The 55,665-nt window shown below is 56.0% G+C and carries 56 protein-coding genes and 1 pseudogene (1 of these 57 only partly in view); 33 read left to right on the forward strand and 24 right to left on the reverse strand.

Annotation, left to right across the window (positions count from 1 at the left end; genetic code table 11):
* Positions 1 to 48 precede the first annotated feature (48 nt).
* Positions 49 to 1,752: an exodeoxyribonuclease V subunit alpha gene (recD, locus tag HMPREF2541_RS03725; RefSeq protein WP_064088030.1), complete on the reverse strand. Its 1,704-nt coding sequence runs from the start codon at positions 1,750 to 1,752 to the stop codon at positions 49 to 51.
* A gap of 411 nt (positions 1,753 to 2,163) precedes the next feature.
* On the opposite strand from recD, the gene leuC reads away from it, so the two are divergent.
* From leuC to mutL, 15 genes are all read left to right on the forward strand, one after another.
* Positions 2,164 to 3,573 (forward strand): 3-isopropylmalate dehydratase large subunit, encoded by a 1,410-nt coding sequence (leuC, locus tag HMPREF2541_RS03730; RefSeq protein ID WP_064087931.1) that lies wholly within the window; start codon positions 2,164 to 2,166, stop codon positions 3,571 to 3,573.
* A 144-nt stretch (positions 3,574 to 3,717) separates the two neighbouring features.
* Positions 3,718 to 4,125, forward strand: coding sequence for a hypothetical protein (locus tag HMPREF2541_RS03735; RefSeq protein WP_003823163.1), 408 nt, complete (start codon positions 3,718 to 3,720; stop codon positions 4,123 to 4,125).
* 54 nt (positions 4,126 to 4,179) lie between these two features.
* The gene (locus HMPREF2541_RS03740) at positions 4,180 to 4,821 is read left to right on the forward strand and encodes a hypothetical protein (protein ID WP_064087932.1); all 642 of its coding nucleotides are present in this window, start codon (positions 4,180 to 4,182) and stop codon (positions 4,819 to 4,821) included.
* Positions 4,822 to 4,972: 151 nt separating this feature from the next.
* Complete coding sequence (locus HMPREF2541_RS03745; protein ID WP_023886792.1) at positions 4,973 to 5,161, forward strand: hypothetical protein; 189 nt, start codon at positions 4,973 to 4,975, stop codon at positions 5,159 to 5,161.
* Positions 5,162 to 5,264: 103 nt separating this feature from the next.
* Positions 5,265 to 5,906 (forward strand): 3-isopropylmalate dehydratase small subunit, encoded by a 642-nt coding sequence (gene leuD / locus HMPREF2541_RS03750; protein ID WP_064087933.1) that lies wholly within the window; start codon positions 5,265 to 5,267, stop codon positions 5,904 to 5,906.
* Between the two features lie 88 nt (positions 5,907 to 5,994).
* Positions 5,995 to 6,324, forward strand: a complete 330-nt coding sequence (locus HMPREF2541_RS03755) for a hypothetical protein (protein WP_064087934.1) — start codon at positions 5,995 to 5,997, stop codon at positions 6,322 to 6,324.
* Between the two features lie 64 nt (positions 6,325 to 6,388).
* The gene (locus HMPREF2541_RS03760) at positions 6,389 to 6,751 is read left to right on the forward strand and encodes a TIGR02328 family protein (protein ID WP_064087935.1); all 363 of its coding nucleotides are present in this window, start codon (positions 6,389 to 6,391) and stop codon (positions 6,749 to 6,751) included.
* A gap of 131 nt (positions 6,752 to 6,882) precedes the next feature.
* Complete coding sequence (locus tag HMPREF2541_RS03765; protein ID WP_064087936.1) at positions 6,883 to 7,554, forward strand: DUF2625 domain-containing protein; 672 nt, start codon at positions 6,883 to 6,885, stop codon at positions 7,552 to 7,554.
* A 33-nt stretch (positions 7,555 to 7,587) separates the two neighbouring features.
* Entirely contained in the window at positions 7,588 to 8,055 is a 468-nt protein-coding gene (locus tag HMPREF2541_RS03770) for a NanQ anomerase/TabA/YiaL family protein (protein ID WP_064087937.1), read from the forward strand.
* Between the two features lie 128 nt (positions 8,056 to 8,183).
* Positions 8,184 to 9,026 carry a DUF1444 family protein gene (locus tag HMPREF2541_RS03775; RefSeq protein ID WP_064087938.1) on the forward strand — a complete coding sequence of 281 codons (843 nt, stop codon included), beginning with the start codon at positions 8,184 to 8,186 and terminating at the stop codon, positions 9,024 to 9,026.
* 38 nt (positions 9,027 to 9,064) lie between these two features.
* A complete protein-coding gene (locus HMPREF2541_RS03780; protein ID WP_064087939.1) occupies positions 9,065 to 9,910 on the forward strand; it encodes a DUF1444 domain-containing protein in 846 nt (281 codons plus the stop codon).
* Between the two features lie 76 nt (positions 9,911 to 9,986).
* Complete coding sequence (gene leuB / locus HMPREF2541_RS03785) at positions 9,987 to 11,057, forward strand: 3-isopropylmalate dehydrogenase (protein WP_070541774.1); 1,071 nt, start codon at positions 9,987 to 9,989, stop codon at positions 11,055 to 11,057.
* 82 nt (positions 11,058 to 11,139) lie between these two features.
* Complete coding sequence (locus HMPREF2541_RS03790) at positions 11,140 to 11,481, forward strand: zinc ribbon domain-containing protein YjdM (RefSeq protein WP_070541777.1); 342 nt, start codon at positions 11,140 to 11,142, stop codon at positions 11,479 to 11,481.
* A gap of 96 nt (positions 11,482 to 11,577) precedes the next feature.
* Entirely contained in the window at positions 11,578 to 12,681 is a 1,104-nt protein-coding gene (aroC, locus tag HMPREF2541_RS03795; protein WP_070541780.1) for a chorismate synthase, read from the forward strand.
* 56 nt (positions 12,682 to 12,737) lie between these two features.
* Entirely contained in the window at positions 12,738 to 14,618 is a 1,881-nt protein-coding gene (gene mutL / locus HMPREF2541_RS03800; RefSeq protein WP_070541783.1) for a DNA mismatch repair endonuclease MutL, read from the forward strand.
* Between the two features lie 121 nt (positions 14,619 to 14,739).
* Here the strand turns inward: mutL and HMPREF2541_RS12345 are convergent.
* The 6 genes and pseudogenes from HMPREF2541_RS12345 to pcnB form a co-directional block, all read right to left on the reverse strand.
* A pseudogene (locus tag HMPREF2541_RS12345) lies at positions 14,740 to 14,846 on the reverse strand (IS5/IS1182 family transposase); the annotation flags it as partial.
* Between the two features lie 128 nt (positions 14,847 to 14,974).
* Positions 14,975 to 15,865 (reverse strand): succinate--CoA ligase subunit alpha, encoded by an 891-nt coding sequence (gene sucD / locus HMPREF2541_RS03805; RefSeq protein WP_070541786.1) that lies wholly within the window; start codon positions 15,863 to 15,865, stop codon positions 14,975 to 14,977.
* A gap of 10 nt (positions 15,866 to 15,875) precedes the next feature.
* Entirely contained in the window at positions 15,876 to 17,042 is a 1,167-nt protein-coding gene (gene sucC, locus HMPREF2541_RS03810) for an ADP-forming succinate--CoA ligase subunit beta (protein ID WP_070541789.1), read from the reverse strand.
* A 236-nt stretch (positions 17,043 to 17,278) separates the two neighbouring features.
* The gene (locus HMPREF2541_RS03815) at positions 17,279 to 17,938 is read right to left on the reverse strand and encodes a deoxynucleoside kinase (RefSeq protein WP_003823182.1); all 660 of its coding nucleotides are present in this window, start codon (positions 17,936 to 17,938) and stop codon (positions 17,279 to 17,281) included.
* Between the two features lie 69 nt (positions 17,939 to 18,007).
* Positions 18,008 to 18,502 carry a 2-amino-4-hydroxy-6-hydroxymethyldihydropteridine diphosphokinase gene (folK, locus tag HMPREF2541_RS03820; RefSeq protein WP_003823183.1) on the reverse strand — a complete coding sequence of 165 codons (495 nt, stop codon included), beginning with the start codon at positions 18,500 to 18,502 and terminating at the stop codon, positions 18,008 to 18,010.
* 132 nt (positions 18,503 to 18,634) lie between these two features.
* On the reverse strand, positions 18,635 to 20,008 hold the full coding sequence (gene pcnB, locus HMPREF2541_RS03825) for a polynucleotide adenylyltransferase PcnB (RefSeq protein WP_003823184.1): 1,374 nt from the start codon (positions 20,006 to 20,008) through the stop codon (positions 18,635 to 18,637).
* Positions 20,009 to 20,166: 158 nt separating this feature from the next.
* Here pcnB and HMPREF2541_RS03830 point away from each other — a divergent pair, with 158 nt between their 5' ends.
* From HMPREF2541_RS03830 to HMPREF2541_RS03855, 6 genes are all read left to right on the forward strand, one after another.
* Positions 20,167 to 20,352 (forward strand): DUF3460 family protein, encoded by a 186-nt coding sequence (locus HMPREF2541_RS03830; RefSeq protein ID WP_003823186.1) that lies wholly within the window; start codon positions 20,167 to 20,169, stop codon positions 20,350 to 20,352.
* Positions 20,353 to 20,367: 15 nt separating this feature from the next.
* Positions 20,368 to 21,060 carry a class I SAM-dependent methyltransferase gene (locus HMPREF2541_RS03835; protein WP_064083860.1) on the forward strand — a complete coding sequence of 231 codons (693 nt, stop codon included), beginning with the start codon at positions 20,368 to 20,370 and terminating at the stop codon, positions 21,058 to 21,060.
* A complete protein-coding gene (locus tag HMPREF2541_RS03840) occupies positions 21,051 to 21,716 on the forward strand; it encodes a tetratricopeptide repeat protein (protein ID WP_003823189.1) in 666 nt (221 codons plus the stop codon). Before HMPREF2541_RS03835 ends, HMPREF2541_RS03840 begins: the two co-directional genes overlap by 10 nt.
* Positions 21,717 to 21,785: 69 nt before the next feature.
* Entirely contained in the window at positions 21,786 to 23,369 is a 1,584-nt protein-coding gene (purH, locus tag HMPREF2541_RS03845; protein WP_003823190.1) for a bifunctional phosphoribosylaminoimidazolecarboxamide formyltransferase/IMP cyclohydrolase, read from the forward strand.
* Between the two features lie 106 nt (positions 23,370 to 23,475).
* Positions 23,476 to 23,970 (forward strand): hypothetical protein, encoded by a 495-nt coding sequence (locus HMPREF2541_RS03850; RefSeq protein ID WP_070541792.1) that lies wholly within the window; start codon positions 23,476 to 23,478, stop codon positions 23,968 to 23,970.
* An 84-nt stretch (positions 23,971 to 24,054) separates the two neighbouring features.
* A complete protein-coding gene (locus tag HMPREF2541_RS03855) occupies positions 24,055 to 24,771 on the forward strand; it encodes a DUF6348 family protein (RefSeq protein ID WP_003823192.1) in 717 nt (238 codons plus the stop codon).
* Positions 24,772 to 24,840: 69 nt separating this feature from the next.
* Here HMPREF2541_RS03855 and gloA read toward each other — a convergent pair whose 3' ends face one another.
* The 7 genes from gloA to aroE form a co-directional block, all read right to left on the reverse strand.
* Positions 24,841 to 25,236, reverse strand: a complete 396-nt coding sequence (gene gloA / locus HMPREF2541_RS03860) for a lactoylglutathione lyase (RefSeq protein WP_003823193.1) — start codon at positions 25,234 to 25,236, stop codon at positions 24,841 to 24,843.
* A gap of 87 nt (positions 25,237 to 25,323) precedes the next feature.
* Positions 25,324 to 26,001 (reverse strand): M48 family metallopeptidase, encoded by a 678-nt coding sequence (locus HMPREF2541_RS03865; protein WP_049259254.1) that lies wholly within the window; start codon positions 25,999 to 26,001, stop codon positions 25,324 to 25,326.
* 203 nt (positions 26,002 to 26,204) lie between these two features.
* Complete coding sequence (locus tag HMPREF2541_RS03870) at positions 26,205 to 26,924, reverse strand: 7-cyano-7-deazaguanine/7-aminomethyl-7-deazaguanine transporter (RefSeq protein ID WP_070541795.1); 720 nt, start codon at positions 26,922 to 26,924, stop codon at positions 26,205 to 26,207.
* A gap of 107 nt (positions 26,925 to 27,031) precedes the next feature.
* The gene (locus HMPREF2541_RS03875) at positions 27,032 to 27,454 is read right to left on the reverse strand and encodes a hypothetical protein (RefSeq protein WP_070541798.1); all 423 of its coding nucleotides are present in this window, start codon (positions 27,452 to 27,454) and stop codon (positions 27,032 to 27,034) included.
* Between the two features lie 80 nt (positions 27,455 to 27,534).
* A complete protein-coding gene (locus HMPREF2541_RS03880) occupies positions 27,535 to 27,771 on the reverse strand; it encodes a hypothetical protein (protein ID WP_049259257.1) in 237 nt (78 codons plus the stop codon).
* A 22-nt stretch (positions 27,772 to 27,793) separates the two neighbouring features.
* Positions 27,794 to 28,264 carry a preQ(1) synthase gene (queF, locus tag HMPREF2541_RS03885; protein WP_049259258.1) on the reverse strand — a complete coding sequence of 157 codons (471 nt, stop codon included), beginning with the start codon at positions 28,262 to 28,264 and terminating at the stop codon, positions 27,794 to 27,796.
* 181 nt (positions 28,265 to 28,445) lie between these two features.
* Positions 28,446 to 29,261 carry a shikimate dehydrogenase gene (gene aroE, locus HMPREF2541_RS03890; protein ID WP_070541801.1) on the reverse strand — a complete coding sequence of 272 codons (816 nt, stop codon included), beginning with the start codon at positions 29,259 to 29,261 and terminating at the stop codon, positions 28,446 to 28,448.
* A gap of 205 nt (positions 29,262 to 29,466) precedes the next feature.
* Between aroE and HMPREF2541_RS03895 the strand changes: the two genes are divergently transcribed.
* Positions 29,467 to 30,162: a Bax inhibitor-1 family protein gene (locus HMPREF2541_RS03895; protein WP_003823203.1), complete on the forward strand. Its 696-nt coding sequence runs from the start codon at positions 29,467 to 29,469 to the stop codon at positions 30,160 to 30,162.
* Positions 30,163 to 30,328: 166 nt separating this feature from the next.
* Here HMPREF2541_RS03895 and HMPREF2541_RS03900 read toward each other — a convergent pair whose 3' ends face one another.
* The 3 genes from HMPREF2541_RS03900 to HMPREF2541_RS03910 all read right to left on the reverse strand — a co-directional run bounded on the left by HMPREF2541_RS03900 (position 30,329) and on the right by HMPREF2541_RS03910 (position 33,167).
* Complete coding sequence (locus HMPREF2541_RS03900; RefSeq protein ID WP_070541804.1) at positions 30,329 to 30,994, reverse strand: hypothetical protein; 666 nt, start codon at positions 30,992 to 30,994, stop codon at positions 30,329 to 30,331.
* Between the two features lie 111 nt (positions 30,995 to 31,105).
* The gene (radA, locus tag HMPREF2541_RS03905; RefSeq protein WP_003823208.1) at positions 31,106 to 32,485 is read right to left on the reverse strand and encodes a DNA repair protein RadA; all 1,380 of its coding nucleotides are present in this window, start codon (positions 32,483 to 32,485) and stop codon (positions 31,106 to 31,108) included.
* Between the two features lie 70 nt (positions 32,486 to 32,555).
* Positions 32,556 to 33,167 carry a class I SAM-dependent methyltransferase gene (locus HMPREF2541_RS03910; RefSeq protein ID WP_070541915.1) on the reverse strand — a complete coding sequence of 204 codons (612 nt, stop codon included), beginning with the start codon at positions 33,165 to 33,167 and terminating at the stop codon, positions 32,556 to 32,558.
* Positions 33,168 to 33,509: 342 nt separating this feature from the next.
* Here HMPREF2541_RS03910 and HMPREF2541_RS03915 point away from each other — a divergent pair, with 342 nt between their 5' ends.
* The 9 genes from HMPREF2541_RS03915 (at position 33,510) to HMPREF2541_RS12465 (ending at position 44,856) form a co-directional block, all read left to right on the forward strand.
* Positions 33,510 to 34,736, forward strand: a complete 1,227-nt coding sequence (locus HMPREF2541_RS03915; protein WP_003823210.1) for an aspartate kinase — start codon at positions 33,510 to 33,512, stop codon at positions 34,734 to 34,736.
* 87 nt (positions 34,737 to 34,823) lie between these two features.
* Positions 34,824 to 35,039 carry a hypothetical protein gene (locus HMPREF2541_RS03920; RefSeq protein ID WP_003823211.1) on the forward strand — a complete coding sequence of 72 codons (216 nt, stop codon included), beginning with the start codon at positions 34,824 to 34,826 and terminating at the stop codon, positions 35,037 to 35,039.
* A 494-nt stretch (positions 35,040 to 35,533) separates the two neighbouring features.
* Positions 35,534 to 36,013 carry an FKBP-type peptidyl-prolyl cis-trans isomerase gene (locus HMPREF2541_RS03925; RefSeq protein ID WP_003823213.1) on the forward strand — a complete coding sequence of 160 codons (480 nt, stop codon included), beginning with the start codon at positions 35,534 to 35,536 and terminating at the stop codon, positions 36,011 to 36,013.
* A 488-nt stretch (positions 36,014 to 36,501) separates the two neighbouring features.
* Complete coding sequence (locus tag HMPREF2541_RS03930) at positions 36,502 to 41,277, forward strand: NAD-glutamate dehydrogenase (protein ID WP_070541806.1); 4,776 nt, start codon at positions 36,502 to 36,504, stop codon at positions 41,275 to 41,277.
* Between the two features lie 11 nt (positions 41,278 to 41,288).
* Positions 41,289 to 41,990 (forward strand): tRNA (adenosine(37)-N6)-threonylcarbamoyltransferase complex dimerization subunit type 1 TsaB, encoded by a 702-nt coding sequence (gene tsaB, locus HMPREF2541_RS03935; RefSeq protein ID WP_141744194.1) that lies wholly within the window; start codon positions 41,289 to 41,291, stop codon positions 41,988 to 41,990.
* Entirely contained in the window at positions 41,987 to 42,430 is a 444-nt protein-coding gene (gene rimI, locus HMPREF2541_RS03940) for a ribosomal protein S18-alanine N-acetyltransferase (RefSeq protein WP_070541809.1), read from the forward strand. The genes tsaB and rimI overlap by 4 nt, the downstream gene beginning before the upstream one ends.
* Positions 42,424 to 43,404: a uracil-DNA glycosylase gene (locus HMPREF2541_RS12350; protein ID WP_070541812.1), complete on the forward strand. Its 981-nt coding sequence runs from the start codon at positions 42,424 to 42,426 to the stop codon at positions 43,402 to 43,404. Before rimI ends, HMPREF2541_RS12350 begins: the two co-directional genes overlap by 7 nt.
* A 223-nt stretch (positions 43,405 to 43,627) precedes the next feature.
* Positions 43,628 to 43,966 carry a hypothetical protein gene (locus HMPREF2541_RS03950; RefSeq protein WP_023886832.1) on the forward strand — a complete coding sequence of 113 codons (339 nt, stop codon included), beginning with the start codon at positions 43,628 to 43,630 and terminating at the stop codon, positions 43,964 to 43,966.
* Positions 43,967 to 44,514: 548 nt separating this feature from the next.
* Positions 44,515 to 44,856, forward strand: a complete 342-nt coding sequence (locus HMPREF2541_RS12465) for a hypothetical protein (RefSeq protein ID WP_231104012.1) — start codon at positions 44,515 to 44,517, stop codon at positions 44,854 to 44,856.
* A gap of 184 nt (positions 44,857 to 45,040) precedes the next feature.
* On the opposite strand, the gene aroB is transcribed toward HMPREF2541_RS12465, so the two are convergent.
* The 7 genes from aroB to pilM are packed head-to-tail and all read right to left on the reverse strand — an operon-like array spanning position 45,041 to position 51,786.
* Positions 45,041 to 46,117 carry a 3-dehydroquinate synthase gene (gene aroB / locus HMPREF2541_RS03960; RefSeq protein ID WP_064087008.1) on the reverse strand — a complete coding sequence of 359 codons (1,077 nt, stop codon included), beginning with the start codon at positions 46,115 to 46,117 and terminating at the stop codon, positions 45,041 to 45,043.
* Positions 46,117 to 46,671, reverse strand: a complete 555-nt coding sequence (locus HMPREF2541_RS03965; protein WP_049257861.1) for a shikimate kinase — start codon at positions 46,669 to 46,671, stop codon at positions 46,117 to 46,119. Before HMPREF2541_RS03965 ends, aroB begins: the two co-directional genes overlap by 1 nt.
* A gap of 29 nt (positions 46,672 to 46,700) precedes the next feature.
* Entirely contained in the window at positions 46,701 to 48,824 is a 2,124-nt protein-coding gene (gene pilQ, locus HMPREF2541_RS03970) for a type IV pilus secretin PilQ (RefSeq protein ID WP_003823230.1), read from the reverse strand.
* A gap of 21 nt (positions 48,825 to 48,845) precedes the next feature.
* Positions 48,846 to 49,379 carry a pilus assembly protein PilP gene (locus HMPREF2541_RS11545; protein ID WP_049257862.1) on the reverse strand — a complete coding sequence of 178 codons (534 nt, stop codon included), beginning with the start codon at positions 49,377 to 49,379 and terminating at the stop codon, positions 48,846 to 48,848.
* Positions 49,380 to 49,409: 30 nt separating this feature from the next.
* Positions 49,410 to 50,024 (reverse strand): type IV pilus inner membrane component PilO, encoded by a 615-nt coding sequence (locus HMPREF2541_RS03975; protein WP_064087009.1) that lies wholly within the window; start codon positions 50,022 to 50,024, stop codon positions 49,410 to 49,412.
* A 15-nt stretch (positions 50,025 to 50,039) separates the two neighbouring features.
* Complete coding sequence (locus HMPREF2541_RS03980) at positions 50,040 to 50,729, reverse strand: PilN domain-containing protein (protein WP_003823234.1); 690 nt, start codon at positions 50,727 to 50,729, stop codon at positions 50,040 to 50,042.
* A 1-nt stretch (position 50,730) separates the two neighbouring features.
* Positions 50,731 to 51,786, reverse strand: a complete 1,056-nt coding sequence (gene pilM, locus HMPREF2541_RS03985) for a type IV pilus biogenesis protein PilM (RefSeq protein WP_003823236.1) — start codon at positions 51,784 to 51,786, stop codon at positions 50,731 to 50,733.
* Positions 51,787 to 51,962: 176 nt separating this feature from the next.
* Between pilM and HMPREF2541_RS03990 the strand changes: the two genes are divergently transcribed.
* Together HMPREF2541_RS03990 and HMPREF2541_RS03995 are read left to right on the forward strand one after the other, a co-directional pair.
* The gene (locus HMPREF2541_RS03990; RefSeq protein ID WP_064086495.1) at positions 51,963 to 54,329 is read left to right on the forward strand and encodes a penicillin-binding protein 1A; all 2,367 of its coding nucleotides are present in this window, start codon (positions 51,963 to 51,965) and stop codon (positions 54,327 to 54,329) included.
* 586 nt (positions 54,330 to 54,915) lie between these two features.
* A protein-coding gene (locus HMPREF2541_RS03995; protein WP_064083884.1) for an aromatic amino acid transporter crosses the window boundary here: on the forward strand, positions 54,916 to 55,665 show its 5' portion. Its footprint extends 468 nt past the window's final position; only the first 750 of its 1,218 coding nucleotides appear in the window; its start codon is at positions 54,916 to 54,918; its stop codon lies off the right edge, out of view.

Below are 55,665 nucleotides of genomic sequence, written 5' to 3' on the forward strand. Positions count from 1 at the left end.
AAAGGCTACCTGAAACTTTCAGGTAGCCTTTTTCTTGCTAACTCTCATTTACTTTAGCGATTGCAATGCCTCGCCCAAACCGGTACGGCGGTGGTTTTTGCGTTGCACGGCGGCAATAAGGGCACTCATCTGGCCGGCGTAGCCGAAGCGGCGGCGGGCGCGGGTGATGGCAGTGTAGAGCAGGCTGCGGTCGAACAGGGCGGAGTCGGCCTCGTCGCCCAAGAGCCACACTTCCTGGTATTCCGAGCCTTGGCTTTTATGTACGGTCATGGCAAAGGCGGTATCGTGCGCGGGCAGCCGGCTGAGCGATACGGCGCGGAAGCCGCCTGCATCGGGGAAAAACGCAGCGAGTCCGTCGCCATGCGGCAGCACGATGCCGATGTCACCATTAAACACGTTCACGGCATAATCGTTTTCCGCCACCATCAGCACCTGCCCGGCAAACCAGCCCTGTTCCGCCGCTCTGCCCTGCGCGACCAGGAGCTTGCGGTATTCGCGGTTGAACTCTGCCGCTTGGCTGCGCCGTGCGGCCAGCACCACCAACTGCTGCTGGGCGGAAAAGCAGGCCGCCGGGTCGCCGCTGTTTACCGCCTGCCAGTAGGCCTCGTACTGTTTGGCAAAGTGCCGCGCCAAGGCGGCGGGGGTTTCAGGTAGCCTGAACAAGTCGTCGGTAAAGCGGGCAAACGCGGCTTCGGCGGCGGCAGCCTCCCCGTTCACCACGGCCTGTGCCAATGCGCCCACGCCGCGCTGCGGATCGAAACGGTGGCTGTATTCCAACCGCGCCACGTTACCGGCCAAGGGCGGCGGGTTATCCCGCACTTCAAACGGCACGCCTTCGGGCAGCCACTCGGCCAACTGGGCAGCTTCTTTAGCCGTGAGCACGGTGGGCTGCGCCAGCACGGGCAATACAGCACCGATGCCCACTGGTGGCAGCTGGTTTTCATCGCCCAACAAAATCAGGCGGCCATGCTCGGGAATGGCGCACAATAATTGGTGCAGCAGCGGCAAATCCAGCATGGAAGCCTCGTCGGCCACCACAATATCAAAAGGCAGCGGCTGCTCACGGTTAAATTTCGAATAGCCGACTGCTGGGTTCAGCTTCAGCAAACGGTGGACAGTTTGTCCTTCCAATACTGTCAAATGCTGCAACACCTGTTCGCTACCCACCTTAAAGCTACTCAACGCACGGTGCAGCGAACGGGTCATGTGGGCGGCAGCCTTGCCGGTGGGGGCGGTGAGCGCGATGCGCGGCATCTCGACCGCATCGGCACACAGCAGCGCCAGCAGCTTAGCCACCGTGGTGGTTTTGCCCGTGCCCGGCCCGCCAGTTACCAGCATCAGCGGCTGCAACACCGCCAGCGCGGCAGCCAGCCGCTGCCCGTTATGCCCGGCATCGGGAAACCAATCGCGCAACCGTTGCCGCAGCCCGGCGTTTTCAGGTAGCCTCACCCGATTATGGGCAATCCGTTGTAATTCGGCGGCCACGCTGCGCTCTAGTGCAAACAGCCTGCCACTAAACAGCCGCCGCCCGCGCAACACCAAAGGCGTGAACGCGCCACCATCGCCCACCACCGGCGCGGCCTGCCGCAACGCCTCCGCCTCTTGCGGCGCGAGCGTGATGTAGCTGTGGCCACCCTCTTGCGCGGCAAACAGTTCGTCCAACAGCGGCAACACTGGCTCGGCGGCCTGCGGTGCCAAACGCTGCAACACTTCGGCAGCAATTTGGGCGGCGGGGTAACGGTATTCGGTCATGGCGGATTCTTTCAGGTAGCCTACTGGTGGCACAGGCGGCAAATGGGTGGTAAAACCAAGCATGAATTATAAGCGTTGGGCACATCCGTTCCAAACTCGGAGTGGCCGGTATAGCGAATCAAAATAAGAAAGCTGCCGTGTTGGCTGGTCTGGAATACTACCTGCGCCGCCTGCAGCCTCGGCCTTATCCCATTATTTTTATCCGCTATCTGGCGTACAGATATTTCCTTTTCATTCAAGGCAATTTGGCTAAAACCACGTTTCAGGTAGCCTCCCACCAATCCAATTAGACAAAACGTACAAACAAATCCAAATATTCTATACCCAAGATAATCTTTACTTTTCTATTCTTGCGTTTTTTAGACATTCTGTGCATAATCCACCTCAAAATCATATCAAGGAACAAATCCAATGAGCGCACAAACCCTCTACGACAAACTCTGGAACAGCCATATTGTCCACGAATCAGAAGACGGCACCGTCCTCCTTTATATCGACCGCCACCTGGTGCACGAAGTGACCAGCCCGCAGGCATTTGAAGGCCTGAAAATGGCCGGCCGCAAGCTGTGGCGCATCGACAGCGTGGTCTCCACTGCCGACCACAACACGCCCACCGACCATTGGGACGAAGGCATCAAAGACCCGATTTCCAAGCTGCAAGTGGACACTTTGGACAAAAACATCAAAGAATTCGGCGCGCTGGCGTATTTCCCGTTTAAAGACAAAGGCCAAGGCATCGTGCACGTGATGGGCCCCGAGCAGGGCGCGACGCTACCCGGCATGACTGTGGTATGCGGCGACTCGCACACCAGCACCCACGGCGCGTTCGGCGCGCTGGCGCACGGCATCGGCACCAGCGAAGTGGAACACACCATGGCCACCCAGTGCATCACCGCCAAAAAGTCCAAATCCATGCTGATTGAAGTTTCAGGCAGCCTGAAACCGGGCGTAACCGCCAAAGACATCGCACTGTATATCATCGGCCAAATCGGCACGGCGGGCGGCACGGGCTATGCCATCGAATTCGGCGGCGAAGCCATCCGCAGCCTGAGTATGGAAGGCCGCATGACCCTGTGCAACATGGCGATTGAAGCCGGCGCGCGCAGCGGCTTGGTGGCCGTGGACGACACCACAATCAACTACATCCAAGGCCGCAAATTCGCCCCCAAAGGCGCGGATTGGGACAAAGCCGTGGCCTACTGGCGCACGCTGGTGTCCGACGACGGTGCGGAATTCGACAAAACGTACAGATTCCGCGCCGAAGATATCGAACCGCAGGTAACGTGGGGCACGTCGCCCGAAATGGTGCTGGGCGTAGACGGCAAAGTGCCGAATCCTGCCGACGAAGCCGACACAGTGAAACGCGCTGGCATGGAGCGCGCCTTGGAATACATGGGCTTGGCCGCCGGCACGCCGCTGAACGAAATCCCCGTGGACGTGGTGTTCATCGGCTCGTGCACCAACAGCCGCATCGAAGATTTGCGCGAAGCCGCCGCCGTGGCCAAAGGCCGCAAAAAGGCCGACAACGTGAACCGCGTGCTGGTCGTGCCCGGCTCCGGCTTGGTGAAAGAGCAGGCGGAAAAAGAAGGCCTGGACAAAATATTCACCGACGCAGGCTTCGAATGGCGCGAACCCGGCTGCTCCATGTGCCTGGCCATGAACGCCGACCGCCTCGCGCCGAAAGAGCGCTGCGCCTCCACGTCCAACCGCAATTTTGAAGGGCGGCAGGGCAACGGCGGCCGCACCCACCTCGTCAGCCCCGCCATGGCGGCAGCGGCGGCGGTGGCCGGGCATTTTGTGGATGTGCGCCAACTGGCTTGATGGCTTTAACTTCGCTCCGCTCCGCCGAAACCTCGTTTTAACTTTGTTGAAGCTGCGCTTTCAGGTAGCCTCTACCTGCCCACAGGCTACCTGAAAAAGTTAAAATACCCCCTTCTCAGGAACCCCAAAAATAGATTGAGCCCCATGAAAACCCTCCTCAAAACCACCCTCCTGCTCGCCGCCCTCTGCCCCGCCCTGGCTGCCGCCGAGCCTATCGCTTCGCCCACACCGGAGCAGTGCCGCACCGTGCTGAGCGAATTTGCCATGTTTGAAGCCTTCATCGCCGCCTGTCCGCGCATTGCCCGCGCCGAAATCGACACGCGCACCCGCCTCAACAACGTTTACGAAGGCTTCGCCCGCTACGGCGAATGCGGCAAACAAATTGAAAGCGAACCGATTGCTTCCATGCTGCGCGAACACCCCGCCATCCGCCTGCTCGGCCAAGACGGCAAACGCCGCCCCAGCAGGGCCGAAGCAGATGCTTTCTGCCGCCGCCACCGCGGCGACCTCACCCGCATCGTGCTCAAATACAACCCCGGCCGCAACCGTTAAACCGCCCGCCCCTGCCGAGGCTACCCGAAAATCCGACTACGAAAGGAAAATAATATGGGATTGGATATGCGCCCGTTAAGCAAACCCAAAGCGGGCAAGGAGCAACGCTTTTATGAGCTATATAGTCTGATACCGTCGGAAAATCTTTCTCCCGACCAACGAGAACAACTGCTGAAAGAATGGTTCGCGCTCGGCATACCCAGCTATGAAACCATCAAGGCACCGCAAGTGGGTAGAGATGCTCAGGCAGACGCTTGGCTGCGCGAACAATATGATGCCGACGATAATCCGGATAAACCGCCGTTTGATGAAGTTTACCAAGATTACCAAGGCTACTATGTAATCGAATTGGCTCCGGAACAAGACAGCGTGCCGGTATATCGCGCCTTTGGTCAAGACGAAAACGTATTCCGCGGCCAATTCCTGGCTGACTGTCAGGAGCTGATCGGCGAAGATTTGCTCAACGAAGCATGGTCGAACCATTTGGCCGAAGAAGCTGTAGATTATGCCCACCGACTGATTGCCGCAGTTACCCCCGCTGCGCAGCAACACGGCTTGGAATATCTAAAAGACCAATACGAACCGCCAGAAGCCGAGCCAGAAAGTTTGGAAAGCCAATTGCACATTGTCTATTCTCTAGCGCGCTGGTTGATTTTTTACGGTAGCCGAGGCCACGGTTATGAAGCCGATTTTTAATCCGGCAGTTGCCCGGCTGCAAAGGCTACCTGAAAAGTAAAATCCGATAAATTCAGGCTAAATCAGCCGTCGGCCTTGCTGTTTTGGCCGATAATAAAGCCACACGAGCTAATCGTGCATCTTTCATTTCTTCACATAAGGAGCTGAAAACATGAAACACCTTCTCATCCTCGCCATTACCGCCATCGGCCTTTCTGCCTGTTCCAGCACTTGGCACGGCGTAAAAGAAGACACTGCCAACAACATCGACAACACCCGCGAAGCCGTACGCAAGGGCAGCAATGCCGTTGGCCGCGGTATTTCCCATGTGGGCGAGAAAATCGAAAACGCCACCGAATAAACCAAGCATCCGGCAGGCCGAGCGCCTGCCGGAATAAAAATAGCCATATAAATATTAAGGTTACATTTTCAGGTAGCCTTTAAGCAAACCACAAAGACCCGCCATGAAAGCCTTTACCCAGCTCACCGCCCTCGTTGCCCCGCTCGACCGCAATAACGTGGACACCGACGCCATCATCCCCAAACAATTCCTCAAATCCATCAAACGCAGCGGCTTCGGCGTAAACTGCTTCGACGAATGGCGTTATCTCGACCACGGCGAGCCGGGCATGGACAACAGCAAGCGCCCGCTCAATCCTGATTTTTCGCTGAATCAGCCGCGCTACCAAGGCGCGCAAATCCTGCTCACGCGCAAAAACTTCGGCTGCGGCTCCTCGCGCGAGCACGCCCCTTGGGCGCTCGACGACTACGGCTTCCGTGCCGTCATCGCCCCCAGCTTTGCCGATATTTTCTTCAACAACTGCTACAAAAACGGCCTGCTGCCCATCGTGCTGACCGAGGAGCAGGTGGAACAACTCTTCCAGGAAACCTATGCCACCGGAGGCTATCGACTCAGCATCGATTTAGAACGGCAAACCGTTACCACCCCCGGCGGCACCGTGTTTAAATTCGACATCACCGAACACCGCAAACACTGCCTGCTCAACGGCCTCGACGAAATCGGCCTCACCCTGCAACACGCCGACCAAATCCGCGCCTTTGAAGCAGAGCGCCGCCAAAGCCAACCCTGGCTGTTTAACAGCTAAACCCAAGGCTACCTGAAAGCAAGTTTCAGCGAAGCTCAAACCTTTTTCAGGTAGCCTTTTATCTTTCCCAGCTCTAATAGAAAACATTATGAAACCCGCACTCCTCCTCACTGCCCTGCTGCCCTTCCTCGCCCTCAGCGCCCAAGCCGAACCCATCAGCAACAAAGACCAAGCCGTAGCCCGCGTGTCTGCCTCCGTTGCCCGCCACCGGCTAACCAGCCTGAAACCGGAATGCCTGCTGTTCATCACCACCGAATCCACCAACAGCTACACTGTGGACGTGCACGAAAAACACGACGCCCGTTGCGGCGGCGATCCACACACCGCCCCCCGCCTGTTCGGCTACGAAGTGGACAAAGCCAGCGGCCGTATGCAAATTGACGACCCCGTGAGCGGCGAAACCCGCCCCATTAACTAAACCATTGCAGGCTACCTGAAATCCGCTCTCCCTTTTTCAGGTAGCCTTTATTTAGGGAATCACCATGCGCCTGTGGCACCAAACCCTTATCCCCCAACTCCCCCGTGCCCAACTGCTCGGCCAACACCGCGAATGCGCCGCCCTGCGCGGCAACGGCTGGGGCAGGCCGCACGCCACCGTAAACTACGTCTTCGCCCACAGCCCCTATCTGCTCTATGCCTATCACGCTCTCATCATGGACGAAATGCAGCAGCGCGGCTACCGGCCTGATCCCGCGTGGCGCGATAAAAACCATCGCGGTAGCACCTGCCCGCCCTATCCCGATTTGGCGGAAGAGCCTGTCGGCAACCCGATTTATGCCGAACACGACGATGATTACCTTGCCGAATGCTTGGCGAATCTGCACAACAAAGGTATAGCCATCTAAACAGCTGCTTAACTCACCCATTTTTAGCTTCGCAGAAACTTTGCTGCGCTTACTTTAGCTTCGCAAAAATCCTGCTCTTGCCCATTTTAGCTTCGCAGAAATTCGCTTCGCTCATTTTCAGGTAGCCTCATATGAAAACCTTAGCCGACCTCATTAATACCGCCGACCCTGCATGGCCGCTGATTCAAGAATGGCTTGCCGAAGCCGCCAATCCGGTGGAAATCCTGCCGCGCGACCCGGCCGCCGCAGAAGCCGAACTGGTGAAAACCCAAGTAAGTACCCGTTCCGTGATGGGTGCGGTGGTGTATGAAACCGGCGGCATTCTCATCGACCAAGGCTGGCTGCGCATCCTGGGCTCGGGCAGCCCCCGCCTGCCGCGCGGCCTCGGCAGCTGGAATCTCGGCCGCACCCAATCCGAACCTGCCGCGCCCGCGCCCTATTATCTGATTGCAGACGATGCCGCCGGCGGCTACTTTGCCCTCAACGGCGGCGGCTTGGACGGCACCCCCGGCAATGTGTTCTACCTGCCGCCCGACACCCTCGAATGGGAAGACTGCGAATTGGGCTACACCGACTTCCTCAACTGGGCATTTAGCGGCGATTTGGCGCTGTTCTACGAAAACGTGCGCTGGGCAGGCTGGCAGGAAGAAGCGGCCGCATTGGGCGGCGACAGCGTTTACCACTTCTTCCCGCCGCTGTGGACGGAGGAAAGTGCAGATATCGAACAAACCAGCCGCCGCGTTGTCCCCATTACCGAACACTACGACGCCACACTGGATATTTTGCGGCAACTTGCCGAATAGGATGCCATTGCACCTTTCAGGTAGCCCTAAACCATGATTACCGACACCATCGCCCATGCATCCCGCTACGCCGCGTTGCACCCCGACTTTGCCGAAGCCTTCCGCCTGCTGCAAAGCCTGGATTTGGCCGCCCTGCCCGACGGCCAAGTGCCGTGCGGCAACCCGAATATCCGCCTCTTCATTCAAACCGAAACCCTGCGCGCACGCGAAGCCGCCCTGCCCGAAGCGCATTTAAACCACATCGATATCCAAGTGCCGTTAAGCGGCAGGGAAACCTATGGCTGGATAGACCGCAGCCGCCTGCAACACGGCCAAGGCTATAACGAAGAGCGCGACATCGAATTTTTCCGCTGCACGCCGGAAACGTGGTTTGATTTGGAAATAGGCGAATTTGCCCTCTTCTTCCCCAACGACGGCCACGCCCCGCTTGTGGGCAATCCAGGGCAAACCATCCGCAAGGCTGTGTTTAAAATCCGAAGCGCAGATTGCCGCATTGAGTAAGTTTTTCAGGTAGCCTTTATTGCTTCCGCTATCAACCACCATAATAAAATCAAATAACGCGCATCCCATTTTCAGGTAGCCTTCAGGCCGCCCGGATAAGCATTTCATCACAATAAAGGAATCGGAAAATGTCTTTCTTCAGCAGACTCTTCGGCCGCGAGCCGAAAACAATGGATTGGCGGCAGTTTATCCAACACTTTGCCGAGCACATCCGCCGCGATTGTGCCGTGGATGCGCAAATCGAATGGGGCAAGAGCCTTGAAGACACCGTGTTGCAGGTGGGCGAAGGCAGGCTCTATCTGGGCAACCACTACGCCCGCTATCTGCAAGCCCCGGCCGATTTAGATGCCATCCTCGCCGCCAACACCGCTGTGGTGCGGCAAATGATGGCCGAGCGGCCGCAAGCCCGTGCCGAGCAGGTATTCCCTGTGATTAAAAACGGCCTCTGGCTCGAACACCTGCGGCAGGCTACCCAAGTAGCCGGCACCGAACCCGAAGAGTCCGTTATCTACCGCCCGATTGCCGGCGATTTGGTGCTGCTCTACATGCTCGACACCAGCGAAGCCATGCGCTCCCTCAGCCGCGAAGACGCCGTCGCCGCCGGCCTGGCCGACGATGCCGCCCTACACCACACCGCCCTCGCCAACCTGCGCCAATATATGCAGGGCAAAATACAGATTGAGCACGTAGAAGAAAGCAGCCTTACTCAAATCCTGCTCGACAGCGACTACGATGCCTCCCTCATCCTGCTCTTAGACGAAATCCTGCCGAGCGACCCAGTGCTGCCCGCCAACCCCGTGCTGGCTATCCCTGCGCGCAACGTGCTGATTTTATGCAACCCTTCCGACGAGCGCGCCATCGCCACCCTAAAGGTTGCCGCCGCACAGATTGCCGAAGAAGGCCCCTACACCATCTCCACCCTGCTCTACCAATACCACAACGGCGAAATCAGCCTGTTCCAGCCCCATTAAGGTTTTCAGGTAGCCTCTAATTTCAAAAGGAATAAAAAATGCCATTTTCAAACAACCTGCCCAACCAGCCGGAATTATTAAACTGGCAGCAATTTGCCGAACTCTTTGCCGAGCAAACCCGGCGTGATTGCGGCGCAGAAGTCTCCATAGAATGGGGAGAGGACTTGGAAAACACCACTCTGCTGGTAGAAATCGGCAATGGCCGCCACAGCCTCTATTTGGGCAACCAATATGCCCTTTATTGCCAAGAGCCTGCCGATTTGGAAGCAATCTTGGCCCACAACAGCCAAATAATGCGCCAAACCATGATGCTGAATGACGCGGCCTTACACCGTGACAACATCATGCCCGTTATCAAATCTACCGCATGGCTGGACGAGATGGCACAATCCATGCGCAGCAACGGCGACAATCCCGATGAAATACTGATATACGAGCCGCTGGCCGAGAATTTATTGCTGGCTTATGTGTTTAAAAACGAAACATTCAGCATCAGCCTCGACCGCCTGCTCCTCGCCCAAGCCGGCATTAGCGAAGCCGAATTGCAGCAAACCGCGTTAGACAACCTGAGCCGATACAGCAAAGGCCAAATCCAAATCGCCTCCGATCCGCAATCCGGGCTAAACCAAATCCTATTCGACGGCACTTACGATGCCTCGCTCATCCTGCTATTGGGCGGCGTTCTGGCCAAACACTTGCCCGACAACCCCGTGTTTGCCTTGCCCACCCGAGATGCGCTTTTCGCATGCAGCCCCGACAACCCGGCCACCTTAGACAAACTGCAGCAGTTAGCCGCCGAAATCTATGCAGATTCCCCCTATGCGATTTCCCCGTATCTTTACCAATACCACAACGGCGAAATCAGCCTGTTTCAGCCCCATTAAGGTTTTCAGGTAGCCTCTATTCGAAGTAAGGCTACCTGAAAAATAGTTATCCACCTTCTATAAAGGACTTACCCTCATGACCAAAAAACTAGCCATCCTCAAAGGCGACGGCATCGGCCCCGAAATCGTGCGCGAAGCCGTGCGCGTGCTCGATAAATTGATTGAACAAGGCCTGGACGTATCCTACGAATACGCCCCTTTGGGCGGCGAAGCCTACGACCAATTCGGCAGCCCCTATCCCGAGTTCACGCAAAACCTGTGCCGCGCCGCCGATGCCGTGCTGCTCGGCGCAGTCGGTTCGCCCCAATACGACCAGCTCGACCGCCCGCTGCGCCCCGAGCGCGGCCTCTTGGCCATCCGCAAAGATTTGAACCTGTTTGCCAACCTGCGCCCCGCCATTTTGTATAAAGAGCTGGCCAACGCCTCCACGCTCAAACCCGAAATCGTGGCAGGCCTCGACATCCTCATCGTGCGCGAACTGACCGGCGACATCTACTTCGGCGAGCCGCGCGGCATCCGCACGCTGGAAAACGGCGAGCGCGAAGGCTTCAACACCATGCGCTACAGCGAAAGCGAAATCCGCCGCATCGCCCACGTCGCCTTCCGCGCCGCGCAGAAACGCAGCAAAAAAGTCTGCTCCGTCGGCAAAGCCAACGTATTGGAAACCACCGAGCTGTGGCGCGAAATCTTTGAAGAAATCGGCAAACAATACCCCGACGTCGAACTCTCCCACATGTATGTGGACAACGCCGCCATGCAGCTCGTGCGCGCACCCAAGCAGTTCGACGTGATTGCCACCGGCAACATCTTCGGCGACATCCTTTCCGACGAAGCCTCCATGCTCACCGGCTCCATCGGCATGCTGCCCTCCGCCTCCTTGGACGAAAACGGCAAAGGCCTATACGAACCCTCGCACGGCTCCGCGCCCGATATCGCCGGGCAAAACAAAGCCAACCCGCTGGCCACCATCCTTTCGCTGGCCATGCTGCTGCGCTACAGCCTGAACGACGAAGCGCGCGCGCAACAAGTCGAAAACGCCGTGCAGAAAGTGCTGGAACAGGGGCTGCGCACCGGCGATATTTATGAAGAAGGCACGAAGCTCGTGTCTTGCAGCGGCATGGGCGATGCCGTGCTGGCCGCGTTATAATCCGCCGCCTCATCAGGCTATCTGAAAACCGTTGCCAGCTTTCAGGTAGTCTCCCAATCATTTCAAACGATAAGGAAAACGAATGACTACCCTACCGCCCTGCCCGCAATGCCAATCCGAATACACCTATGAAGACGGCGCCAACCTCATTTGCCCGGAATGCGCCCACGAATGGTCGGCCCAGGCCGATGCCGCTGCCGAGGCAGACGACGCCCTCAGCGCAGTTGATGCCTACGGCACACCGCTGGCCAACGGCGACAGCGTGGTGCTGCTCAAAGACCTGAAAGTGAAAGGCAGCTCGCTGGTGCTCAAACAAGGCACCAAAGTGAAAAACATCCGCCTGCAGGAAGGCGACCACGACATCGCCTGCAAAGTAAACGGCACCGCGCTCAACCTCAAATCCGAATTTGTGAAAAAGGCTTAGGCTGCGGAATAGCCGAAGGCTACCTGAAAAATCATTTTCAGGTAGCCTTTGTGCTAAACTCGCCCGCATCTTCCCAATCTTCTTGTTTCAACCATCATGCCCGGCAACTCCTTCGGACAACTCTTCCGCATCACCACCTTCGGCGAAAGTCACGGCGTAGGCATCGGCTGCATCATCGACGGCTGCCCGCCCGGCCTGCCGCTTGCCGAAGCCGATATCCAGCCCGACCTCGACCGCCGTCGCCCCGGCACCAGCCGCCACGTTACCCAGCGGCGCGAAGCCGACCAAGTGGAAATCCTCTCCGGCGTGTTTGAAGGGCGCACCACCGGCACGCCCATCGCCCTCTTCATCCGCAACACCGACCAACGCAGCCGCGACTATGGCAACATTGCCCAACAATTCCGCCCCGGCCATGCCGACTACACCTATTGGCACAAATACGGCATCCGCGACTATCGCGGCGGCGGCAGAAGCTCCGCCCGCGAAACCGCCGCCCGCGTGGCCGCCGGTGCCGTGGCCAAAAAATGGCTGCGCGAGCAGTTCGGCACCGAAATCGTCTGCTGGGTGAGCCAGGTGGGCGAACTCGAAATCGCATTTGAAGGCGAAGAATTTATCGGCCAAAACCCCTTCTTTGCCGCCAACCAAAGCCAAATTGCCGATTTGGAAGCCTATATGGATTCCGTGCGCAAATCGCTCGACTCCGTGGGCGCAAAGCTGCATATTGAAGCGCGACACGTCCCCGTCGGCCTCGGCGAACCCGTGTTTGACCGGCTGGACGCCGACATCGCCCACGCCCTGATGGGCATCAACGCCGTGAAAGCCGTATCCGTCGGAGACGGCTTCGACGTGGTGCGCCAACGTGGCAGCCAACACGGCGACGAGCTCACGCCGCAAGGCTTCGCCAGCAACCATGCCGGCGGCATCCTCGGCGGCATTTCCACCGGCCAAACCATACGCGCCGACTTCGCCGTGAAGCCCACCAGTTCCATCGCCACGCCGCGCCGCAGCATCGACATCCACGGCCAGCCCGTTATGCTCGAAACCCACGGCCGCCACGACCCCTGCGTCGGCCTGCGTGCCGCCCCCATCGCCGAAGCCATGCTCGCCCTCGTGCTCGCCGACCACTCCCTGCGCCACCGCGCCCAAAATGCCGATGTGCGCGTGATCACGCCCGATATCGCCAAACTGCAAAACGGTTGAAGGCTACCTGAAAAATAAACCCAGCCTTTTCAGGTAGCCCAACCCCGAGACCCATCATGCCCCGTATCCATGCCCTGCCCGACCACCTCGTGAACCAAATCGCCGCCGGCGAAGTGGTGGAACGCCCCGCTGCCGCGCTCAAAGAAATCATCGAAAACAGTATTGATGCCGGCGCCACCCGCATCCAGGTTGAGCTGGCCGGCGGCGGCATCCGCCTCATCCGCGTGGCCGATAACGGCAGCGGCATCCACGCCGACGACCTCCCGCTCGCCCTCTCCCGCCACGCCACCAGCAAAATCGCCTCGCTGCAAGATTTGGAACACGTGCGCAGCATGGGTTTTCGCGGCGAAGGGCTGGCCAGCATCGCCTCCGTGTCCCGCCTCACCCTCACCAGCCGCCAGGAAGGCAGCACTGCCGCCCGCCAAGTGCGCGCCCGCGACGGGCAAATCGAGCCTGCCGCCGCGGCCGCCCATCCCGTAGGCACCAGCGTGGAAGTGGCCGACCTCTTCTTCAACACCCCCGCCCGGCGCAAATTCCTCAAATCCGAAAACACCGAATACGCCCACTGCGCCACCATGTTCGACCGCCTCGCCCTAGCCAACCCGCACATTGCCTTCGAGCTTGTTCACAACGGCAAAACCACCGCCAAATACCCCGCCCAAAGCCAAAATGAGCGCATCACCGCCGTGCTGGGCGCGGATTTTCAGGCCGCCTCTCTACCCATCGACAGCGGCAACGGCATCCTCCGTTTGCACGGCCTCATTGCCAAACCCACCTTCGCCCAAGGCCGCAGCAGCCAGCAATACTGTTTTGTAAACAACCGCTTCGTGCGCGACAAAGTGATGCTGCACGCCGCCAAACAGGCCTACCGCGACGTGCTGCACCAGCAAATCACCCCCGCCTTCGTGCTGTTTCTCGAACTGCCGCCCGAAATGGTGGACGTAAACGTGCACCCCACCAAAACCGAAATCCGCTTCCGCGACAGCCAAGCCGTACACCAGCTCGTGTTCCACACCCTGAACAAAACGCTGGCCGATACCCGCGCCGACCAAACCGACAGCGTGAGCAACGCCGGCAGTCTGCTACAACACATCCACAGCCAAAGGCTACCTGAAAGCGGGCAAGGCGAGTTTTCAGGTAGCCCCAGCGCCCGCCCCCCCGTTGCTTATAGCCCCGCCCGCGCCCCGCAGCAGCAACGCCTCACCCTGCAAGAAAGCCGCGCCGCCTGGCAAACCTATGCCGAGCTCTACAAACACAGCGGCAGCGAAGACCCCGAACTTGCCGCCCTCGAGCAAAGCCGCTTCGCCCCCGGCGCAGAAGCCGCCCGGCTACCTGAAACCCATGCCGAAGAACATCCGCTCGGCTTCGCCATCGCCCAGCTGCTCGGCATTTATATCCTCGCTCAAGCCGAAAACAGCCTACTCTTAATCGATATGCACGCTGCCGCCGAGCGCGTGAACTACGAAAAAATGAAAGCCCAGCGCCAAAGCCACGGCAGCCTGCACAGCCAGCAGCTGCTCATTCCCGTGAGTTTCGAAGCCGGCCACGAAGAAATGGCCGCCCTGGCCGAATACGCCGATTTGCTGCGCCAATACGGCCTCGACTGCTCCGCCGTGGGCAGCCACACCATCGCCGTACGCGCCGTGCCGCAGATGCTGAGCAAAGCCGATATTCCCGAGCTCGCCCGCAGCATGTTGCAAGAAGCCGCCCACACCGGCAGCATCCGCACTGTGGAAGAGCGCGAAAACCGCATCCTCAGCACCATGGCCTGCCACGGCTCCGTGCGCGCCGGCCGCCGCCTCACCCTGCCCGAAATGAACGCCCTGCTGCGCGATATGGAAAACACCCCCCGCAGCAACCAATGCAACCACGGCCGCCCCACCTGGGTAAAACTCACCCTCGCCGACCTCGACTCCCTGTTCCTGCGCGGGCAATAAACAGTCTGCCCGTGCGGCAGACTAAAAGGCTACCTGAAAACAGGATAAACCGTTTTTCAGGTAGCCTTTCTTGGCATATAGGATATATGAAACGCATATAGTGCCCGGCCACTCCACAGCAGTATAGTGAATTAAATTTAAACCAGTACAGCGTTGCCTCGCCTTGCCGTACTATCTGTACTGTCTGCGGCTCGCCTCCTTGTCCTGATTTAAATTTAATTCACTATAGATCAGGCGTTCGCGTCCAAGCTGCTTTCCACACATTAAGCCTGCACAAGATTTTCAGGTAGCCTCTGTTGCGGCAAAAAAGGCTACCTGAAAATCTTCAGGTAGCCTCATCAGCTAATCAAACCGGATTATGCCAAGCCTTTGGCTTTCAGCACTTCCAGCATGGTGCTGCCCAATTCGGCCGGGCTGCGGGTGTAGGCCACGCCGGCTTTTTCGAAGGCGCGGAATTTCTCTTCCGCCGTGCCTTTGCCGCCGGAGATGATGGCGCCGGCATGACCCATGCGTTTGCCTTTGGGCGCGGTAACGCCGGCAATGTAGCCCACCACCGGTTTGGACACGTTCGACTGGATGAACTCGGCCGCTTCTTCTTCGGCCGTGCCGCCGATTTCGCCAATCAGGATGATGGCTTCGGTTTGCGGGTCGGCTTCAAACAATTTCAGCGCGTCGATTTGGTTCATGCCCGGAATCGGGTCGCCGCCGATGCCGATACAGGTGGATTGGCCGAGGCCGAGCTTGGTGGTTTGCGCCACGGCTTCATAAGTGAGCGTGCCGGAACGGGAGATGATGCCGATTTTGCCGGGCTGGTGGATGTGGCCGGGCATAATGCCGATTTTGCATTCGCCGGGGGTAATCACGCCGGGGCAGTTCGGACCCACCAGGCGGGTGCCGTTGCCGTTGGTTTCGAGATAACGTTTGGCTTTGAGCATGTCCAGCGTGGGCACGCCTTCGGTAATCACCACCACCAGTTTCATGCCGGAATCCACGGCTTCCACAATGGAATCGAGCACGAAAGGCGCGGGCACATAAATCACGGAGGCATCGGCGCCGGTTTCGCGCACGGCTTCGTTCATGGTGTTGAACACGGGCAGGCCCAGATGGGTTTGGCCGCCTTTGCCGGGGGTAACGCCGCCCACCACTTTGGTGCCGTAGGCAATCGCTTGTTCGGAGTGGAAAGTACCGTTCTTACCGGTAAAACCCTGTACCAATACTTTGGTGTCTTTATTAATCAATACGCTCATTCTGTTCTCCTTAGGCGTTTACGGCGGCAACAATTTTCTCGGCGGCGTCGTTCAGGCCGTCGGCGGAAGTGAGTTTCAGGCCGGATTCGTTCAGAATCTTCGCGCCCAATTCAGCGTTGTTGCCTTCGAGGCGCACCACCACGGGCACGGTTACGTTCACTTCTTTCACGGCGGCCACAATGGCTTCGGCAATCATATCGCAGCGCACGATACCGCCGAAAATGTTGATCAGCACGCCTTTCACGGATTTGTCTTCCAAAATCAGCTTGAAAGCTTCCTCCACGCGTTCTTTGGTGGCGCCGCCGCCCACGTCGAGGAAGTTGGCCGGTTGGCCGCCTTTGAGCTTGATGATGTCCATGGTGGCCATCGCCAGGCCGGCGCCGTTCACCATACAGCCGATATTGCCTTCCAGCGCCACATAGTTCAGCTCAAATTCGGAAGCTTTCAGCTCGCGCTCGTTTTCTTGCGATTTGTCGCGCAGCTCGGCGATTTTCGGCAGGCGGTACAAAGCATTGCCGTCGATGCCCACTTTCGCGTCCACGCAGGCCAGGCTGCCGTCTTCGCGCACGCTCAGCGGGTTGATTTCAAACAGGGCGAAATCGTTTTCGATGAAGGCTTGGTAGGCGCCGGTCATCAGTTTCACAAACTGGCCGACTTGTTTGTCTTTCAAGCCCAGCTTGAAGGCCACTTCGCGGGCTTGGCAGGGCTGCAGGCCCACCAGCGGGTCGACAACCACTTTGAAGATTTTTTCCGGGGTTTCCTCGGCCACTTTTTCAATTTCCACACCGCCTTCGGTGGAAGCCATAAACACCACGCGGCGCGCGGCACGGTCTACCACCGCGCCCAAATAGAGCTCGGTTTGCACCGGATACATATCTTCACACACCAACACGCTGTTTACTGGCTGGCCGTTGGCATCGGTTTGATAAGTCACCAGATTTTTGCCAATCAGGCTTTCGGCCACCTGTTTGGCCTCATCGCGGCTTTTCACCACTTTTACGCCGCCTGCCTTACCGCGCCCACCAGCGTGCACTTGGGCTTTAATCACAGCAAATTTGCCGCCCAATTTATCGTAGGCGGCAGCAGCTTCTTCGCCGTTGGCGGCCAAAATCCCGCCCTGAACCGGCAAACCATAGCCCGCAAGCAGCTCTTTTGCTTGATATTCATGTAGATTCATCAAAGTTCCCTCAGTTAGGTTAAACACAGTTTGCCACCGTGAAAGCGGCAAGGATCGAAGTCAAGACCAGCTTTGATAATGCAGGGCGAAGTATAGACGAAACCCGCAGGTAACATCAGCGCAATTTTGTTAGAACAAGTAAATGGGAGATGTATAAATGGTAGCCCGGCCTACCGCCGATACATGGGATGAAGAAAGGCTACCTGAAATTTTTCAGGTAGCCTTTCTCCTCTGCCCTAGCGTTCGCTCAAGTTCAAATAATGCCGGCTGCCGCGCATATTGGCGATGGCGTGCAGCAGCAGTTGGAAATGGTCGGGATTATTCACAAAATCCAACTCTTCGGTGTTGGCAATCAGCAGCGGGGCGCGGTCGTAGAGGTAGAAATAGCGGTGGTATTCCTCGTGCACCTGCTGCAGGTAGCCGGGTGGGAACAGGTTGATGTGGTTGTCGCCACGGCTGCGCAGCTGCGCTTCAGCGGCTCCAGCGCTGGTTTGCAGGTAAATCACCAAATCGGGCACGGGAATTTCGGGCATGATTTTTTGCTTGAGCTGCCAATACAGCGCCTGCTCGTCTTCGCGCAGGATGGTGGGCACAAAAATCTGGTCTTTTTCCAGCAGGAAATCGCTCACCACGCGCTGCATGCTGTGGTTGGCGTTGCCGATTTCGTCGGCGGCGGCGATGAGGTTGAGCGTTTCGGTGCGGCGCAGCAGGAAGTAGAGTTCGGCGGCTAAGCCGTGGTTGGCGGCATTGAGGTAGAACTGTTCCAAAAACGGGTTTTTCTCGGGCTGCTCGCTGATGAGGGTGCAGCCGAAATGCTCGGCCAGCTTGCGGCTGAGCGGGGATTTGCCGCTGCCGATGGGGCCTTCCACAACGATGTAGCGGTAGTCTGACTGCATGATTTCTCCTTGGAATGTTTCAGGTAGCCTTCGGGGGTTCAGGCAGCCTATTAAAGGCTACCTGAAAACTTAACTCTCTGTTTCATCTAAACGTTGCACACCTTCATTGCCTAGAGTAGCGGCCAGCTCGGCAGCGGTGGCGGTTTGGCCGGGCAGGATGTGCTGCGGGGCGATTTCAGCCAGGGGAATCATCACGAAGCCGCGCTGGTGGGCGCGCGGGTGCGGCAGCTGCAAGGCGGGGCTGTCGAGCGTTTGACCGGCGTAGTCGATTAAATCCAAATCCAGCGTGCGCGGGGCATTGCGGAAGCTGCGCACGCGGCCGGCGGCGGCTTCGGTTTGGTGCAGCAGCGCGAGCAGTTCGGCAGCGGGCAAATCGGTAGCCAGCAGCGCCACGGCGTTGATAAAGTCGGGCTGGTCGGCATAACCCACCGGCGCGGTGCGGTAAAACGAGGAAGCAGCCAACACCTGCACTTGCGGATGCGCGGCCAGCGCGGCCAGAGCGTTTTGCAGCTGGGAAACGGGCTGTTCGAGGTTGCTGCCCAAGGCAATAATGGCTTGCTTCATTTGGCGTTTTTAATCATTGAGTGATTGGAATTGGGGCTATCTGAAAACGGAGTCGGCGGAATTTTCAGGTAGCCTTTGAATAAGGTATCGGATTCGGGAATCCGGCCTACGGCTGCTTCAACCCAATACCGCCTATTCGGCCGCGCCCTTATCTGCCGCGCCTGTTTTCTTCTTGCGCCGGCGGCGGCGTTTTTTGGCGGGGGCGTCGCCGCTGTCTGGGCGTTGTTCGGCGGCTTGAATCATCTGCTTGCGCTGTTCTTCATCGGCTTCTTGGAACGCTGTCCACCAGTCGGCAATACCCTGCTCCACTTCGCCGGCGCGGGCGCGCAGCAGCAGGAAATCGTAGGCGGCGCGGAAACGGGGCTGGGCGAGCAGGCGGAAGGGGCGGGCGCCACGCCGGTGCTCAAATTGGGGCTGGAGCTGCCAGATTTCGCGCATCGAGGCGGTGAAGCGGTGCGGCACGCCCCAACCTTTTTCCATATTAGCGCGGGTTTCGGCCACGGCGGCGCTGAGCGCGGGCATGGTTCTGAGCCCGCTACTCTGAGCGCGCTGCCAAGCCTCGCGCACCTGCGGCCACAATACGGCGGCCAGCACAAAGCCCACAGATACGCCTTGGTCGGCGCGCAGGCGGCTGTCGGTGCTGTTGAGGGCAAGCACCACGATGCCGCGCCCTTGGTTTTCAGGTAGCCTTTCTAAAGCGCAGGCAAGCAGGGGGTGCACGCTTTGGCCATCCATGCCCAAGGCCTGCATCTGTTTGAGGCAGTCGATGGCTGCGCCGGAAAACAAGAGTTTCATCACTTCATCGAACAGGCGCGCCAGCGGCTCTTTGGGCAACAGGTGCAGGCATTCGGCAATCGGCGCGGCGGTATCGGGGGCTACCTGAAAACCGAGTTTGCCGGAAAGCCGGGCGGCGCGCAGCATGCGCACCGGGTCTTCCTGATAGCGTGCGCGGGCGTCGCCAATCATCACCAGGCGTTTGGCGCGGATATCGGCCACGCCGTGATGGAAATCGGTGATTTCCCCGCGGGCAGGGTTGTAATACAGGGCGTTGCAGGTGAAATCTCGGCGGGCAGCATCTTGCTCCATGCTGCCGTAGCTGTTGTCTTGCATGATGCGGCCGTGTTCGTTTTGCCGCGCGGGGCTGCCGCCGCCGCGGAAGGTGGTAACTTCAATCGTTTCCGGCCCCACCATCACGTGCACAATCTGAAAGCGGCGGCCGATGATGCGGCTGCGGCGGAATACTTTGCGCACTTCTTCGGGGCGGGCGTTAGTGGCCACATCGAAATCTTTCGGCTCGATGCCCAAGAGCAAATCGCGCACCGCGCCGCCCACCACATAAGCCTCAAACCCGGCCTGCTGCAACCGCGACACCACCTTTTCCGCCGCATAGCTGATCCCGTCCGGCGTGATGCCGTGTTCGTTTTGCGGCAGCACCTGTTTGTGTGAATATGTTGCGGCGGCTTCAGGTTTGCCCGGCAGGATTTTGCGCAGCCATCTAGTCAGCATAGGGGGGTATTCTCTTCTTGTTTTTCAGGTAGCCTGCGGTGTGCGCGCAGGCGCGTGTTTCAGATAAAGTGCGCAGTATAACCTTTCGCCGCAACGGCTGCCAAACCAAGCGCTTTCCGTTATAATCGCCGCTACCCCGCACCACAGGAAAACACACCATGTATAACTACCAATCCGACGCCACCCAGTTCCTGCAAAAATACATCGAAGAACACCCAGAAGAGCAAGAACGCCGCCTCCAAAACCGCGGCCTGTTGTGGGATGTCGAGCTCAACCCCGAAGAGCAGGCCGATTTCGCCGCCGGCAAAGTCGCCAAAAAACCCTACACCTACTATTCCTACTAAATCCCGCGCCGCGCCATGACCGCAGCCACCGACCATCTGCCCCCCGGCCTTGCAGGCTACCTGAAAAGCATCAACCCGCGCGAAGCAGAAGTGTTGCAACGCCTGCGCCAAACCACCGCGCAGCACCGTATGGGCAAAATGCACCTGGCCGCCGAGCAAGCCCAGCTCCTCGCCTTTCTCGTGCAGCTCATCCGCGCCGAACGCTGCCTCGAAATCGGCGTGTTCACCGGCTACAGCAGCACCGCCGTCGCCCTCGCCCTGCCCGAACACGGCCGCCTCACCGCCTGCGACATCAACATCACCTACACCAACACCGCGCGTCGCTTCTGGCGCGAAGCCGGCGTGGAACACAAAATCGAGCTCCACCTCCAGCCCGCCCTCATCACACTCGACCAACTCATCCGGCAAGGCCGCAGCGGCAGCTACGATTTCGCCCTGATCGATGCCGACAAACCGCCCACCGCCCACTACTACGAACGCTGCCTCACCCTGCTGCGCCCGGGCGGCCTCATCGCCATCGATAATCTCCTGCTCGGCGGCCGCGTGTATCAAGAAAATGCCGAACCCGCGCCCGAATCCATCGAGCGCATCCGCGCCTTCAACCAATCCCTGCAAACCGACTCCCGCGTAGCCGCCCTCACCCTACCCCTGGGCGACGGCCTCACCCTGCTGCGCAAACGTCATCCCGAGGAAACCCCATGCGCCTAATCATCCCCGCCGCCCTCTGCGGCCTCGCTGCCTGCACCGCCCTGCCCCAAGCATCGCCAACCCCTGCCGGCAGCCCCCTGCCCCCGCAGCGCATCGAAACCGAGCTCAACGCCCACAACCAGCAAATCGGCCAACTGCAACAGCAAGTCGCCGAACTGCGCAGCCAAATCGGCGAGCTGCAACAACGCCAGCAACAGCTCGCCCAGCTCCTCGACACCCGCGCTGCCTCCCGCCGCAGCACCAGCCACAGCAGCGCCGAACCCGCCGCCGCTCCGGCTGAAAACCCGCAAGAGCAAGCCTACCAGCAAGCCCTGCAACTCTATCGCAGCGGCCTCTACAGCCAAGCCCTGCAGCAGCTGCGCTTCGCCGAACGCAGCGGCAGCGGGAGCCGCACCGAGCAAAACGCCCTCTTCCTGCTGATGCAAAGCCACGAAAAACTGCGCAACTGCGAATCCGTCATCCTCACCGGCCAACGCTTCGCCACCCGCTTCGCCGCCAACCCCAAAGCCGCCGAAGCCCTCTACAGCGTCGGCAGCTGCCAATGGGGCATGCAGCAACGCGACATCGCCCGCGTTACCTGGCGCAAGCTGATACAAACCTACCCCAACAGCCCCGCTGCCCGCCGCGCCGGGCAGCGCATACAGAACAACCGTTGATGAATAAGGCTACCTGAAATTTCAGGTAGCCCCTTCCCTTCCCATTATCTACCCTACAAAGGAATCCCCATGCTCCCTAAAATCAAACGCGCCCTCATCAGCCTTTCCGATAAAACCGGCGCGGTCGAATTTGCCCGCACGCTCGACAAGCTCGGCGTGGCCATCCTCTCCACCGGCGGCACGGCCAAGCTGCTTGCCGATGCGGGCGTTCCCGTCATCGAAGTGTCCGACTACACCGGCTTCCCCGAAATGCTCGACGGCCGCGTGAAAACGCTGCATCCAAAAATCCACGGCGGCATTCTCGGCCGGCGCGATTTGCTTGATCACGTTGCCACTATGGAAGAGCACGACATCGGCAACATCGACCTGGTGTGCGTGAACCTCTACCCCTTCGCCGCCACCATCGCCAAGCCAAACTGCACGCTGGAAGACGCGATTGAAAACATCGACATCGGCGGCCCGACCATGGTGCGCTCCGCCGCGAAAAACTGGAAACACGTCGCCATCGTTACCGACACCGCCGATTTCCCCGCCATCGCCGCCGAAATGGAAGCCAACGGCGGCGCGTTGAGCGACAAAACCCGCTTCAACCTGTCGCGTAAGGCGTTCAGCCACACCGCCCAATACGACGGTATGATTTCCAACTACCTGACTTCACTTTCAGACGACGTATTGAGCGGCACGCCCGAAATCGGCGAATTCCCCAGCCAGTTCAACCAAAGCTGGATTAAAGTGCAAGACATGCGCTACGGCGAAAATCCGCACCAACGCGCCGCGTTCTACCGCGATGTGTACCCCGCCGCAGGCAGCCTCGCCGCCTACAAACAACTGCAAGGTAAGGAATTGTCCTACAACAACATCGCCGATGCCGATGCCGCTTGGGAAGCCGTCAAATCCTTCGACGCACCCGCCTGCGTGATTGTGAAACACGCCAATCCGTGCGGCGTCGCCGTTGCAGCCGATACATTGACCGCCTACAAACTCGCCTACGCCACCGACACCACCAGCGCGTTCGGCGGCATCATCGCCTTCAATCGCGAAGTAGACGGCGAAACCGTCAAACAGATTACCGACAACCAGTTTATGGAAGTCCTGATGGCGCCAAAGTTCACCGCCGAAGCCCTCGAAATCGCCGCCGCCAAGAAAAACGTGCGCGTATTGGAAGTGCCTCTAGAAGCAGGTGCGAACCGCTTTGAACTCAAACGCGTCGGCGGCGGACTGTTGGTACAAACGCCCGACATCCACCGCATCAGCCGCGCCGATTTGAAAGTCGTCTCCAAACGCCAACCGACCGAGCAGGAATGGAACGATTTGCTGTTTGTTTGGAACGTCGCCAAATACGTCAAATCCAATGCCATCGTGTTCGGCAAAGGCGGACAAACCTATGGCATCGGCGCAGGCCAAATGAGCCGCGTGGACAGCACCCGCATCGCCGCCCGCAAAGCGCAGGACGCAGGTTTGGACTTAAATGGCGCATGCGCTGCCTCCGATGCCTTCTTCCCGTTCCGCGACGGCGTGGACGTGATTGCCGAACAGGGCATCAAAGCCATCATCCACCCCGCAGGCTCGATGCGCGATCAGGAAGTTTTTGATGCGGCCGACGAACACGGCATCGCCATGGTGGTAACGGGCATGCGGCATTTCAGGCATTAAGCTTTTCCGTATGGCAAAAGGCTACCTGAAAGTTTCAGGTAGCCTTTTATATAACTGATATAATGAAGAAACATTGTTTCAGAACACAATTATTAGGAGAAGCAATATGCAAAAATATATTTTGACCGCCCTATTGCTTGCCTGCGCCACAACAGCCGGAGCAGACAATTTCCGCCCACAAAAACTGGCCTTGATCCAAGGCCTATATGTACCCTATCAAAACGGCAATACTATTCATGCACATCCGGAACGCCATTTTTCCGCCGATCTACAGGCTGTATACCAAGAAGACAAACAGCATACACCACCGAACGAAGTCGGCTGCATCGATTACGACCCGATTATTGCCGGGCAGGATTGGGATCAAGCCAGCCTAAATCGGACGCTAAACATCCGGCCACTGACCAACGGCCGAATCGAAGCCGTATTCCAGCAGTTTCCCGGCGATTTCTCGGCCACCCAAGTGCAATTCGTGCTGCAATGCAGCCCAAACGGCCGCTGTTTGGTTGATGACATCTACTCCGCCACGCCAGGACACCGCTTGGTTTCATTCAAACGCAGCGTACGGCGCTGTATTAGAGAAATGACCAACCAGCACTAAGGCTACACCAAACTTTGTTAGAATCGATAACAACATAGCCCCTATCAACCACCATATTTTTCAGGTAGCCTCAAGAGCAAACTCATGGAACCTCAAGAACTCGATACCCTAAACCTCAACGAAGCCCTCGCAGAAATCCTGCAAGCCCACGGCTATACCTGCCAAACGCGGGGCGAAAAAATCCTGCCCGATTTCGCTGTGCCCGTGCAGCTCGAAACCTGGGCGTTTCCGCGCGAACACGCCAACGGCGCGGTGGTGAGCCGTTTCGATGTCGGTATCACCCTGCCCGACGGGCGCGAACTCTACGAATGCTGCGGCGACATCGGCGAGAGTCTGGAAGAAGCCCTCTCGCGCAACCTGCAAAGCTTCTGCACCAACAGCCTGCACGTTTTGCTGGATGCGTTCAACCCTAGCGAAAACCATTGCCCGCACGAAATCTGGACCACCCACAACGGCAACCGTTTCCAAGCCATTTTGGGCGACTGGACAACGAAAAAACTGGGCGAAAACACCGACGGCGGCGATGCGGAAACCATCGGTAACATCATCCCCGAAGCGCTGGAAAGCACGCTGCAAGCCGTCATCTGCCATCAAAACCTCACAGCGCAATATCATTTAATCCGCTTCTTCTACGCCCAATCGGACAACGAAACGATGACCGTGGAATTTATGATCGACAACCAAGATGGCACCGCTGAAGAAGAAAATCAATTTGCCCAGCTCCCCTGGCCGCGCAGAGAAACCTATTACAGCGTACGCCGCTGCATCATGCTCAAGCCCTTGGATGAAGGCCGGGCATAAGCCCCCCTATCGTTTTGCCATAAATAAAGGCTACCTGAAATTTTTCAGGTAGCCTTTTTGCCGATGGTGTTAATCTTCGCGGCCGTGTTTTTGGATGAATTCGATTTTGTAGCCGTCCGGGTCTTCCACGAAGGCGATAACGGTGTTGCCGTGTTTCATCGGGCCGGCTTCGCGCACCACTTTGCCACCTTTGGCACGCACCGCATCGCAAGTAGCATAGGCGTCTTCCACTTCGATGGCGATGTGGCCGTAGGCGTTGCCGAGGTCGTAGCTTGCGGTATCCCAGTTGTGAGTGAGCTCGAGCACGGCGGTTTCGTCTTCGCTGCCGTAGCCGACAAAGGCAAGGGTGAAGCGGCCTTCGGGGTAATCTTTGCGGCGCAGAAGTTTCATGCCGAGCACCTCTTGGTAGAAGGCGAGAGAAGTGTCGAGGTTGCCGACGCGCAGCATGGTATGGAGGATTCGCATGGTTTGTCCTTGGTAGGTGTTTGCTAGTGAGGCAGATTGTAACAGGTTCCTGGCAGGCTGCGGGCTTCAGGCTACCTGAAAACTGGTTCAGCCCAGCAGAAACAACTCGCGGCCGTGCTGTTTGAGCCAAGCAGTGGCAGCGGTTCGATGCGGGGTGTGTTGTTCGACTGCTGCCCAAAAGGCGGGGCTGTGGTTGGGGTGGCACAGGTGGCAGAGTTCGTGCACGCAGACGTAGTCGGCCACGTATTCGGGCGCGCCGACGAGCCGCCAGTTGAGGCGGATATTGCGGCGGCGGCATACGCCCCAGAAGGTTTTGGCGCGGCTGAGGGCGGTGTGCTCGGGAATAAGTTGCAGGCGCTGGGCGTGTGTGGCGAGGCGGGGGAGGAGGTAGGCTTCGGCCAGCGGCTGGAGGTGTTGGCGCAGGAGGGCTTGCTGTTGCGGCCATTCGGCTGCGGGCAGGAGGATGCGGCCAGTCTGGATTTGGATGGCGGCTTGGGCGTGGGATTGCAGTTGGTGCGGCTGGCCGTAGAGCCAGAGATGGCCGGGGGCAGTAGGCGGGGCAGGGCTTCGCTGGAGCATTTGCTGCAGGGCAGTTTCATTATATTGCAGCCAGCGGCGCAACTCGGACAGGCTTAGCTGAGGAGGGATACTGAGGCGCAGGCTGTGTTCGCTGTGCGCCCGCAGGATGATGTTTTTCTTAGCACGGCGGCTGAGGTGGAGTTGGATGGTGTGGCCGTTGGCAAGGGTGTGGGTGAGGAGGGGCATGGCGGGTTTTAGGATTGGTGTAAGAGAATATGGTTTCAGGTAGCCTTAGGCTACCTGAAAATATTTATGCTGGTGCAAACACATCAGCCGACGGCTGGCAGGCTTATGCCCGATATTTTCGCCTGACAGTTGTTTGGCATGAATGCCCGGCCTGCGGTTTGATGTTTCAGGTAGCCTTTGAGCAAAAAAGGCTACCTGAAAGTTTAATTGGATTGGCCGGCGGCTTCCGGCTGGGCGGATACGGCTTCGGTGGCAACGGGCTGGTGCAAAGTGGTGAGCTTGCGGGTGAGGATGTTGAGGATGAGGCCGTAGGCGGGCAGGAAGAAGAGTGTGCCGATCACGAGTTTGAACAAGTAATCAACAAAGGCGATGTGCGGCCAGTTGGCGGCCATAAAGGCATCGCTGCTGCCGGCGAAGGCGATGGAGAAGAAAAGCACGGTATCCACGGCGTTGCCGGCGAAGGTGGAGGCGGTGGGGGCAATCCACCAGGATTTCAGCTGGCGCAGGCGGTTGAACACGACAATATCGAGGATTTGGCCCACGGCATAGGCGGCAAAGCTGGCCAGGGCGATGCGGAACACGGGCATCACGAACACAGCAAGCGCGCTCCAGCCTGTCCACGCGCCTTCTTGAAACAGCACGGAAAAGGCATAGGAAACGAGCAAGGCGGGGAACATAACGAAGAAGATAATGCGTCGGGCGAGGTTTTGGCCGAAGATGCGCACGGTTAAATCGGTGGCGAGGAAGATGAAGGGAAAGCTGAGCGCGCCCCAGGTGGAATGCACTTCAAAGCCGTTGGGCAGGGTGACGCTGAAGGGAAACTGCACAAGATAGTTGCTGGCGGCAATCACTAAGATATGGAAGAAAACGAGCCAACGGAGGGCTTGCTGCTGTTGGGCGGGGGTGAAGCGGTAGTTTTGCATGAATAGTCCTTAGTTTTGGTTTAGATAAAAATCTGCGCGGGAGGGTTGCGAACCGCGTGGGGTTGGAAACAGGGTTTCAGGTAGCCTTTTGGTTAATGCGGTGAAACTTAATCTTCGCCGCCTGCTTCAAAGGAGAAGCTGAGGCCGGCAAACCATTGGCTGAAGTGGTCGGCAATTTTTTGGTAGAACAAATCGCTGTAAATCAGCCAAACGGATTGGTTAGGCAGGAGGAACAGGCGGCCTTCGTTGTAGCTGCCGATGGTAAAGCCCTGCTGCATTTCTTCCAGCGATAATTGCGTCCCATCGCTGCGGGTTTCGGTGGCTTTGAAGTAGAACTCGGGATCAGAGAGGCGGGCGTAGTATGGCAGGCTGTTGCGCTCGGTTTCGCACAGCCGGGCAGACGGGTAGAAATCTACGTCTTCGCCATTAGCAGTTTCGTACACTCGAATGCCGCGTGCTTGGCCAATCATGGCTAGGTATTCGGCAGGCAGGGGCTGGCCGGCGTAGTGGGTGGGAAGGGTGTGGGGCATGATGTTTTCTATAAATTTAGGAGATTGGTGTGGAGGCTACCTGAAAAATATGGCTGCTATGTTTCCTGCTCAAACTCTGCCTACATGATTTGGCAGGTCTGCTCAAAAGCGGCTTTCTCTTCCGTACTGAACGCGGGCTGGGAGAGGGTGAGCCGTTTGGCTTCGTTCAGGCTGATACGGCGGTTGGCTTGAACGAAGGCAATACAGGCCAGCAATGCCGCGCCGTGCTGTTTCAGCTGCTGAACTTCGGCGGCCAGTGCTGCGTTATCCAGCGGGGGAAGAGAGGCGGCACGATTTTTAATTTCAGCAATCGGCATGGGGTTCAGGTAGCCCGCAGGCTTACTGCCTATCGTGTGTAAACAGCCGCTCGCGCGCCATTTGCTCGAACGGCGTGCCAGGGCGGCCATAGTTGGCAAACGGATGGATGGCAATGCCGCCGCGCGGGGTGAATTCACCAAACACTTCGATGTATTTCGGGTTCATCAGTTTGATGAGGTCTTTCATGATGATGTTGATGCAGTCTTCGTGAAAGTCGCCATGGTTGCGGAAGCTGAAGAGGTAGAGTTTGAGCGATTTGCTTTCCACCATTTTGATATCGGGGATATAGCGGATGAGGATGGTGGCGAAATCGGGCTGGCCGGTGAGCGGGCACAGGCTGGTGAATTCGGGGCAAACGAATTTGACGAAGTAGTCGTTGCCGGGGTGTTTGTTGTCGAACGCTTCGAGGATTTCGGGGGCGTAGGTTGAGGGATATTGCGTGCCGGTGTTGCCCAGCAGGGAAAGGCCGCTGAGCTCTTCTTTATTGCGCATGGGAGTCCTTAGTTTTGGTAACGCGGGAGGGTTGCGAACCGCGGTTTGGAAAAAAGGAGCGGATTATAAAGGATTTTTAGGCTACCTGAAAGAGCGGCTTCAACGAAGTTAAAATGGAGTTTCCGCCGGAAGCTGAGTTTCTGAGAGGCCAAAATTTCAGGTAGCCTTTGGCAGATTTATGCTAAATCGCTCCGGCGCGCAGGGCGGCTAGTACGGGGGCGGTTTTTGGGGAAAAACCGCGCCAGAGGCGGTAGGATTCGGCAGCTTGTTCCACCAGCATGCCCAAGCCGTCGGCGCTGCGCCCTGCGCCGGATTCGGCGGCGAAGCGCATAAAGGCGGTGGGCTCGCGGCCGTAGGCCATGTCGTAGGCGAGTTCGCATTGGGCGAATACAGCAGGGGCAATGGCGGGCACTTGGCCGCTCAGGCTGCCGGAGGTGGCGTTGATGATGATATCGAAACCGGCGGCAGGCAGCTCGCCCAACTCGGCGGCGCGGATGCCGAAAATGGCAGCCAGCTCTTGCGCTTTGGCCGCGGTGCGGTTGGCAATAGTGAGGCTGGCGGGGCGGCATTCGAGCAGGGGCAGAATCACGCCGCGCGCTGCGCCACCCGCGCCGATGATGAGGATGCGTTTGCCAGCTAGGGCTACCTGAAAGTTGCGGCTAATATCGGCCACTAAGCCGAGGCCGTCGGTATTATCGGCATGGATTCGGCCGTTAGCTTGTTTGATTAATGTGTTAGCCGCACCGACGGCACGGGCGCGTTCGGACAGGCTGCCTGCCCAGGCACAGGCATCGGTTTTGAACGGCACGGTTACGTTTGCGCCCATGCCGCCCGCAGCGAAAAAGGCGGCGGCAGCTTGGGCGAAGCAGCCCGGCTCGGCCAGTAATCGTTCATATTCGATCGCCGTACCTTCTTGGGCGGCAAACATTTGGTGGATGGCAGGCGAGCGGCTGTGGGCCACGGGGTTGCCGAGAACGGCATAGCGGGGAGCAGGCATGGTGTGCGGCAGAGAATAGAAAGTGCTGAATTATAGCCAAATATATGCCGCAACGCTTGCAAACCTGCCCTGCTGCCCCATCTTGCTGTTTAACTGCCCAAACAGGCAGCAGCAGCGGCCGGCTGAATTTTTTGCAAACGGGGTATTTGCTGCTACAATCCGCATTCGTTTCTTTTTTATTTGATATCAAGAGGAGTTTTTCCACATGCAACCGCGCAATGTTTACGATTACACCGACGTGGGCAGCAGCGTTTCCGCGCAAAGCACCATTTTGCGTAAAACCTACGGCCTGCTCGGGCTCTCGTTCCTTCCGGCGGCTGCCGGCGCGTTCGTCGCCATGGCCACCGGCCTGAGCCTGTTCAGCTTCACCGGCAACTATTGGGTTGCCCTGGGCATTTTCTTCGCCTTCTTCTACGGCATGAGCTTCCTGATCGAGAAAAACCGTTACAGCAATGTGGGCGCGGCCCTGCTGATGGTGCTCACTTTCGGCCTGGGCTTCACGCTCGGCCCGATTTTGAACTACAGCCTGGCGCTTTCCAACGGCATCGAACTCATTGGCATCGCCGCCGTGATGACTGCCGCCGTGTTCCTGAGCATGGCAGCTATGGCCAAATCGCCTACCTTCCAAACCAACAGCATTGCCCGCTTCGTTACCGTGGGCTTTGTGGTGGCCTTTATCGCTATGATAGCCAACCTCTTCCTGAGCATTCCCGCGCTCTCACTCACCGTATCCGCCCTGTTTGTGATCGTGAGCTCCGTGCTGATTATGTGGCAGGTACGCGTGATCATCGAAGGCGGTGAAGACAGCCACATCAGCGCCGCGTTGACGCTGTTTGTTGCCATTTACAACATCTTCACCGGCCTCCTGCGCCTGCTGTTGGCATTTGCCGGCGAAGACTAAACCGCTGTAAGTAGTGATTGAATAAAAGGCTACCTGAAAAGTTTCAGGTAGCCTTTTCTAATGGTCGGTTCAGGCAGCATCAGAAATTCAATGGTTTTGCTGGGTTTGGCAACTCAGCTTACGCTTGCTGGAAAATACTGTGTATTTCTATGAAACTGAAAACGGCCTAGCCGCCCAAAGCCTGCGCCTGCTGCACCAAATACCGCCGCCCATCTTGCCTAGCCAGGCTTAAATATTGCGGCAGCAAAGGCGAGCCCATAGCAGCCAAGGCCTGCAACACGGCAATTTTCTGGTATTCATCCGCATCCCAGCCGGCAACGTCACGGTAGATGCCGCGCTGCCAAAAGTGTTCGGCATAGCGTTCGGTGTGCGGCGCATGCATGCTGCCAGATACCATCAGGGCGCGGCGGCAAGTGTATTCGTCGGGGTCGTTGCAGAAAAATTCCGCCCATTGCCATGCAACGGCTTGGTTGGAGAGGCGCGGGAGCTGCACGGCCAGCTGCCAGCCCGCATCATACTCAGGCTGCTGCCGATAGGTTTCGCACAGCCGCAGTAAGGCTGGCTCGGGCAGCATTCCGGCGATGTATTCGCTTTCGTTGTCGCGCGCGGTGAGATAAAGCAGCTGCCGGGCCTGTTCGGGCTGCCATTCGTGCGCAGGGATTTGCTGCACAAAATCAAAACACGCCGCCCACACTTCAGGCATGGCGGCATAATTACATTCCCATTCACCGCCGATTTCCTGCTCGGGTTGTTTGCCAAACTCGGCGCTTTTCCAGGCCAGGAAATCGGTGTACACGCAATGCAGCTTTTCAATGACGGATGATTGGTTCATGGCAAATTCGCCTGGCTGTTTTTAGTTGCGCAGAAGTTTACTGTATTCGTTTTCACTGCATGGAAGCTGCGCTTTCAGATAGCCTTTATCCACTCACAGGCTACCTGAAACCTAATCTACCAAATCCCTGCACAATCTCACCGCCTCATCCAGCCGTTCCACGCCGAAGATTTCCAGGCTGGGAAATTCTTTCCTGCTGCGCGGCAGGTTGGCTTTGGGCACGATGGCGCGTTTGAAGCCGAGTTTTTCCGCCTCTTTCAGCCGTTCCTGCCCGCGTGCCACGGGGCGCACTTCGCCGCTCAGGCCAACTTCGCCGAAGGCGACCATTTTTTCGGGCAGCGGTTTGTTGCGAAAGCTGGACACCATCGCCAGAATCACCGCCAAATCCGCTGCCGGTTCGCTGATTTTCACGCCGCCCACGGCGTTGATGAACACGTCTTGGTCGAAGCAGGCGATGCCGGCGTGGCGGTTGAGCACGGCCAAGAGCATGGCGAGGCGGTTTTGTTCGAGGCCGACGGTGAGCCGCTTGGGCGTGAAGCCGTGCGCGTCGTCCACCAGTGCTTGGATTTCCACCAGCAGCGGGCGGCTGCCTTCCTGTGTTACCAGCACGCACGAGCCCGCCACGTCGTCGCGGTAGCTGGCGAGGAAGATGGCGGAGGGGTTGGACACTCCTTTGAGGCCGTTTTCCAGCATGGCGAACACGCCCAGCTCGTTGGCCGCGCCGAAGCGGTTTTTGATGGCGCGAATCATGCGGTAGTTGGAATGCTGGTCGCCTTCAAAATACAGCACGGTATCCACCATATGCTCGAGCACGCGCGGGCCGGCAATCGCGCCGTCTTTGGTGACGTGGCCGACAAAAATCATGGCGATGCCCATCTGCTTGGCCATGCGCGTGAACTGGGCGGCACACTCGCGCACCTGCGACACGGAGCCGGGCGCGGAGGTGATTTGGTCGGAATACATGGTTTGAATTGAGTCGATGACCACCACGGCGGGCTGGTGCTGCTTCAAAGCAGCCTGCACCGCTTCCAAACGGATTTCCGCCAGCAGATGCACGCCGTCCGCATCCAGCCCCAGCCGCTGCGCGCGCAGGGCGACCTGTTGCGCCGATTCCTCGCCCGACACATACAGCACTTTGCGTTTTTTCGCCATCAGGGCGACGGTTTGCAGCAGCAGCGTGGATTTGCCGATGCCCGGGTCGCCGCCCAACAAAATCACCGCGCCGTCCACCAGCCCGCCGCCGAGCACGCGGTCGAGTTCGCCCATACCGGTGGGCTCGCGCGGCACTTCGGCGGCGGTAACTTTGGAGAGTTCCTGCACTTGCGTAGTGTCCGCCGCCCAAGACTGAAAGCGGGCATTTTTCGGCTCGGGCGCGGCTAGGCCTTCCTGCAAGGTGTTCCACTCGCCGCAGTGCGGGCATTTGCCCTGCCACTTGGGCACGGTGCCGCCGCATTCGGTGCAGGTGTAGAGGGTTTTGGGGGCTTTGGCCATAATATTGTTTTCCTTGTATCTTTTATTTTCAGGTAGCCTTTTTAACTATTGGATGAGGCTACCTGAAAGCTCAGCAGGTTTCTGCCAAGCTCAAATCTGTTTTGCCGAAATTCAACGTGTAATTGCGATCGTTGCCGAATTGTTGCACGGGAGAGAAGCCGTATTGCTCGAGCAATTGGATAAGCTCGGTGCGGCTAAGTTTATCCGCATCTCCGGCGGCTTCGGAAATGGACAGCAGCCCGTCTGGAGCGAGCAGACGGTGGAATTCGGCGAGGTAGGCCGCTTGGTCGGCTACTTCGCCTAAAACGGTTACCAGCACGATGCGGTGAAACGAGCCTCTGGCAAAGGGAAAGCTGCTGCCGCTGCATAGGTGGTATTCGGCATTGGTAATATAGCGTTTTTCCAGTCGCTGCCGTGCCTTGGCCAGCATTTCGGGCTGAATATCGGCCAACACTAAGCTGCCCTGCGGCACGGCACGGGCGAGCGCAGGGCTGAAATAGCCCGGCCCGCAGCCTACTTCGAGAATTCGCTGTTGCGGCTGCAACTCGAGCCGGCGCACCAGCTCAGCGGGGGAAAGCGCCCAGTTGCGCAGGGGGATGAGCAGGGTGAAGGCGAGTTGGTGGGGAAAGAGTGCGCCTTTAGCAGTGAGGCCGTGCCAGATGGTTTTGAGGGTGCGGAGCATGATGGAATTTTTCAGGTAGCCTTGATGGGGGTTGGGGCTACCTGAAAATAGGGGCAGACAATTTGTTTTCAGGTAACCGTTTGCGTATTCGGGCAGGCGGATTGTAGCAAACCCTTTGCGCGGCAGTTGGCCTGACAAGGGGAAAGTTCTGTCGCGAAATACTGCCGTGCCCCTAGGTAATGGCTCGGCTTCGGCGATGTGAGGCTTGTTTTTTTATGCCGAACTGGCAATAATGCCGCTCTGCCTGATATATCGGCAAACTGTCCACTTCCCAATTTTCGGCCAATCCGTTGCCAGGTGTGATACGGATTGGCTTCAAAAGTAAAGAGAGTATTCAAGCAAATGGCTTTATTGGTACAGAAATATGGCGGGACTTCAGTGGGAAGCCCCGAGCGCATTAAGAATGTGGCCAAACGCATTGCCCGCGCCCGTGCCGAAGGGCACGACGTGGTGGTGGTGGTGTCCGCCATGAGCGGCGAAACCAACCGCCTGGTGGCGTTGGCGCACGAAATTCAGGAGTTTCCCGACCCACGCGAAATGGATGTGGTGTTGGCCACCGGCGAGCAAGTAACCATCGGCCTTTTGGCCATGGCGCTGATGGATATCGGCATTCCGGCCAAGAGCTACACCGGCTGGCAGGTGCTGGTGCAAACTGATAATTCCCACACCAAAGCCCGCATCGAATACATCGACGACAGCAAAATGCGTGCCGATTTGGCGGCAGGCAAGGTGGTGATTGTGGCCGGTTTCCAAGGCGTAGATGCCGAAGGCAACATTACCACGCTGGGGCGCGGCGGCTCCGATACTTCCGCCGTGGCGCTGGCCGCCGCACTCAAGGCAGACGAATGCCAAATCTACACCGATGTGGACGGGGTTTACACCACCGACCCGCGCGTGGTGCCCGAAGCACGGCGCATGAACACCGTATCGTTTGAAGAAATGCTCGAACTGGCGAGCCTGGGCAGCAAAGTGCTGCAAATCCGCTCGGTGGAATTCGCCGGCAAATACAAAGTGCGCCTGCGCGTATTGAGCAGCCTCACCGATGGCGGCGAAGGCACCCTGATTACTTACGAGGAAGACCCCAACATGGAAAAAGCCATTGTATCCGGTATCGCATTCGACAAAAACCAAGCCCGCATCAACGTGCGCGGCGTGCCCGACAAACCCGGCATCGCCTATCAGATTTTGGGTGCGGTGGCCGATGCCAACATCGATGTAGATATGATTATCCAAAATGCTGGCGAAGAAGGCACCACCGATTTCTCCTTCACTGTATCACGTGGCGACTACCGCCACACAATCGATTTGCTGCAAAGCGTGCAGGAAAGCATCGGTGCGGCCGATATCCACGGCGATGACACCGTATGCAAAGTATCCATCGTCGGCATCGGCATGCGCTCGCACATCGACGTGGCCTCCACCATGTTCCGCACCCTGGCCGAGGAAAACATCAATATTCAGCTGATTTCCACTTCCGAAATCAAAATTTCCGTGCTGATCGATGAAAAATACCTCGAGCTCGCCACCCGCGTGCTGCACAAAGCCTTCGGCCTCGACCGTCAACAGTAAGCATCCTGCCCCGCAGCCTCTCCGGCGCGGGGCATTTTTTACCCTGCACATTTTCAGGTAGCCTCAGCCTACATAGGAACTCCCCGTATGATGAAAAACCGCAACTTCGGCAACATCACCGACCTGCTCGACGAGAAAAACATCAGCCCGGCCAAACGCCGCCGCATCCTCGCCACAGCCGCCGCACTGGATTTAATCGACACCGCCCTCAACAACTCCGGCAGCCAACACAAGCTCGAAGAAGAAATGGCGCGCCTACCCCAATACACCGCCGCCATCGAAGCCCTGTTGAAGATTGATTAAAAAGTTTTCACTGCTCCGCACCATTTTCAGGTAGCCTCCCCAGAAAGGCTACCTGAAAACACAATTTGAATATGCCAAGAGTTAAGCCGGCGTTACTATGCCGACCTTTTATTGAACCGCCTTAGCCCTAGTTCGAGTAAAAAAACTTTATCTTTTTGTAAACCAACCATATTCACAAACCACCCTATCCCTGCCGCCCCAAAGGCTACCTGAAAGCCATTCCACCGTTCACATACACTACCTACCAGCCTACTCAAACCCAACAAAACCTAAAATAAATCAACAGAAAACAACAAACTTCAAACCAAACTGCAGCCCGACACACCTAGGCTGCCTCTGTCATTTCGCCACAGCCACCCACTACTGTGCATACAAACAAACAGAGTGTCGGCAAATCTCCCCTACCTCAGCCCAAGCCGCCGCCGCATTGCCTAAACCTGCCAATGCGGTAAAATGACACTTTCCCAACCGTTCCCAAGCAGGAAAGACTTGCCATGAACATCGAAAAAGACACCGTAGTAACCCTGCATTATGAAATGTTTGATGCCAACAACCAGCTGATCGACAAAACAGAAGAGCCCATCGCCTATCTGCACGGCGGCTACGACGGCATTTTCCCGCTGGTGGAAGAAGCGCTGCACGGCAAAGCCGTGGGCGAAGAAGTAGATGTAACTCTTTCTCCCGACGACGCATTCGGCGAGCAAGACCCGGAATTGGTGCGCATCGAGCCGCTCAACGTTTTTCCCGTGGAAGTGGAAGTGGGCATGATGTTTGAAGCCGACGACCCCGAAACCGGAGACACCCTGGTTTACCGCGTAACCGACATCGCCGATGGCAAAGCCGTGGTAGACGGCAACCACCCGCTGGCCGGCATGAAGCTGCGTTTTAAAGGCAAAGTGGCCGAAATCCGCCCCGCCACCACCGAAGAAATCGCCCACGGTCATGTCCACGGCGAACACGGCCATCACCACTAATCATCATATTCGACCAAATCAGGCGGGTTGCCATAAAGGCAGCCTGCCTGCTTTCTTTTCGCAGAAACTTCGTTTTAACTTCGTTGAAGCTGTGCTTTCAGGTAGCCTGCTGTTCTGCATCGTCATTTAATAATCGCAACATCTTCTTTATACAGCAAATAACAAGGTTTTTCCCCACGATGGATTATGATACCCTACGGGCTGCCTCTCCTGTATCTAAGAATACTCAATTTCGCCATAACAGCCTATAAAGAAAAGTGTTTTAGCTATTGCCACACCAACCTCTAAGGCTACCTGAAACCTCTCAGCCACATCCTACTACCACCACCCCGCCACACCCTACCTCAAACGGCATATTTCGCGTATCATTAGCCCGTCTTAATTTTCATTATGATGGGTTAAAACCGGCAAAGAGAAACGCGGCCAAACTGCGTTGCTCAGATTGCAATCCGCCATACCAACCCAAGAAGCTCAAGAGGAGCCCCAGCATGAGCCTGCCGACCCCCGTTTTGCGCCTGCAAGACAGTGCCCGCCAACAGAATTTTGCAGAAGATTTCCTCCCCTTCCTTGCCGGCTATTATCGCCAGGCCGACTTTGCCGACCTAGCCAGCTATAGCGACACCGAACTATTATCTGCCGCCGATTCCCACCGCAAGCTTGCTCAAGAGCCCCGTGCCGCCGGCAAAGCCGTGGTGCGCGTTTCGCCCACTGGTGACACTGTGCAGCAGACGCTGGTGGAAATTGTAGCCGACCACCTCCCCTTCTTGCTCGATTCCCTGTTGATGCTGCTCAACCGTGAGCAGCGTGTGCCTTTGGCCGTATTGCACAGCGCATGGCAGGTAAAACGCAATGCAGACGGCAAAGCTGCCACTCTCGAAGAAGCTGCCAAAGAAAGCAGCGCACAGGAAACATTGGTTGCCGTGTATCTGGAAGGTGGCGAGGCCGCACAAGACCAAAAACTGGCCGAACAAATCCGCAGCCTCTTAGCCGAATTGGGCACAATTGTGGAAAGCGAACACAAACTGCGCGGCCAGCTTTTGCTGGTTAACCAGATGATTCTGAACGAAGGCCGCAGCCAAGATGCGGAGATCGTTTCTTTCCTCAGCTGGCTGGCCGACCGCCATTTCCTCCTGATGGGCTTCTGCGAATACGATTTGGTCAACCATTCCGGCAGCCCGCGCCTGCAGGCCAAAGCCAACACCGCGCAAGGCATTCTCGCCGGTAACAGCAATCTGATTGCCGACGATTTTGCCGCCCTTTCCGATACCGACAAAAAACAATGGCTGCACCACGACCGCCTGCTGCTCAACAAATCGCAGCAGCGTAGCCGCATCCACCGTCCGGCCTATCTTAACCAAGTCAGCATCCAAAAACTCAACGCCAACGGCCAAGTTGTCGGCCAATGGTGTTTCATCGGTCTCTACACCTCCACCGCCTACACAGACAGCATCTGGAACACCCCCGTACTGCGCTGCAAAGCCGAACATGTGCTAAAACACTTTGATTTTGCCGATGGCAGCCATCAAGAGCACAACCTGCGCCACCTGCTGCAAACCTACCCACGCGACGAGCTGTTTGAATCCAGCAACGAAGAACTGACCGAAGCTGCTGCCGGCCTGCTTGCGCTGAGCCAGCGCCCGCGTGTGCGCCTGTTTGCCCGCAGCGATGTATTCAAACGCTACGTTTCCGTGCTGTGCTATTTGCCCAAAGAACAATTCGGCAGCGAACTGTGCCAACACATTGCAGGCTACCTGAAAACCACCCTGGCCGCCGAAAACTGCGAATACGCCGTGCAACTGACCGACGACAACCCGCTCGCCTGCATCCAATTCCTGTGCCGCACCAATGCCGGCAAACTGCCTGCCTTTACCCGCAGCGAGCTGGAACAACACGTCGCCGGCCTGGCAGCTAATGCCGAAACCACCCCGCAGGCTGCCGCACCACAACCTAAAGCCGAACAGAAAAAACAGCCTGAAGCCAAACACAAAGCCAAGGCCAAATCTGCATCTGCCGCCCACGAAGACGACACCGCCTTCTCCGCCGCCTACCGCGAAGCCTTCAGCCCCGACCAGGCCATTACCGACCTCAAACACGCCGAACTCCTCAACGACGACCGCGTGTTGGTTACCGTCTTCTCCGAGCAAGAAAATCCGGCCGCGCCCTACGCGCTGCGCCTCTACACCCCGCAAATCAGCCCATCGCTGTCGCAAACCCTGCCCATTATTGGGAACATGGGGTTCGACGTGCATACCGCTGTGCCATATACCCTGCACACCGAGAACAGCGCCGTCGGCCTGAACCACTTCTCCCTCAAACCCAATGTGCCTGTCCACGCTCAAGCCGATGGCTGCGATGCTTTGGGAAGCGAACTGCCCGCGCTGTTTGCCGAAGTATGGGCAGGCCGTGTGGAAAACGACCGCTTCAACGCCCTCGTGCTCTCCGCCGACATCACCTGGCGTAACAGCGTGCTGCTGCGCGCCATCGCCAAATACCTGAAACAGGCTACCCTGCCGTTCTCGCAAGAGCGCATCGAGCAAACCCTCCTCCGCCACGGCGCCATCGCCGCCAAACTGGTGGAACTGTTTTCCGCCCGCCTGCATCCTGAAGAAGCCGACGATAACCGTGCGCTGATGATTAACAGCGAACTCACCGGCCTCTTGGCCGACGTGCCCTCACTGGACGAAGAACGCATCATCAATGCCTTCCGCTCCGTGATTTTGGCCGTGTGCCGCACCAACTTCTGGCAAACCGATAAAGAAGGCGGCCTGAAATCCGAAATCAGCCTGAAAATCAAATCCAAAGACATCCCCTTCCTGCCCAAGCCGCTCCCGCTGTTTGAAATTTGGGTGTACAGCCCGCGCGTGGAAGGCACCCACCTGCGCGGCAGCAAAGTGGCGCGCGGCGGCCTGCGCTGGTCCGACCGTTTCGACGATTTCCGCACCGAAGTGCTGGGCTTGGTGAAAGCACAAATGGTGAAAAACGCCGTGATCGTGCCCGGTGGCTCCAAAGGCGGTTTCGTGTGCAAACAACTGCCCGATGCCGCTACCGACCACGAAGGCTACCTGAAAGAAGGCATCGCCTGCTATCAGATATTCATCAACGCCCTGCTCGACCTCACCGACAACCGCACCGCCGAAGGCATCGAGCCGCCGCCGCAAGTACACCGCCGTGACGGCGATGATCCCTATTTGGTAGTGGCTGCCGACAAAGGCACCGCCTCCTTCTCCGACACCGCCAACGCCCTCTCCACCGAACACGGCTTCTGGCTGGACGACGCTTTCGCCTCCGGCGGCAGCGCCGGCTACGACCACAAAGGCATGGGCATCACCGCACGCGGTGCGTGGGAATCGGTAAAACGCCATTTCCGCCATTTGGGTAAAGACATCCAAAACGAAGACTTCACCGTAATCGGCATCGGCGACATGGGCGGCGACGTATTCGGCAACGGCATGCTGCTGTCCGAGCATATCCTGCTCAAAGCCGCCTTCAACCACCGCCACATCTTCATCGATCCGAACCCCAGTGCTGCCAAGAGCTTTGAAGAGCGCAAACGCCTGTTCCAAAGCGGCGGCGGTTGGGAAAAATACAGCCGTGCGCAGATTTCGCAGGGTGGCGGCGTGTATGAACGCAGCGCCAAATCCATTGCCATCACGCCCGAAGTGAAAGCCTGGCTCGGCATCGAAGCCGACAACCTCACCCCCAACGAGCTCATCCGCGAGCTGCTCAAAGCCGACGTGGAACTAATCTACAACGGCGGTATCGGCACCTACATCAAAGCCGCTTCCGAAAGCCATGCCGACGTGCGCGATAAAGCCAACGACGAAGTGCGCGTGAACGGCGGCGAAATGCGCGCCAAAGTGTTGGGCGAAGGCGGCAACCTCGGCGCCACCCAGCTGGGCCGTATCGAATACTGGCAAAACGGCGGCCGCTGCTGCACCGACGCCATCGACAACTCCGCCGGTGTAGACTGCTCCGACCACGAAGTAAACATCAAAATCCTGCTCGGCGAAGCTGTGCGCGCCGAACGCCTAACGCTGGAAGAACGCGACGAATTGCTCCGTGATATGACCGGCGAAGTGGCGCAACTGGTGTTGCAAGACAACTATCTGCAAACCCAAGCCCTCTCCGTTGCCCAGCTCAACCCGGCAGGCTACCTGAAAACCGCTGCCTCGCTCATCCGTTATCTGGAAGAAAACGCCAGCCTCGACCGCACTGTGGAATTCCTGCCGGATGAAGCCGAAATCAACCGCCGCGATGAAGCTGGCAAAGGCCTGAGCAACCCGGAAATTGCAGTATTGCTGTCCTACAGCAAAATGCACTGCCAAGACAACCTCTTGGGCAGCGACCTTCCCGACGATCCCAACTTCCTGCCCGCGCTTATCCGCTATTTCCCTGCCCCGCTCCAGCAGCAATACGGCAGCGAAATGCAGCAGCACTATCTGCGGCGCGAAATCATCGCCAACCAGCTGGCTAACCGCGTCATCAACCGCATGGGTATGTACTTCATCCAACGTTGCAGCGAAGAAAACCAAGCTTCCGTGGCCGATGTGGTGCGCGCCTACTGGGTGGCCGACATCCTGCTCGACGGCGAAGCCCGTTTCCAAGCCGTGCAGGCGCTCGACAACCGCCTGCCTGCCGAAGCACAAATGCGCCTGTGCGCCGACATTGCCGACCTTATCGGCCATGTAGCCGGCCAGCTGCTGCGCAGCAAACGCCCCTTCGACAACATCGGCAGCCTCATCAGCCACTATCGCGCTCCTACTACTGAGTTCATGCAGCAACTGCCGGAGCGCATTCAGGCCGAAGAGCACCCCAGTATCGCCGAACGCGAAACCTGGCTCAGTAGCTACGATGTGCTCAGCCAGCAGGATGTGGCCATGCTCGCGCGTCTGCCCTTTGCCGCCAATGTGTTGGCCGTAGTGGATTTGGCCGCCAAAATCGGCAAGCCAATCGCCACCGTTGCCAAGGCCTACTTCATGCTCTCCGAAAAACTGAACATGAGCTGGATCTACCGCGCCATCGCCAAGCTGCCGAGCGACAACCAATGGCAGTCGCAAGCCGGTTTGGCCATGTATGAAGACGCCACCAACATCCATTTGGCGTTCACGCGCGACTTCCTGCAGGCCGGTAGCAACAGCCGTGCTGCCGCCGAAATTGCTGCAGCACGCAGCCAGATTGCCGACATGCAGCACTACGAACCGACCGACTTGTCTATGCTCTCCGCGCTGGTACGCAATCTGTCCAAAATCGTGGCAGCAGACTGAAGCTACATAGCATGAGCCACACCATTTTTGCCGAACAGCCGCTGCTCGCCATCGACACCTCCACCCAGTGGTTGTCGTTGGCGCTGCGGCACAACGGCCATACCAGTCTATTCCATCAGGAGACCGGCAACCGGCAGTCTGAACTCATCCTGCCGCAGATTGCCACCCTGCTGGACGAAGCCGGGCTGACTGTGCGCGAACTGGCCGCCATCACCTATGCCCAAGGCCCGGGCGCATTTACCGGTCTGCGCATCGGCGCCGGTGTGGCACAAGGCTTGGCTGCGCCGTTTGGCATTCCGCTCATTCCCGTGCCCTGCCTCGATGCAGTCGCTTCGCTCTGCCCCGGCCAAGCTGCCGTGCTGGCTGCCACCGACGCGCGCATGGGCGAAGTGTTCTATGCCTGGTTCAACACCCAAACCCAACAACGCCTGAGCGACTACCAAGTGGGCAAAGCTGATGAAATCAGGCTACCTGAAAACCTTTCAGGTAGCCTCAACCCTAGCAGCATCAGCGGCATCGGCAACGCTTTTGCCCTGCCCGAGCCCCCGCCCTTCCCAGGCTGTTCTGATATGCCCACCGCCGAGCACTACTTGGCGCTGGCCGCCTCCGGCCGCTATCCCGCCGTTTCCGCTGCCGAGGCCGAACTGCTCTACGTGCGCAACAAAGTCGCCCTCACCGCAGCCGAACAGGCCGCGCGCAAAGGAGCGGCATGATCATCCGCCTCGCCCGCCCAGGCGACAGCGCTGCCCTGGCCGCGCTCGATGCGCAATGCAATCCCTCCCCTTGGTCGGAAAAGCAATTCGCCGCCTGCATCGGCCATGCCAACGAAACCGTGCTGCTGGCCGAACAAGGCCGCGAGCTGGCCGGGCTCATCGTATGGCAAACCATCCTCGACGAAGCCGAGCTGCATCTCATCGACACCACCCCTGACTACCGCCGCCAAGGCGTGGCCAGCCTGCTGCTTGATCACCTATTCAAACAGGCCGATGCCAAAAAAATCCGCCGCATCTTCCTCGAAGTGCGCCACAGCAACCGCGCCGCCATCGCCCTGTATCAACAACACGGCTTCATCCCCTGCGGCAGCCGCCCCGGCTACTACCCCTGCCCGGACGGCAGCCGTGAAGATGCCCTGCTGATGGAGAAACCATGCTGAACAGCCGCTATCCCCGCCTGCACGAAGCCCTCGGCCTCGGCCCCATGTGGCTCAAACGCAGCGCCCGCATTGCCGAAAACACCCGCCCCGAATCGCAAAGGCTACCTGAAAACAGACAAAGCGAACCCCGCCCAAGCGGGCACAACGCGCTTCAACCCAACCTGCCCCACTCCATCACCCCCGCAGCCCAACCTAGGCTACCTGAAAGTGAACGAGGTGAACTTCGTCAAATCGAGGCCGGCGGACTTCAGCAACATCCAAACCGCACCCCTGCGCCCAACCAAGCTGCCGCCCGTCCCGTGCCGCCCCCGCAAGGTCACCGTGCCGACGTGCTGGCCGCCATCGCCGCCCCCCAGCCTTTCCAGCCCGCCCCCGCGCCGGCCGAAAACGAAAGCGACCCGCTCGCCGCCGTGCAACGGCTGTGGGCGGTACTGCCCCACACCGCCTTCGCCAGTCCCGAAGAATTGCAACGGCAGGCCGCCGCCTGTGCCGCCTGTTCCCTGCACAGCCAGCGCAAACAAGCCCTCAGCAGCTACGGCGCCATGCCCGCCCGCCTCATGGTGATCAGCCTCAACCCCGCCCCCAGCGACGACGAAGCCGGTCGGCTCATCAGCGGGCGGCACGGCCGCTTGCTCGACAACATGCTCGCCGCCATCGGCTTGGCGCCCGAACAAGTTTTCCGCACCGCCTGGCTGCGCTGCACACCGCGCATCGCCCTCAAAACCACCCCCGAAGAACAGGTGCGCTGCGCCGCCTTTATCCGCCAAGAATTCACCTGGGTGCAACCCCAAGCCGTTCTCCTGCTCGGCAACAGCTTCTACGACCCCGCCCGCCGCTGGCTGCTCGAACAACTCATCGGCCACACCCCGACCTTCACCGTCCCCCACCCCGCCATCCTTCTACGCCAGCCCGAACTCAAAGCCCAAGCCTGGCACACCCTCAAACAGCTCAAAGCCGCCTTGACCAAAGCCTGAGTAAGCCGCACAATATTTTTTCAGGTAGCCTTTCCCAGCAGGCTACCTGAAAATTTTTCGATTCAACACAAACAAACTCAGCCGCACTCGCCAATGTTATACCCTACCCCGTTACGTTATACTGAATTATAAATTCATATAAATCAACAAATTACTTGCAACCGACATCTGTTTCCGCTATCATTACCCCATCTATAAACACACCCTTATGAAAGGAAACAAAATGAGCAACTGCCATACCCATGCCAACCACCAACACGTTCACGGCGAAGGCTGCGGCCATACCGCGATCAAACACGGCGACCACATCGACTACATCCATGACGGCCACCTGCACCACGAGCACAACGGCCACTACGACGAGCACAGCCTCGATGTAAACGCCACCAACCCCGACGGCTGCCACCCCGTGCAAACCTGTGCCGGCCATGTTCACGGCGAAGGCTGTGGCCACGAAGCCGTACCGCACGGCGATCACATCGACTACATCGTAAACGGCCGTCTGCACCACCAACACGGCGACCACTGCGACGACCACGGCCCGGTGGAAATTGTTAAGTAAGTGGAATAATATTTTCAGGTAGCCTTCCCACCACAGAAGGCTACCTGAAAATTTTTCCAACATAGCAAACACCAAACCATCATACAACAAACCTACCGCCTCCTCACCTTCTTCTCCCTTTCCCTGCTCATTCCCTGGCTGTTGTGGTTCACCGCCGCCTATATCAGCCATCATCAGTCTTCAAAAACTATGCTATACATACAAACCGGTTTAAGCATAATCGGGCTGGTATCGCCAATGTTGCTGGCGCTATGGCTGCTGCGAAGCAATCCCGGCTTGCGTTCCGATGCTGCCAACCGGCTGCTGAAGCTGGGCGGTTTTCCCAAATGCTATCTGCTGTGCACCCTTCTGCTCCTACCATTTACCTTGATATTGGCACAATTTATCTCCCTGCTGTTTGGCACAGCATGGCGTAATTCCACATCTCCGGCAACCCCTCATTTAGCTCAGCTATGGTCTCGCCGTGGTTCCTCCTCATTTCTGCAGCCATCATTGAAGAACTGGCCTGGCACAGCTATGGCACCGATGCATTATTGAGCTGATTCAGTATGTTCACCGCCTCCATGATCTTTACCGTATATTGGGCGCTGTGGCATCTGCCGCTGGCCTTTATTCAGGGCTACTACCACAGCCAAGTAGTAGCTGAAGGCGCACTATATACCGCTAATTTTGTGTTCAGCATGATTGTATTCGTGTTGCTTTCCAACTGGCTGTATTTGAAAAGCGGCTGCAGTATCCTGATTGCCGTGTTGTTCCACCTATCTGCCAACCTCGGCAACGAAATTTTCGCCACCCATCCCGATAGCAAAATCATCCAAACCGGCCTTCTGCTCATATTCATTTTCTGGATCATTATCAAAGACAAAGCCTTATTTTTTAGCAAACCTTAAACTTAAACCATGCCCAATAGCCAAAATAATTTTCAGGTAGCCTGCTGCATAAGAGGCTACCTGAAAGTAAGATTTCCACAAAAAGGCGAGTTTCTGCAAAACTAAGATTTTTATTCCCAATATGGCATCGACCTGTATTGCTGTATCAACTTGATCAATTAGCCAACCAGCTTGCAACGGGCAATCAGATGCTTTGTAGCAAGGCTGCCATGTCTTCACGGCTGAAGCCAGCTTCCACTGCGGCTAGGCCAAGCTGTTTAAGAATAACAAGATGGATTTGGCCGGCTTGATTTTTTTTGTCGTGCTGCATGTGGGCAAGCCAGGTATCGACCGCAAACTCTGGCGGTGCAACGGGCAATCGTGCGGCTTGCAGCAGGCGGATGATGCGTTCGGTGTCGGCGGTTTTCAGGTAGCCTTTGCGCTCGGACAGGCGGGCGGCGAGCACCATACCGGCGGCTACAGCTTCACCGTGCAGCCAGTTGCCGTAGCCCATTTGGGTTTCGATGGCATGGCCGAAGGTGTGGCCGAGGTTAAGGAGGGCGCGGATGCCCTGCTCTTTTTCGTCCTGCTCAACGATGTGTGCCTTCATTTGGCAGCAGTGGCGGATAGTATCGGCGAGAGCGGTTTGCTCTTGCTGCATAATGCTGGACATGGTTTGTTCGAGCCTAGCGAGAAAATCAATGTCGCCGAGCAAGGCGTATTTGATGACTTCGGCAAGCCCCGCGGAAAATTCACGCGGAGGAAGGGTTTGCAGAGTAGCAGTATCGGCAATGACGACTTGGGGCTGGTAAAACGCGCCGATCATGTTTTTGCCGAGTGGATGGTTGATACCGGTTTTCCCCCCCACGGATGAATCGACTTGGCTGAGCAGGGTGGTGGGAATTTGAATGAAGGGGATGCCACGCTGATAGGTGGCGGCAGCAAAGCCGGCAAGATCGCCGATTACGCCACCGCCGAGAGCAAGGATGGTGGTGCGTCGATCGGCATGATGCTGCAACAGGCCAGTGTAGATTTGCTGGAGAGATTTATTATTTTTGTATTGTTCGCCGTCGGGCAGGATGATGTCGCAAACGCTAATGCCGAGTTGTTGGCAGGCTACTTGAACGGGATTAAGGTAAAGCGGGGCAACAGTTTGATTACTGATGATAACGGCTTTACCACTGATATGCGGGCGGATATGTTCGGCTAAATTATCGAGCAAGCGAGAGCCAATGTAGATAGGATAGCTGTGGCCGGGGGTATGGACGTGCAGGGTTTGCATTATCGGTTTTCTTGGCTATGTTGATGTTGTTGAATCAGCTGCAATAGCTGCTTGGTAATTTGCGGGCAGGAGTGCTGCGGCGGAATATTAAACACGAGATGGGCTGTTTCGCGGTAAAGCGGATCGCGCTGTTGGTAGAGTGTTTGCAGCTTATCGAGTGGATTAGCTACCTGAAGCAAAGGACGGTTCTTATCATATTGGATGCGCCGGTATAGGATTTCAGGGGTTGCATGCAGATAGATCACCGTGCCTCGGGTATGCAAACAATGGCGATTATCGGGAGACAAGACAGCTCCTCCACCGGTAGCGAGGATAATGGGATGTCGACGGGTCAGTTCGTCAATAATGGCAGCTTCGCGCTTGCGAAAACCACCCTCCCCTTCCAGCTCGAAAATAGTGGCGATAGAAACGCCGGTGCGTTGGCAAATCAGTTGGTCGCTATCAATAAAATCGCGTTGTAACAACGCTGCCAACTGCTTGCCATGAGTGGTTTTGCCCGCACCCATCAATCCGATAAAAAAAATATTGCCTGCCATGGTATCCATGGCAGGCATTGTAACCGAATCAATCGGCAAAGTGTGGCTTAGTAGCGCAGAACGTTACCTTCACTGCCCATGATACGCGGGGTGATGAAGATCAGCAATTCGTTTTTGCTGTTATTACGTCTAGTACCACGGAACAAGTTGCCAACAACCGGAATATCACCCAGCAGCGGTACCTTATATTGGGAATTAGAGTTCTCTTCCTCATAGATACCACCCAAGATGATGGTACCACCATCCTCCACCATCGCACGGGTAACCAGCTCTTTAGTGTTAATACACGGAGTACCCAGTACGCTACAGTTTTCATCCACTGAGTCTTTATTCAGCTTGATATCCATAATCACGTTACCATCAGGCGTGATTTGCGGGGTAACAGTCAACCCTAACACCGCTTCTTTGAAGCTGGTACTAGTAGCACCACTGGAAGAAGCTTCTTGGTAAGGAATCTCGCGACCAGCCTTGATGGTGGCTTCTTTGCGGTCTTGAGTCAGCACGCGCGGGCTAGAAATAATCTTACCGCGGTTTTGTTCCTGCATAGCGGTTAACTCTAATCCCAAAGCACCAGAAGATAATGCCCGAACTATAGTGATAGAAGAGGTTGCTGATATAGCCGGTAAGTTCACGTTCGGTGCAATAGAGAACGTATTCCCGTTAGCGCCACCGCTACCTAAGCCACTACCAATTCTAGTTGAGCCAGAAGTTTTGTTGTAACCAAACTTCACCCCCAAGGCACGGGAGAAACCATCATTAGCTTCAACAATTCGAGCCTCAATCATCACTTGGCGAGCAGGAACGTCCAATTGTTCAATTAATCGTTCAAACTCTTTAATAACATTCTGATTATCCTTAATAATCAATGTGTTTGTAGCTGGATCAATTACAGCTGACCCCCGACTACTCAACAAAGTATTATTATTGTTGCCACTACCACCTGAACTACCCGTATCACTAATATTCAAAATTTTACGGAATTCATTGACATCTTTGTATTTCAACTGGAACGTACGAGATACTAAAGGACCGAGTTCTTCAATACGCTTAGCATTTTCCAGAGTCTCAACATCAATTTTACGGAACTCTTCCGCCGGAGCAACACGGATAATATTACCGTTACGACGCGATTCTAACCCTCGTGACTGCATTACCAGATCTAGGGCCTGATCCCAAGGCACATCTTTTAATGATAAGGTCATTTTGCCAGAAACACTGTCACTGGCCACAATATTCATATTAGATTCTTTAGCTAAGATCTGCAGAATAGTACGCACATCTACGTCTTGGAAGTCTAAAGAAACACGTTTACCGGTAAAATTACGGTTGCGATTACGGTTAATACCATCTTCAGCTACTGTAGATTTAGGAGAAACTGTAATAGTATACCTACCAGCAGATTGGTTAACTTTGTGCTCCCAGCCACCCTGATTTTTGATAGTAATCTCTGTATCGTTACCCAAGCGGCGCAAGCTGATGGTGCGAACTGGGGTACTGAAATCAGTTACATCCAAATTGCGCTGCGCAGCAATCGGCAGTTGGTTATTTTTCAGTAAAATAACCAAGTTATTAGCACGCTGTTTAACTTCAGGAGTACCGCGATAGCCAGCAGTATTAATTTCAATCACACCGGAATTATTTGCACTTTTGTGGAAATCAACAGCTACATTTGCAGTATTACTACCAAGAGCATTTTGACCTGCAGTAGCCCTGCTCTCAGTTACGCCAAGAGACTCTTGTTGGATTTGGTTGCTAGGAGCTGTGGCTCTTACAGCCGAAGAGGATGCCTGACCTGTCTCGTTCAAATAAATCCAAACTTCATTACCTCTGATTTCAGCATTATATTGCCCAGGTCTATTCAAATTGAGCAAAACACGAGTCTTACTACTATCCTGAGCAACCGCGATTTGGCTAAGCAATGAGTCGTTATATTGAAGTACTGGCTGACTAAGGCTGACACCAGTATTCGGGAAATCCAAAGCAATACGAGCAGGTGTAGTAGTAATAAAACCGCTAGGTTTCAGCATATCGCGATCAAAACGAATTTTGATCACTTTTTGATTATTCGGCAAAGCAGAAACATTAATATCTGTAATATTACCAGCCAGTACGCCTTGCATGGCTAAGCTCATACCTAAAGCGGTTAGATATTGCAGTTTTTTGATTTTCATAGCGTAAATCCCTTGGTAAGTTTAATTAGATTTTGATTGGTTAGAAGCGTCTGAAGTATTTAACTCCAACTCCGCTGTTCGACGTTGCCATGCACCATAGCTGTCTTCAGTTACTTCCGATAAGATCAACTTATCCGGAGTAATAGCTGTAATTTGCCCATAGTTTTGGCCAAGATAATTGCCAACGCGTACTGTGTAGGTATGCCCACCAGCTTCAACGAAGGCAGAAATCTGACCACCTCGTTTAATGGAACCCACATAACGCAAGCTTTCTAAACTAAAGTTCTCCAGAATTTCTTTCGGCCTATCCGGGTTCGGAGCATTAATACCTGATTGTTGGTTCACACGCAGCCGTTTAGGATCAAATATATTCAATCCATTAATTACAGGGTCTACATACTCAGGAGACTTTGAAATAGTCGGTATCTGTGGTTGGCGCACCTTACTTCTTGCTTCTGCCTGGGCATTATCCATCCACTGCTGTAAATCACCCTCTGTCAAAGAACAGGCTGTCAGCAAAAGAACTGCTGAACACCATAGTATATTTTTCTTCATTATAAAATCCTTTATAAAGAACCAGTCTTATCATTCAGCTTGTGATGCAGCTGAAGCAGCAACTACTTCACTCTGAGCCAACGCCTTATAAGTATTCGCATTAGCAGTTAAGGTGAGAGTGCCATTACTATCTTTTGCATCTGCAGGAACAAGATTGATCTTATCTAAGGTTACGATACGGGACAGACGACCTACATCTCGTATAAATTGTGCAATTTGCTCATAATTTCCTGAAATGGAAATTTCATAAGGCAATTGTTGTACGTTATCCAGATCTACTGGTGGCAGAGGCTTCACGCTATTCATACGCATACTGTTTTTAGCACCAGCTTGGTGCAGCTCCTGAATCAAATTTGGGATTTCTGCATCCGTTGGCAGCTGTTTTAATAGTACATTAAATGCAGTACGAATTTTCTCCAACTCATCCTTCAAAACCGGCAGATTAGCGGCTTGATCCGCTTTACTCTGATAGTCCTGCTTCAATTGTTCTTCTTTTTGCTGCAAAGCTTCGAACTCTTCCCATTGCCCTTTAAACACAGCAAAGTAGCCTGCAACCAAAAGGAGAAGAACAATAACGATACCAGCACCAAGCTGAACTAACTTGTTCTGTTTATATAAGGTATTAAGATCAATTTTTTGTGCCATGATTTCATCCTTCCATTAATTCGCGGGGGAGGAAGTGGCTGTAGCAGATGACGCAGGTGCTACAGGCGTATTGGGTACTGATGCAGAAATATTGCCAGTAGCAGAAGCAGACTCTGACGGCATTACAACAGGAGCAATATTTGCAGAATCACTACTCATCGGCACAGAGGCAGAAACAGCTACAGTTAATTCAAACTCTTGTACCGACTCTACTTTATTGATGCTATCCAATGAAGGCTGACCAAACACATTGGTACTTGGAATCACGCGCATAAAATCAGCAATTTTGCTATCACTAGTAGCCTTACCAGACAGAGTATAAGTGCTGACATCTTTTGCCTTAATTCCTGTTAGATAGACACCTTCAGGTGCAACGGTATTCAAGGAGTCAATCATCCTAGCTGCTTCAAAACGTTTATTTTCCAGCTCTTCCACTTTTGCTTTTCGAGCTAAGAAGTCCCGTTTTTCAGCCTCCAAGGTTTCCACCTCTTTGATCTGGATATCCAGTTGCGCAATACCATCAGTTAATTGCTGATTGCGAGACTCTTGGTTCAGAATCATGCCACTAAGTGACACATAAGTCAGCACCAGCAAACCAACACCAACCAAACCAGAGAACACCATCAGCCTGGTAAACTGTGCTTTTTTCTGTTTATCCTGCTCCTCACGATAGGGGAGCATATTTAGTTGAATTAATGGAATCATTTTACAATCCTCTTACAGCCAATCCAAATGCAACGGTCAGTTGCCCGGATTCTAAATTGAATTTCGAAGTTTCGGCTTGTTTACCACCTTGCGTACTGGCAATAGGCTCCACTTGTTGAGTAGAAATATTGGTTTGAGCGTACACGCTTTTTGCAAGACCGAAAGGCTGCATAAACGGACATCCAGAAATTAAGATGTGCTTAACACTGTCTTGGTAATCACTGCTAACCGTGGTGTAATAGAATTGCAGAACCCTTTGAATTTCTTGAGTAAGCTGGCTATTAAAGTGATCGGCCACAGCACCTTGAAAATCTGCAGGCTTATTGCTTTTGAAACGCATACTCCATGCATCATCCTCACTCAATTTATATTGGCGTTGGATGTTATGAGTTAGCTGTTTGTTACCAAAATTGGTTTCTTGTTTATATACAATATTGCCATTTTGGAGAATTAAAGCTTTAGTCTGATCTTCATCTACATGGAAGATAGCCAGTTTTTGATGCTCCAAATCGGGAGCGAATTGATCAATCCATACAGAGAACGCGTTTACAACAGCAAAAGTATCCACATCCAACTGCGATAATGGAATATCAGCATCTGCGAACAAATCTGTGCGCAGATCCACATCATCACGTTTAGCAGCAGCCATTACAATTTCCTGTACATTGCCGTTTTGCAATTCGGCAGTAACTTGGAAATCATAGCTCAGATTATCAGAACCGATGGTTTGACTGGCTTCCAGCTCAACGAACTCGTCTACCGGCAAATCAGAACTACGGGCATCATAAGTAATCGTTTGTATGTTAGTTAAAGCCTGTGGTAAAGCTGCTGTTACATTCTTGCAACTACTACCAAGCTGTTGGTAAGCTTGTTGTAAATATGACACGAGTTGGTCATGATCTTCGATGTTGCCGTTTATAATAACGCCTTTAGGTAGAGGCTGGATGGCGTAATTTTCCAACCGAAGATTACCCGGAACACTGCCGGCAAGATGTACCATATTAATGGCAGTTGGCGTAATATCCACGCCCAAGCAGCCTTTGCTGCCAAAAGACATTTTTGTCTTTTGTTTTGATTTTCTTGGTTTTTTTGATATTCGCATCTTTAAGCCTCCCTTTAAAAGACCGGTTGAATGGTCACAGGTAAATTTATATCAGGTTTTGCGTTTTCTTGCATAAATTAAGGTATAGTTTACTTTAGTCAAAGTACTTATTGATAGAAAAATTTGTAACTATGTTTAGAAAAATATTTAAAACTGTCTTTGGATTACTGTTGGGGCTGGCCTTATTCGGCATCGGACTGCTGGCTATTGCAGTTTTGGTAACTTATCCAAAACTCCCCAGCTTAGAGACGGTAACTAATTATCAACCCAGGATGCCGCTGACCATTTATTCATCAGACGGCAAACTCATCGGTATGTATGGCGAAGAGCGTCGCGCGTTTACCAAAATTGACGAATTTCCGCCGGTATTAATCAATGCCGTTATTGCCGCAGAAGATAAACGCTTCTACCAACACTGGGGGGTAGACGTTACTGGCGTGGCTCGTGCTCTGATTGGCAACTTCCGTGCCGGCGGTGTGCAATCTGGCGCCAGTACCATTACCCAACAGGTAGCCCGCAACTTTTACCTCACCAACGAGCGCAGCTACCGCCGTAAATTCAATGAGGCATTATTGGCCTACAAAATTGAGCAATCGCTAAGCAAACAACAGATTTTGGAGCTATATTTCAACCAAATCTACTTGGGCCAGCGCGCCTACGGCTTTGCTGCCGCTTCGCAGATTTACTTCAATAAGCCAGTTAAAGAGCTGACTTTGGCCGAAGCCACCATCCTGGCCGGCCTACCTAAAGCGCCCTCTTCTTTCAACCCGATCGTGAACCCCGAACGTGCCCGTTTGCGCCAGCGTTATATTCTCAATAACATGGTTGAAGAAAAGATGATTACGCCTGCCGAACGTGACCAAGCGCTGGCTGAAGAATTGCATTACCGACGCCAACAGGTAGAGATTGACCAAAACTCTCTATATGTAGCTGAAATGGTTCGCCAAGAAATGTACGACCGATACGGCGAAGATGCCTATACTCAAGGCTTCCGTGTGTATACCACCGTTAGCTCAGAAAGCCAAAGAGTGGCCACCCTAGCCCTACGTCGTGCCCTGAAAGGATTCGGACTGGGTGCTTATCGTGGTGCAGAAGCCTTTATCGATTTAAAAACGATAGAAGCCGATGCCTTAGATGAAAACTTGGATCAATATCTAGATACGGTTTACACCGTAGACGGCCTACAACCGGCCGTGGTGTTGCAGGCCAGCCGCTCTTCGATTGAAGCCTACACACAAGGCGGCAACCGCATCAAAATCAGCGGCAACGCTCTCAACTATGTAGCGCGTACTATCAACAATGGCAAAGACAATGCCATCCGCCCCGGTGCGGTTATCCGCGTGCGCAAACTTGATCGTGGTTGGCAGATCAGCCAAATGCCCGAGCTGCAAGGCGCATTTGTGGCATTAGACAGCAAAACCGGCGCTATCCGCGCCTTGGTGGGCGGTTTCGACTTCCATAGTAAGAGCTTCAACCGTGCCACTCAAGCAGAACGCCAGCCCGGGTCTACCTTCAAGCCCTTCGTGTACTCCGCTGCCTTGGCTAAAGGCATGACTGCCGCCACCACCATCAACGATGCCCCGATCGAATTGCCCGGCATGGGTAGCGGCGGCCGTCCGTGGCGCCCGAAAAACTCCGATGGCCGCTACTCCGGCTTCATCACCCTGCGCCAGGCGCTTACTGCATCTAAAAATATGGTTTCCATCCGTATCGTGATGGCACTAGGTGTGCACGAAGTGCATCAATACGTACAGCGTTTCGGCTTTAATGCCCGCCAGATTCCCGATTCACTGTCTATGGCCTTGGGCAGTGGCGTAACCACCCCGCTGCAAATGGCGCAGGCCTATGCCGTATTTGCTAACGGCGGCTATAAAGTATCGCCCTATGTGATTGACCGGATTGAAGATAATCAAGGCCGTTTGCGTGCCCAAATGAAACCCTTGGTGGCCGGTGAAAGCGCGCCGCAGGTTATCGATCCACGCAACGCCTACATCATGTACACCATCATGCAAGACGTGGTGCGCCGAGGCACCGGTGCCCGTGCCAACGCGCTGGGTCGACGCGATATTGCCGGTAAAACAGGTACCACCAACGAAAACAAAGACGCCTGGTTTGCCGGTTTCAATCCCGACTTGGTGGGCGTGGTGTATATCGGTTTCGACAAACCGCGCAGCATGGGCCGCGCCGGTTTCGGCGGCACGATTGCCTTGCCGGTGTGGGTGGAATACATGCGCTATGCGCTCCAAGGCGTGCCGCAAAAAGGCATGCCGATGCCAGCGAAGATTGTCCGCAATGGCGGCGAATACTTCCTGCAAGAGCAGCAGAGCACCAGCCCGCGCCTGGCTATCGACAACCGTGGCGCCACTCCTGATGCTGAAGATATCCAAGCCGCAGGCGGCGATCCGGTGATTCCGGAAGAAACCGCGGTAGAGCCGGTACCGCCGCAAAACGGCGGTGGTGGTGCAGCACCCTCGCCAGAGATTGACGCCCTGTTCTAAACCAATCTCTCTGCCTGATTGAAAAGGCTACCTGAAAACCCTATCCGGCATTTTCAGGTAGCCTTTTTCTCTAGTCGAAATATATGCGGCATCACCAAGCCAATCACAGTTGCCGCGTGGGTAGCAAGTTACTTGTTGCGCACCACAGGCTACCTGAAAACATAAGGCTTCAACCAAGTTCCAACGAGCTTTGCCCGTTCCCGCAAAGCTAACAATTTATTTTCAGGTAGCCTCTGGCTCAAACAGTATAATCTGCCCGCCAGACACCATCCAAGCAACAACATGACAACAAAACCGCATATTAAAAACTAAACGCCATTAAATAAGCAATAACGTGAGAATATGCCAAAACCTCGGCGCACAAAAATCGCAAACCATATAGTCAAGCCAAGCCCCTGCCCTGTATAATTCCGCCTCCGGCCGCTGCAGATTTGGGCGGCCGTTTTATTTTCCTGCCCCAGGGTGTGGCGGAAGCAATGATTTGTTCCTACAGGGCGGTGAGCCACAGACAGCAAGGCAAGCCAACGCAGTAGGAAGCAATGCAGTGCTTTAACCATACCGAAAACCACTCCATACCCACATCACCATGAATCAAAAACCCTCCGTACTCGGCGGCGCCATGATTATCGCCGGCACTGTAATCGGCGCCGGTATGCTCGCCAACCCCACCGCCACTGCCGGCATCTGGTTTATCGGCTCGCTCATCGTGCTGCTCTACACCTGGTTTTCCATGCTCTCCAGTGGCCTGATGATTCTCGAAGCCACCACCCACTACCCGCCCGGCGCCAACTTCGACACCATCGTTAAAGACCTGCTCGGCCGCGGCTGGAGCATCATCACCGGTCTCTCCGTGGCCTTTGTGCTCTATCTGCTCACCTATGCCTACATCTTCACCGGTGGCAACCTTACCGCCCAAGCCCTCCAAGCGCCGCTATGGGTGGGGCAGATCGTGTTTGCCCTCATCTTCGCCGGTTGCGTATGGTGGTCCACCTTTTGGGTAGACCGCGGCACCACCATTCTCATCGGCGGCATGATTATGACCTTCCTCTGGGCCAACGGCGGCCTGCTCCTTTCCGCCCAGCCCGCCGTATTGTTCGATACCGCCGACAGCGGAAACGGCAGCTACTGGATCTACCTCGGCACCGCCCTGCCCGTCTGCCTCGCCTCCTTCGGCTTCCACGGCAACGTGTCCGGCCTGTTCGACTACTTCCGGGGCGACGCCAAAAAAGTGGCCCGCTCGCTCTGGCTCGGCACCTTGGTGGCGCTGGTGATCTACGCCCTCTGGCAGTTCGCCGTGCAAGGCAACCTGCCGCGTAGCCAGTTCGGCCCCGTGATT

Source organism: Eikenella sp. HMSC061C02 (assembly GCF_001809035.1).
Classification (GTDB): domain Bacteria; phylum Pseudomonadota; class Gammaproteobacteria; order Burkholderiales; family Neisseriaceae; genus Eikenella; species Eikenella corrodens.

What these genes read in the sequence shown, in the direction of transcription:
- recD (WP_064088030.1), bottom strand. Translation starts at nt 1,752, where the DNA reads ATGACCGAATACCGTTACCCCGCCGCCCAAATTGCTGCCGAAGTGTTG.
- leuC (WP_064087931.1), top strand. Translation starts at nt 2,164, where the DNA reads ATGAGCGCACAAACCCTCTACGACAAACTCTGGAACAGCCATATTGTC.
- HMPREF2541_RS03735 (WP_003823163.1), top strand. Translation starts at nt 3,718, where the DNA reads ATGAAAACCCTCCTCAAAACCACCCTCCTGCTCGCCGCCCTCTGCCCC.
- HMPREF2541_RS03740 (WP_064087932.1), top strand. Translation starts at nt 4,180, where the DNA reads ATGGGATTGGATATGCGCCCGTTAAGCAAACCCAAAGCGGGCAAGGAG.
- HMPREF2541_RS03745 (WP_023886792.1), top strand. Translation starts at nt 4,973, where the DNA reads ATGAAACACCTTCTCATCCTCGCCATTACCGCCATCGGCCTTTCTGCC.
- leuD (WP_064087933.1), top strand. Translation starts at nt 5,265, where the DNA reads ATGAAAGCCTTTACCCAGCTCACCGCCCTCGTTGCCCCGCTCGACCGC.
- HMPREF2541_RS03755 (WP_064087934.1), top strand. Translation starts at nt 5,995, where the DNA reads ATGAAACCCGCACTCCTCCTCACTGCCCTGCTGCCCTTCCTCGCCCTC.
- HMPREF2541_RS03760 (WP_064087935.1), top strand. Translation starts at nt 6,389, where the DNA reads ATGCGCCTGTGGCACCAAACCCTTATCCCCCAACTCCCCCGTGCCCAA.
- HMPREF2541_RS03765 (WP_064087936.1), top strand. Translation starts at nt 6,883, where the DNA reads ATGAAAACCTTAGCCGACCTCATTAATACCGCCGACCCTGCATGGCCG.
- HMPREF2541_RS03770 (WP_064087937.1), top strand. Translation starts at nt 7,588, where the DNA reads ATGATTACCGACACCATCGCCCATGCATCCCGCTACGCCGCGTTGCAC.
- HMPREF2541_RS03775 (WP_064087938.1), top strand. Translation starts at nt 8,184, where the DNA reads ATGTCTTTCTTCAGCAGACTCTTCGGCCGCGAGCCGAAAACAATGGAT.
- HMPREF2541_RS03780 (WP_064087939.1), top strand. Translation starts at nt 9,065, where the DNA reads ATGCCATTTTCAAACAACCTGCCCAACCAGCCGGAATTATTAAACTGG.
- leuB (WP_070541774.1), top strand. Translation starts at nt 9,987, where the DNA reads ATGACCAAAAAACTAGCCATCCTCAAAGGCGACGGCATCGGCCCCGAA.
- HMPREF2541_RS03790 (WP_070541777.1), top strand. Translation starts at nt 11,140, where the DNA reads ATGACTACCCTACCGCCCTGCCCGCAATGCCAATCCGAATACACCTAT.
- aroC (WP_070541780.1), top strand. Translation starts at nt 11,578, where the DNA reads ATGCCCGGCAACTCCTTCGGACAACTCTTCCGCATCACCACCTTCGGC.
- mutL (WP_070541783.1), top strand. Translation starts at nt 12,738, where the DNA reads ATGCCCCGTATCCATGCCCTGCCCGACCACCTCGTGAACCAAATCGCC.
- sucD (WP_070541786.1), bottom strand. Translation starts at nt 15,865, where the DNA reads ATGAGCGTATTGATTAATAAAGACACCAAAGTATTGGTACAGGGTTTT.
- sucC (WP_070541789.1), bottom strand. Translation starts at nt 17,042, where the DNA reads ATGAATCTACATGAATATCAAGCAAAAGAGCTGCTTGCGGGCTATGGT.
- HMPREF2541_RS03815 (WP_003823182.1), bottom strand. Translation starts at nt 17,938, where the DNA reads ATGCAGTCAGACTACCGCTACATCGTTGTGGAAGGCCCCATCGGCAGC.
- folK (WP_003823183.1), bottom strand. Translation starts at nt 18,502, where the DNA reads ATGAAGCAAGCCATTATTGCCTTGGGCAGCAACCTCGAACAGCCCGTT.
- pcnB (WP_003823184.1), bottom strand. Translation starts at nt 20,008, where the DNA reads ATGCTGACTAGATGGCTGCGCAAAATCCTGCCGGGCAAACCTGAAGCC.
- HMPREF2541_RS03830 (WP_003823186.1), top strand. Translation starts at nt 20,167, where the DNA reads ATGTATAACTACCAATCCGACGCCACCCAGTTCCTGCAAAAATACATC.
- HMPREF2541_RS03835 (WP_064083860.1), top strand. Translation starts at nt 20,368, where the DNA reads ATGACCGCAGCCACCGACCATCTGCCCCCCGGCCTTGCAGGCTACCTG.
- HMPREF2541_RS03840 (WP_003823189.1), top strand. Translation starts at nt 21,051, where the DNA reads ATGCGCCTAATCATCCCCGCCGCCCTCTGCGGCCTCGCTGCCTGCACC.
- purH (WP_003823190.1), top strand. Translation starts at nt 21,786, where the DNA reads ATGCTCCCTAAAATCAAACGCGCCCTCATCAGCCTTTCCGATAAAACC.
- HMPREF2541_RS03850 (WP_070541792.1), top strand. Translation starts at nt 23,476, where the DNA reads ATGCAAAAATATATTTTGACCGCCCTATTGCTTGCCTGCGCCACAACA.
- HMPREF2541_RS03855 (WP_003823192.1), top strand. Translation starts at nt 24,055, where the DNA reads ATGGAACCTCAAGAACTCGATACCCTAAACCTCAACGAAGCCCTCGCA.
- gloA (WP_003823193.1), bottom strand. Translation starts at nt 25,236, where the DNA reads ATGCGAATCCTCCATACCATGCTGCGCGTCGGCAACCTCGACACTTCT.
- HMPREF2541_RS03865 (WP_049259254.1), bottom strand. Translation starts at nt 26,001, where the DNA reads ATGCCCCTCCTCACCCACACCCTTGCCAACGGCCACACCATCCAACTC.
- HMPREF2541_RS03870 (WP_070541795.1), bottom strand. Translation starts at nt 26,924, where the DNA reads ATGCAAAACTACCGCTTCACCCCCGCCCAACAGCAGCAAGCCCTCCGT.
- HMPREF2541_RS03875 (WP_070541798.1), bottom strand. Translation starts at nt 27,454, where the DNA reads ATGCCCCACACCCTTCCCACCCACTACGCCGGCCAGCCCCTGCCTGCC.
- HMPREF2541_RS03880 (WP_049259257.1), bottom strand. Translation starts at nt 27,771, where the DNA reads ATGCCGATTGCTGAAATTAAAAATCGTGCCGCCTCTCTTCCCCCGCTG.
- queF (WP_049259258.1), bottom strand. Translation starts at nt 28,264, where the DNA reads ATGCGCAATAAAGAAGAGCTCAGCGGCCTTTCCCTGCTGGGCAACACC.
- aroE (WP_070541801.1), bottom strand. Translation starts at nt 29,261, where the DNA reads ATGCCTGCTCCCCGCTATGCCGTTCTCGGCAACCCCGTGGCCCACAGC.
- HMPREF2541_RS03895 (WP_003823203.1), top strand. Translation starts at nt 29,467, where the DNA reads ATGCAACCGCGCAATGTTTACGATTACACCGACGTGGGCAGCAGCGTT.
- HMPREF2541_RS03900 (WP_070541804.1), bottom strand. Translation starts at nt 30,994, where the DNA reads ATGAACCAATCATCCGTCATTGAAAAGCTGCATTGCGTGTACACCGAT.
- radA (WP_003823208.1), bottom strand. Translation starts at nt 32,485, where the DNA reads ATGGCCAAAGCCCCCAAAACCCTCTACACCTGCACCGAATGCGGCGGC.
- HMPREF2541_RS03910 (WP_070541915.1), bottom strand. Translation starts at nt 33,167, where the DNA reads ATGCTCCGCACCCTCAAAACCATCTGGCACGGCCTCACTGCTAAAGGC.
- HMPREF2541_RS03915 (WP_003823210.1), top strand. Translation starts at nt 33,510, where the DNA reads ATGGCTTTATTGGTACAGAAATATGGCGGGACTTCAGTGGGAAGCCCC.
- HMPREF2541_RS03920 (WP_003823211.1), top strand. Translation starts at nt 34,824, where the DNA reads ATGATGAAAAACCGCAACTTCGGCAACATCACCGACCTGCTCGACGAG.
- HMPREF2541_RS03925 (WP_003823213.1), top strand. Translation starts at nt 35,534, where the DNA reads ATGAACATCGAAAAAGACACCGTAGTAACCCTGCATTATGAAATGTTT.
- HMPREF2541_RS03930 (WP_070541806.1), top strand. Translation starts at nt 36,502, where the DNA reads ATGAGCCTGCCGACCCCCGTTTTGCGCCTGCAAGACAGTGCCCGCCAA.
- tsaB (WP_141744194.1), top strand. Translation starts at nt 41,289, where the DNA reads ATGAGCCACACCATTTTTGCCGAACAGCCGCTGCTCGCCATCGACACC.
- rimI (WP_070541809.1), top strand. Translation starts at nt 41,987, where the DNA reads ATGATCATCCGCCTCGCCCGCCCAGGCGACAGCGCTGCCCTGGCCGCG.
- HMPREF2541_RS12350 (WP_070541812.1), top strand. Translation starts at nt 42,424, where the DNA reads ATGCTGAACAGCCGCTATCCCCGCCTGCACGAAGCCCTCGGCCTCGGC.
- HMPREF2541_RS03950 (WP_023886832.1), top strand. Translation starts at nt 43,628, where the DNA reads ATGAGCAACTGCCATACCCATGCCAACCACCAACACGTTCACGGCGAA.
- HMPREF2541_RS12465 (WP_231104012.1), top strand. Translation starts at nt 44,515, where the DNA reads ATGTTCACCGCCTCCATGATCTTTACCGTATATTGGGCGCTGTGGCAT.
- aroB (WP_064087008.1), bottom strand. Translation starts at nt 46,117, where the DNA reads ATGCAAACCCTGCACGTCCATACCCCCGGCCACAGCTATCCTATCTAC.
- HMPREF2541_RS03965 (WP_049257861.1), bottom strand. Translation starts at nt 46,671, where the DNA reads ATGCCTGCCATGGATACCATGGCAGGCAATATTTTTTTTATCGGATTG.
- pilQ (WP_003823230.1), bottom strand. Translation starts at nt 48,824, where the DNA reads ATGAAAATCAAAAAACTGCAATATCTAACCGCTTTAGGTATGAGCTTA.
- HMPREF2541_RS11545 (WP_049257862.1), bottom strand. Translation starts at nt 49,379, where the DNA reads ATGAAGAAAAATATACTATGGTGTTCAGCAGTTCTTTTGCTGACAGCC.
- HMPREF2541_RS03975 (WP_064087009.1), bottom strand. Translation starts at nt 50,024, where the DNA reads ATGGCACAAAAAATTGATCTTAATACCTTATATAAACAGAACAAGTTA.
- HMPREF2541_RS03980 (WP_003823234.1), bottom strand. Translation starts at nt 50,729, where the DNA reads ATGATTCCATTAATTCAACTAAATATGCTCCCCTATCGTGAGGAGCAG.
- pilM (WP_003823236.1), bottom strand. Translation starts at nt 51,786, where the DNA reads ATGTCTTTTGGCAGCAAAGGCTGCTTGGGCGTGGATATTACGCCAACT.
- HMPREF2541_RS03990 (WP_064086495.1), top strand. Translation starts at nt 51,963, where the DNA reads ATGTTTAGAAAAATATTTAAAACTGTCTTTGGATTACTGTTGGGGCTG.